Origin of the sequence: Micromonospora qiuiae (genome assembly GCF_016863555.1) — a bacterium.
GTDB classification, from domain to species: Bacteria; Actinomycetota; Actinomycetes; order Mycobacteriales; family Micromonosporaceae; genus Micromonospora; species Micromonospora qiuiae.
Genome location: NZ_BOPC01000067.1, coordinates 1 through 48,551 on the forward strand (window position 1 = coordinate 1; position 48,551 = coordinate 48,551).

Below are 48,551 nucleotides of genomic sequence, written 5' to 3' on the forward strand. Positions count from 1 at the left end.
GTAACACCTATTGCCGGTGGCTCTTAGACTGAAGCGAGGTCCCAGGCGCGGACGCCGCCTACTATGCCGGCGCTGTTGGGGACCACCACCACGTCGTCGCCCATCCGGGCGAGCTGCTCGGGACGGATCAGCCGGGAATTGCCACCGCCGAGGTAGAGCCGGTCCCAGCGGAAGACCGGGCGCAGCCCGTCGACCACCTGCCGGATCCGCCGGGACCAGAACGCGTCGCCCAGTCGGCGGCGCTCCGGCTCGCCGACGTACGTGTCGTAGGTGGTGCCCCAGCGCACCGGGGCGTGCGACAGCTCCAGGTGCGGGGCGAGCACCCCGCCGTCAAAGAGCGCGCTGCCCAGCCCGGTGCCCAGCGTCAGCACCAGCTCGCAGCCGGTGCCCGCGACCACCCCGGCACCGTGCACCTCGGCGTCGTTGAGCACCAGCGTGGGCAGCCCGAACGCCACGGCGAGGGCGTTTCGGACGTCGTAGCCCGACCATTGGGCGAGCAGCGCCGGGTCGACTCGGCTACGTGGGCCGGAGCGGGTCACGTAGTGCGGGGTCGCGATAACCACGCCGTGCCGGATCATGCCCGGCATCCCCACCGTCACCCGATCCGCCGGCGGCAGGCGGGCACCCAATTCCAGCAGGGTCTTGACGAACAGTTCCGGCGGCAGGGGGTACGGCGTGGGCACCCGCAACGGCTGGGCCCGCATCGTGCCCGCGCCGTCGAGGACGGACGCCTTGATCCCGCCGCCCCCGCAGTCGATCGCCAAAGTGGTCTGCACGACCGTGAGTCTGCCTCGTGCCCCATCGCGGCGTTGACGAGCGGCCCGATCACGCGCCGCCGAGTACCCTCGCCTACTTGTGAGCGCCACGCTGATCGCCAAGGACCTCTCCGCCGGGCACGGGGACCGGATCCTGTTCACCGGGCTGGACCTGGTGGTCGCCCCCGGGGACGTGGTCGGCCTGGTCGGAGTGAACGGGGCCGGCAAGTCGACACTGCTGCGTACCCTCGCCGGGTTGCTTCCGGTCGAGGCCGGCAGTGTCACGATCAGCCCGCCCGGCGCGAGCGTCGGACATCTGCCGCAGGAGCCGGAGCGGCGCCCCGGCGAGACGATCCGGGCGTTTCTGACCCGGCGCACCGGCGTGGCCCGCGCGCAGGCCGCCCTGGATGCGGCGACCGCGGCGCTGACGGCTGGCGCGCCGGGCGCGGACGACTTCTACAGCACCGCACTGGAGAGCTGGCTCGGCCTGGGCGGGGCCGACCTCGACGAGCGGGCCGAGGAGGTCTCCGCCGAGCTGGGCCTCGCCGTCGACCTCGACCAGGAGATGACGGGGCTTTCCGGCGGCCAGGCCGCCCGCGCCGGGCTGGCCTCCCTGCTGCTCAGCCGGTACGACCTCTTCCTGCTCGACGAGCCGACCAACGATCTGGACCTGGCCGGCCTGGACCGGCTCGAACGCTTCGTCACCGGGCTGCGGGCCGGCACCGTGCTGGTCAGCCACGACCGGGAGTTCCTGACTCGCACGGTGACCCGGGTGCTGGAACTGGACCTGCACCAGCAGCAGGTCAACCACTTCGGGGGCGGCTACGGCGCGTACCTGGAGGAGCGGGAGGTGGCCCGCCGCCAGGCGCGCGCCGACTACGAGGAGTACGCCGACACGAAGGCCGCGCTGGAGGCCCGGGCCCGGATGCAGCGGGCCTGGATGGAGAAGGGCGTCCGCAACGCCCGACGCAAGGCCACCGACAACGACAAGGTGGGCCGCAATTTCCGGTCCGAGGCGACCGAGAAGCAGGCGGCGAAGGCCCGGCAGAGCGAGCGGCTGATCGAACGGCTGGAGGTGGTCGAGGAGCCGCGCAAGGAGTGGGAGCTGCGGATGGAGATCGGCGCCGCGCCCCGCGCCGGCGCCGTCGTGGCCACTCTCCGCGATGCCGTGGTACGCCGGGGAGATTTCACCCTCGGCCCGGTGAACCTCCAGATCGACTGGGGCGATCGGGTGGCGGTCACCGGGGCGAACGGGTCCGGCAAGTCGACCCTGCTGGCCGCCCTGCTCGGCCGGCTGCCGCTGGAGGCCGGCCAGGCCACGCTCGGTCCTGCGGTGGTGGTCGGCGAGGTGGACCAGGCCCGTGGGCTGTTCCTCGGGGACGCGCCGCTGCTCGACGCCTTCCGGGCCGCCGTACCGGACCTTTCGCCGGCGGACGCGCGGACGCTGCTGGCCAAGTTCGGCCTGCGCGCCCAGCATGTGCTGCGACCGGCGGCGACGCTCTCCCCGGGCGAGCGGACTCGGGCCGCGCTGGCGCTGTTGCAGGGGCGCGGTGTGAACCTGCTGGTGCTGGACGAGCCCACCAACCACCTCGATCTGCCGGCCATCGAGCAGTTGGAGTCGGCGCTGGCCAGCTACCCGGGCACGCTGCTGCTGGTCACCCATGACCGGCGGATGCTGGACGCCGTACGCGTCGACCGCCGGCTACGCGTCGCGGCCGGGCAGGTGGCCGAGCGTTAAAAGGGGGCCCTTCCTCTACCTGAGGCGTTAAAAAGGTGCCCTTCCTTACCCGCATACCGGGCGGCGAATGGGGTAACGGCGGGGCCGGAGGTGGCCGCATGGTCGCGTTGGCACACACGGCGCCCTCGGCCGAGCGGCTGCGGGCGGTGGATCAGTTCCTCGCCGAGACGTGGGCCGACCAGGTTCGACACGACGACCGGCTGCGCTCGCTGGCAATCGAGGTCAGGTTCGACCGGGGCGTCGCCCACCTGACCGGCGAGGTCGACGAGCCGGGGCAGTTGCGGCTGGTCCGCGAACAGGTCGGCCGGCTGGCCGGTGTCTTCGGCGTCTGGTGCCGGGTACGGGTGGGCGGCCGCGACCCGGTGGTGGTGGACCTCGGCTGCGGGGCCACCAAGCAGTGGCCGGGCAACCTCGGGCTGGACATCTTCCCGGCGGCGGGAGTGGACGCGGTGGCCGACCTCTCCGGTTCCCTGCCGCTGGCGGACGACTCGGTGGACGTGCTGTTCGCGGTGCACATCCTGGAGCATCTGATCGACTTCCTGCCGCTGCTCGACGAGTGCCACCGGGCGCTGCGGCCGGGCGGTGTGCTGCACGTGATGAGCCCGTGGTGGGGTCATGTCAACGCGGTGGCCGACCCGACCCATGTCCGGCTGCTGGACGTACAGACCGTCAAGGGTGTCTGCGTGATGCGTCCGCCGGGCACGCCACGCTGGTATCCGCTGCACGCCGGCAACGACGGCGCGTCGGTCTTCGCCGATCTCACTCCGCTCGGCCCCGACGACGCCGGCCCCTCCCCCGCCCACCTGGCCCGCTTCTTCAACTGAGATGAAAGGAAGGGCCCCCTTTTAACGCCTGGCGTTGTATAGGGGGCCCTTCTTAACACTTAAAGCCGCGCAAGCTCTGCACGCACTGGAGCCGCACAAGCTCTGCACGCACCGGAGCCGCGCAAACTCACGCGCTTGAAGGCGCGCAAGCCCTGGACGCCGTCGGACGTCCGGGGCATTCGTCTGTTTCAGCACAGGTCATCAATATTTCTCGTTGGTTACACCCCGCGGCCGAGTCATTGATCGAGACTGATGGCACGCCGGTGACTCGCCGGTAACATCCCCACCGCTCACCCCCCGCGGAGGTATCACCGTGCCCAGACGCCTCGTCACTCTCCTCGCCTCGGGCGCAATCGCGCTGCTCACCGCCCTCGCCGCGCCCGCCCCCGCCGCAGCGGCCGTCACACCTCAGCAGAAGCTGTCCGTGCTGTCCAGCTGGACCCAAACCAGCGCCAGCAGCTACAACGCCTGGAACTCGGCCCGGCAGAACCGGGCGTCGTGGGCGGAGTACAACTTCGACTGGTCCACCGACTACTGCTCGTCGAGCCCGGACAACCCGCTCGGGTTCAGCTTCTCCCTCTCCTGTGCCCGGCACGATTTCGGCTACCGCAACTACAAGGCGGCCGGCCAGTTCAGCGCCAACAAGTCCCGCCTGGACAGTGCCTTCTACGAGGACCTGAAGCGGGTCTGCGCCGCGTACAACGCCGTCGTCCGGCCGGCGTGCCTCAGCCTGGCCTGGACCTACTACCAGGCGGTCGCCATTTTCGGCTCGGTCGCTGCCGTCTCGCAGTCCGACATCGACCGGGCTGCGAAGATGAAGGCCGACGCCGAGCGCTTCGCGCGCTCCTGATCGCGGCACCCCGCCCGCACGCCCGGCCGGTGTTCCGGCCGGGCGTGCCGGCACCAATCGCCGAGCGCCGTGGCCGCCCCGGTTCTCGGCCGTCGGCCCGATCGTGGTCAGGCGTGTCCGGTGTGGCGGTCCGCGGTGGTGGTCGGCTGGCGCCCGACGGTGCCGCCGGCCTGGGACGCGAAACGGGCCGAGTCGGCGGCCAGGTCGGGATGCTCGACACCGAGCGCCAGCTCGACCGCCTCGTCCAGCCCCAACTCGGTGCCCTCGCCGTACGCCTCGTCGAAGGCGGCGTCGCCCAGCACCCGGCGCAGCCTCGTCTGCTGCTCGGCCCAGTAGGCGTCGTAGATGCCGGAGGCCGACCGCAGGCCCGCCCGGGTCGCCTGCGCCGCGCCGAAGAGCCGGGCCGCCGTCAGCGCTTCGCCCCCGGCGGCACACCGCACCGCGATCGCGTTGAGTGTGTCGCACGCCCGCCCGTGGAAGCCGTGGTTCATCCGCGAACGCAACGCCGCCAGCAGATGCTCGTGCGCCGCCACCAGGTCACCCCGGGCCAGGGCGACCATGCCGAGCAGCATGTCCACCGACCGGCGGCCCCGGTCGACCGGCCGGGACGCCTCGACCGGCCGTGCCGCCCCGAGCAACTCTGCCGCCTCGTCCAGCGCGCCCCGCCGCCACAGCAACTCGGCCAGCCGGAGCACGGCGAACAGCGCCTCGGACTCGACGCCCTGCTCGTGCGCCCAGTCGATGACCTCCCGGCAGACCCGCTCGGCCTCGGCGAACTGTCCCATGTCGAACAGGGGCGCCGCACGCCCGGCGAGCACCCGGGCCAACAGGCCGGCGTCGCCGGCCTGCCGGGCCGCCGCCTCCGCCCGCTGCGAGTAGCGCAGCTCCTCGGCGAACTCGCCGTCCGCCCCGGCGTGCAGGGAATGCATGTGGTACGCCGCCGCCAGTTCCCCCTCCGGAACGGCCTCGCCGGTTTCGGCGAGCCGACCGTAGAGCCGGAACAGCCAGAGTCGCCCCTCCCGGGCCAGCCCGCGCTCCCGCCACCACTGGTCCAGCCCACCGGCCAGCCGCAGCCCGATGCGGGCACTTCCGCCCGTGGCGCACCAACGCAGGGCGGCCCGCAGCTCACCCGCGAGCGGATCGAGCGCGTACAGCGAGAGAGTCACCGGCTGCCCGTTAGGGCCGAGGTGCGCCCGTTGCAGGGCATGCTCCGCCCAGGCCACGTGCCGGTTACGAGCGGCTTTCTCCTCGCCGGCCTCCGCGAGCCGGCGGGCCGCATACGCCCGGATCGGGTCGAGCATCCGGTACGTACAGCCTGTCACCTGCGGCTCCGCCAGCACCAGGGACTTGTCCACCAGCACGGAGAGCGGGTCGAGTGGATCGTCGCCGAGCAGCCACTCCACGGTCGGCAGCTCCACCGGGCCGGCGAAGACCGCCAACCAGCGCAGCAGCCGCGCGGCACGCGGTCCGAGCGTCCGGTACGACCAGGTGACGGTCGCCTGCATGGTCAGGTGCCGCTCGGCCGCCGATCGTGCTCCCGCCCGGCTCGCCACGGCGGGCAGGGCGGCCCGGGCCGCCGCCGGGGCCGGGTCGGTGTTCCCCTGGGCGTCGGCCGGGTCCAGGTTGACCGGTGGCTGCGGATCATCCCGCCCGGCGTCCAACGTGCCGAGTACGTCGTCGAGGCGTTCGGCGAGTTGCCCGACCGAGAGCACCCGCAGGCGTGCGGCGGCCAGTTCGATGGCCAGCGGCAGCCCATCCAGCCGCCGCACCACCCGCCGCAGGTCCGCCGACTCGGCGGGATCGGGCTCCCGGCCACCACGGGCCGCAGTGGTGCGGTCCAGCAGCAGCGCGACCGCGTCGCTCTCCCTGCCGTCGGGTGACGGGTCGACCGACAGCGGCGGAATTCGCCACACCACTTCACCGGGCAGTGCCAGCGGCTCCCGGGTGGTCGCCAGCACCCGGACTCCACCTCCACCGGAGAGCAGCCGGGAGACCACATCCGCGCAGGCCGCCGGCTGGGCATCGCAGGTGTCGAGCACGATCAGCATCCGGCGGGCGGCAGCGTACTCCACCAGCGTGTCTACCATCGGGCGCCCCGGCTCGGGACGTAGCCCGAGCACCGCGGCGATCGCGAAGGCCACCAGCCCGGGGTCGGTCACCGCGGCGATGTCGACGAACCACACCCCGTCCGGATGCTGCTCGACCAGGTCGGTGGCGAGTTCGACGGCCAGCCGGGTCTTGCCGCCGCCGCCCGCACCGAGCACGGTGACCAGCCGGTGCCCGGCGACGAGTTGCCGCAACTCGACGCGCTCGGCCTGCCGGCCGACGAACGAGGTGACCTGGATCGGCAGGTTGTGCGCCACCGCGTCGGCGGTACGCGGACGCGGGAACTGCCGCTCCAGACCCGGTGCGACGAGTTGGAAGAGTCGTTCCCGGTCGTCGAAGCCACGCAACCGGTGCAGGCCGAGGTCGAGCAGGGACGCGCCGGCCGGCAGCGGTTCGGCGCGCCGCGCCGTGGCGGCGGAGCAGAGCACCTGCCCACCGTGCGCGGCAGCGGCCACCCGGGCGGCGCGGTGCACCTCGGGGCTGGCGTACTCGCCGTCGCGCGGCTCCGCCCAGCCGGTGTGCAGGCCCATCCGGACCCGGGGCGCCGCCTCCGGCGTGGGCCACTCGTGATCGGCGAGCGCGCGCTGGGCGGACAGGCAGGCGGTCAACGCGGCGCTCGCGTCACCGAAAGCCAGGAAGAACGAGTCGCCCTCGGTCAGCAACTCGGCTCCCTCGGTCGCCGCGATCGTCCGGCGCAGCAGGCGGCGATGCTCCGCGAGCACCGGCCGGTAACCGGGACCGAGCAATTGCGCCAGCCGGGTGGAGCCTTCGATGTCGGTGAAGACGAACGTCACCCAGCCGGTCGGGAAGTGAAGCCGTGCCGACATGCGTGGAACCTCCCCCCTGGTCTCAACGTGATACTTCCCGAAACCAGATCGTCACGCATCGTAGGAACGGCCGGTCGCGACTCGGCCCCAAGGTGCCATCGGGACCGGTATCCGGACAAGGCAGCACATCACCCGTCCCATCACCTGCGACAGTGCGGCCGTCGGTCAAGGGCCGCCGAGGCGGCGGTCAGGAGCGCGGTATCAGATCGCCCCGGCCCACCGTGGTCGCCTCAGCAGCCGCAACCACCGCCGCAGCAACCACCGCCGGTGGGTGCTGGCGGGCCACCGCTGACGCCGCCGCCTCGTCCGGTGATCGCGATCGTGGACAACAGTTTCACCGTGTCGGCGTGCCCCTGTGGGCAGGACGCCGACTCGCCGGCCCGGGCCATCGGGCGGTTGACCTCGAAGGTGTCGCCGCAGGCGCGGCAACGGAACTCGTACCGGGGCATGGCATCAGGGTACGACCGGACCTGACGATGGCGGGCAGATGGGTGATACTCGACGGGTGGCAGACGGCGAAGAGAGCAGGACCCTTCGGCCCCTACGGCCGGCCGCGCCGCCCACCGACGCCGCCACCGACGGGCCGGCGATCAGGCTGCCGCGGCCCCGCCGACGCTGGCTGAGACCCGCAGCCCAGAGCGACAAGCCGGTAGCCGAGACCGACAAGCCCGCTACCCAAACCGATCAGCCGGCAGCCGCAGCCGAGACCGACAAGCCCACAGCCAGGACCGACGACCCCGCTCCCGAGACCGATCAGCCGGCCGCCGCCAAGGCCGACGCCGCCACCAGGACCGACGGCGAGCCGGCCGGGTCCACACCGGACGCCGGTCCCCCGGGAGCCCGGCGTCGCCGGGTGCGCTTCGCGCATGCCGTACGCATGCCAGGGCCGCGCGCCGCGGTCCGCGCGACCCGCGCCTGGTCACGGCGGCCCGCCGGCCGGCTGGCCCTGCCGGGGGTGCTCCTGCTCGTGCTGGTGGCGGCGACCGCAGCGGCCGGTGCGCTGCTGGTACCGGCCACCCTCGGTTCGTCGCGGTCGATCGCGGCCAACGCCACCGCCAGCGGTTCCGCGGCACCCAACGGCAGCCCGCCGTCGGCCGAAGCGCCCCCGCCCGGTGCCGTCCCGCCGCCGGGCGCGACGCTGCCGCCGGGTGCCACACCGCCGCTGGGCGCGATTCCAACGGACGCGCCGATCGCCGGGCGCCCCTCCGATGCCCTGGCCGGTTGGGCGCGGGAGGTCGGCGCCAAGGTGGGCATCGACCCGATCGCCATGCAGGCGTACGGCTATGCCGAGCTTGCCCTCGCCGAGACCCAGCGCAGCTGCGGCCTGAGCTGGACCACCCTGGCCGCGATCGGCTTCGTCGAGTCCCGCCACGGGCAGGCCAACAACGCCCAGCTGGGCCCGGACGGCCGGGCGACTCCGGAGATCATCGGCCTGCCGCTGGACGGGCAGGGCGGCCGGATGAGAATCACCGACACGGATCGGGGTGAGCTGGACGGGGACACCACCTACGACCGGGCCATCGGGCCCATGCAGTTCATCCCGACCACCTGGCAGGAGATCGGCGCGGACGCGGACAATGACGGGCGCAAGGATCCGCACAATATTCACGATGCCGCCCTCGCCGCCGGGATGTACCTCTGCAAGGGCGGCCGAAACCTCACCATTCCGGGTGACTGGTGGAACGCCATCCTGTCGTACAACGATGTCCGTAGGTACGCCCAAGATGTCTTCGATACCGCGAACCAGTACGGACAGGCCAGTCGCACGTGAAGTGATCGTTTCCATACATTGGAGAACTGGACACTTCCCCCAGGCTGCCGTTAACGGCAAGCTAGACGGGTGATGGTGCGCGAGTGGGACCCCAGGACCGCGTCGTCCGCCGAGATCGCGTCGTTGCTGGACACGCTGAACGCGATGCTGGCGGCTGATCTCCCGCAGGATCCACCGTGGCAGGAGAGTTGTCTGCGCGAATACCTCGCCGAGGTGATGCCGGGCGAACGGCGGATCTCGTGGGTGGCCCAGGCCGACCCCGCCGCTGACGGGACGCCGGGCGCCATCCTGGGTCATGTGCACGTGCTGCTGCTCGGCAACATCGGTGTGCTGGATGCGCTCGTACACCCCTCCGTCCGCCGCCGCGGCATCGGCCGGGACCTCGTCCTGCGCGCCGCCCGCCGGGTCTACCAGGAGGGTTTCGAGTCGATCGGCGTCGAGGTGGTGGGGGACACCCCCGCCCTCGGCTTCTACGAGTCGCTCGGCTTCAGGCGGGAGTACGTGGAGACCCGCAGCGTGCTCGACCTGTCGAGCGTCGACTGGACCGAATTGGCCGAGATGTCCACCGGCGTCGGCACGGGCTACCACGTCCAGTTCCACCCGGGCGGCCCACCGGACGAGCTGATCGAGGCGTACGCGCGAGCCAAGGCCGAGCTCCGGGATGTCGAGGACGGCGAGCTGCGACCCAGCTCGTACGACCCGCAGCGGCTGCGCGACAGCCTGGACTGCCTGCATCGGCGGGGCATGAAGCCGTACATCGTGCTCGCCCTGCACGAACAGACCGGCGAGGTGGCCGGCCTGACCGAGGTGGTGGTGCCGGCCCAGCATCCGACACGTGCCGATCAGTACGACACCATCGTGGTGCAGGACCACCGCGGCTACGGTATCGACCGCGCGATCAAGGCCCGAATGCTGCTGGAGCTGCGCTCGGCCGAGCCACAGCTGACCGAGGTCCAGACGTGGAACGCCCAGGCCAACGAGGCCATGCTCAAGGTCAACGCCGAGTTGGGCTATCGCCCGGACCGGGACTGGTGCGAGTACAGCGTCGACGTGGCCGAGTTGGTGCACCGCCTCGACAAGTCGCGCTGAGTCTTGAGGCGGGCGGCGGTCAGTAGTCCCAGGTTCGAGGATCCGGGGGCGGTGGGAGGCTGCGATACTTCGCCACCCGCACCTCCCACTGGCTACGCCGTCGCCGGGCCTCCCGATCGGCACGCGAGCGGCGGAATGTCTCCGGCGGGCGGGCCAGACCGTAGATGTCCCCCCACCACTCGCCCGGCTTCGGGTCGAGAATCGTGTTCAGGTGTGCCGGGTAGCGGCGATCCGCTCCGTCGCGCGTGTCGTCCCAGACTTCCATCGGCAGTACGATCCGCCCCTCCTGATCGACGGCCACAAGGTAGAGGCCGGCGGCGCCGAGCAGACGCTCCAGCACCGCCAGACTCGGCGTCAGTGACCCGGCCTCGACCCGCGCGACGGTGGACGGCGCGACTTTGGCGAACCGACCCATCCGCGCCTGGCTGAGCCCGACGATCCGCCGGGCCCGTCGCACCAGACCGGCGATGGGAAACGGCCCGAGCGTCGGGCCGAGGTCCGGAGATTCGAAGACGGAAGCCATGGGCACACCCTTCCGCCCGGCGCACCCACCCGGCAAGACCTGTGGATAACCCTGTGGATAACCCTGGGCATCAATCAAGTCTTGGCTTCGACACCAGGCCCCGGCGGCACCCCTGGTACATCCCACCGCTCCCTTTGCTCTGCTTCAACGGACGCACTTGCCTGGGGCATAAACCGTTGCGTGGATTGAAGCAGAGCAAAGCGTCAGCTCTGCTGTGGTCAAGCTCCGCGGCGACACGGAGGCGCGGGCGGAGCACGGGTGCTGGTGAGGGTGACGGTTCAGTAGCGCTGGCGGAGAAGTTGGGCGGCCTCGACGGCCCAGTAGGTGAGGATGATCTGGGCGCCGGCACGACGGATCGAGGTGAGCGTTTCCAGCATCACCCGCTCCCGGTCGATCCAGCCGTTCGCGGCGGCCGCCTCGACCATCGCGTACTCGCCGGAAACCTGGTATGCGGCGACCGGGACGTCCACCGCGGCCCGGACCGCCGAGACCACGTCGAGGTAGGGCAGGGCCGGCTTGACCATCACCAGATCGGCGCCCTCGGCCACGTCCAGCTCGACCTCACGCAGCGACTCCCGCAGGTTCGCCGGGTCCTGCTGGTAGGTGCGGCGGTCGCCCTCCAGCGCCGACTCCACCGCCTCCCGGAAGGGGCCGTAGAACGCCGAGGCGTACTTGACGGCGTAGGCCAGCACCGCCACGTCGGTGTAGCCGGCCGCGTCCAGCGCCCGGCGCACCACGCCGACCTGGCCGTCCATCATCCCGGACGGCCCGACCACCGCGACTCCGGCGGCGGCCTGGGCGACCGCCATCTCGGCGTACGCGGCGAGGGTGGCGTCGTTGTCCACCGAACCGTCGGGCGTGAGCAGGCCGCAGTGCCCGTGCGAGGTGAACTCGTCCAGACAGAGGTCGCTCATCACCACCGTGGCGTCGCCCACCTCAGCGGTCACGTCCTGGATCGCGACGTTGAGGATCCCGTCCGGGTCGATGCCGCCGGAGCCGCGCTCGTCCCGCGTCGCCGGCACCCCGAACAGCATGATCCCTCCGACGCCGGCCTGTACCGCCTCCACCGCGGCCTTGCGCAGCGAGTCGCGGGAGTGCTGAAGCACGCCGGGCAGCGAGCCGATGGCCCGCGGCTCGGTCAGCCCCTCCTTGACGAACATCGGCACGACCAGCTCGGCCGGGTCGACGCGGGTCTCGGCGACCAGCCGCCGCACGGCTGCGGTGCGGCGCAGCCGGCGGGGCCGGATCTCCGGGTACGGCATTGGGTCTCCCTTTGCGACTACCGGAACCTGAGTGCGGTCGGGCCCTGCACCTTCGAACCGCGGCGCTGCTTCGCCGGCATCGCGGCGAGCTTCTCCCGCAGCTCGACGGCGTAACCGGCGAGCGCCTCCACCAGCTCGGGCACGGAGGCGTTCGGCGGCTGGACGTCGACCCGCAGGCCGAACTCGGTGGCGGTCTCCGCCGTCTTGGGCCCGATGACGGAAACCACGGTACGCGCGTGCGGCTTCCCGGCGATGCCGACGAGGTTCCGGACCGTGGAGGACGAGGTGAACAGCACCGCGTCGAACCCGCCCGACTTGATCGCGTCCCGGATCTCGGCGGGCGGCGGAGCCGCCCGAACCGTCCGGTACGCGGTCACGTCGTCGACCTCCCAGCCGCGCTCGGTGAGCCCGGCGGCGAGCGTCTCGGTGGCGATGTCGGCACGCGGCAGCAGCACCCGGCCGACCGGGTCGAGCACCTCGTCGTGCGGCGAGAACTCGGCCAGCAGGCCCTCGGAGGACTGCTCCCCACTGGGGATCAGCTCCGGCTGGATACCGAAGGCGCGGACCGCGTCGGCGGTGGCATCGCCTATGCAGGCGATCTTGACACCGCCGAAGTGCCGGGCGTCCAGACCGTGCTCGGCGAACTTCTCCCAGACCGCACGGACCGCGTTGACCGAGGTGAAGATGATCCAGGCGTACCTGCCGTCGACCAGGCCCTTGATCGCGCGCTCCATCTGGGCCGGGGTACGCGGCGGCTCCACCGCGATGGTCGGCACCTCGCACGGAATCGCCCCGTACGCGCGCAGCCGGGCGCTCATCACGCCAGCCTGCTCCTTGGTCCGCGGGACGAGGACCTTCCAGCCGTACAGCGGACGGTTCTCCCACCAGCTGAGCTTGTCCCGCTGCCTCACCCCGTCACCGACGGTCAGCACGACCCGGCCGGTGAAGCCGAGTGCCGCCGCGACGAAGGAGTCCACGGTCGACGTGGTGGTGTACTGCGTCTCCCCGGTGCCGTCGCCGGTCACCCCGACGTCGGTGCCGCCGTCCACCCCGGCGGCGAGCAGCCCGTCGCGGATCGCGGCGAGGTCACCGGCGTCCACCGCGAGCGCCAGCGAGCCGCGGTGCACGGCGGCGGCCAGCGCCTCGAAGTCGAGGGTGCCGACGTCCTCGACGTCGGCGGCGGTGCGGACGCCCGGTAGCGGAACGCCTGCGTAGGTGGCAACCCCCTCGGCCTGGCCGACACCGGGGACCACCTCGAAGTGCGCGGCGGTACGCGCCACCGCCTGCACCTCCTTGACCACGGAGTCGTGGCCGAACGGGTCACCGGCCACCAGGTGCACCGCGTTCTGCCCGGAGCGGGCGGCCGAGATCAACACCTTCGCCACGTCGCCCGGCGCGCCTTCGGCGGGGGTGAACTGGGTGTCGGCCTTCGCCTCGGCCCGGACGACGTTGAGCAGCGACTCGGGGACTCCCCGGTCGTACACCACCTGATCGGCGTCGACCAGGGCGTCGTGCGCCCGGCGGGTCAGCAGGCCCGGGTCGCCGGGACCTGCCCCGACGAACGCGATGCGGCCTACGGGCTTACGGGTGCGGGTCATTCTGTGCTCCCAAATTGCTGGGTCCCCGGGCCGTCGTGTACGTGCGGGCCGAGGATCGAGTCGGCGCCGAGGTCGAGGAGTTCGGCGGCGAGTGCCTTGCCGATCTCCGCCGCATCGGCGGGCGTACCGGTGCGGGACAGCCGGATGTCGTGGGTGCCGTCCGGGCTGATCACCGCCCCGCGCAGGTAGATCTCCTCACCGGCGTCGCCTTCGGCGAGTTCGGCGTAGGCGGCGACCGGAGCGGAGCATCCGGCCTCCAGGGTGGCCAGCATCGCCCGCTCCGCGATGACCGCGGCGCGTGACGGTGCGTGGTCGAGCATGGCGAGCTGTTCGACCATATCCGGGTCGTCGGCCCGGCACTCCACTGCCAGCGCGCCCTGGGCGGGTGCCGGCAGCATCAGCATCGGGTCGAGCGTCTCGGTAATCAGCTCGGTCCGTTCGAGGCGGGCCAGCCCCGCCCGGGCCAGGACGATCGCGTCCAGGTCGGCCTCCGGCCCGAGTACCCGGGCGAGCCGGCGATCGACGTTGCCCCGGATCGGGACGACGGTCAACTGCGCGCCCAGCGCGTGCAGCTGGGCGATCCGGCGCAGCGCGCCGGTGCCGACCTTCGCGCCGGGAGCGAGTTCGGCCAGCAGCTTGCCGTCGCGGGTGACGAGTGCGTCGCGCGGGTCCTGTCGCGGCGGCACCGCGGCGATGTGCAGCTCCGGCGGCATCGCGGTGGGCAGGTCCTTGTACGAGTGGACGGCGAAGTCGATCTCCCCGGCGATCAGCGCGTCGCGCAACGCGGAGACGAACACGCCGACACCGAGCCGGTGCACCGGGGCGGTGGACTGGTCGCCGGGGGTGACCACCTCGACCAGTTCGACCGGGCGCCCGGTGCGGGCGGTCAGGGCGTCGGCGACGTGCCCCGACTGGGCCATCGCCAGCTTGCTGCCCCGGGTACCGAGTCGCAGCGGGGTCAGTTGATTCGCTCGCTGCCGCTCGCTCATCGCTCACCTTCCTCGGCTGGAGTGATGTCGGGGACGGTGTCCACCGGTGAGGTCTGTGGGACCTGGAGGTCGAAGAGTTCACGCAGCAACGCCGCGTACTGGTCGCCACCGGGCTCGGCGGCGAGCTGCCGGACCCGCACGGTCGGCTGGTGCAGCAGCCGCTGGACCACCCGGTGCACGGTACGGGCGATATCGGCGCGCTGGTCATCGGTGAGGTCGGGGCGACGCTGCGCGAGCCGGCGCAGTTCGGCGCCGACCACGTCGTCGGCCCGCCCGCGCAGGGCGGCCACGGTCGGTGCCACATCGGCCCCGCGCAGCCAGGTCAGGAAGGACTCGACCTCGCCGGCCACGATCCGTTCGACGGCGGTGGCGTCGACGACGGCCGGCCCGTCGGCGAGCAACGCCGCCATCCGGTCGATGTCGATCACCTCGACGCCGGCCAACTCGGCCACTCCGGGGCCGACGTCGCGCGGCACGGCCAGATCGAGCAGGACCAACGGCCCGCGTACGGGGTCACGACCGGCCACCGCCTCGGCGACGACCTCGCGGGTGAGGACCGGCTCGGCGGAGGCCGTGGCGGCCACTACGATGTCCACTGTGGAGAGAGTGTCGACCAGTTCGGCCATCGGCCGCGCTGTCGCGCCGTACGACTCGGCCAGCCGGGCCGCTCGCACGGAGCTCCGGTTGATCACGGTCAGCGGCCCGGCCCCGAGCCGGGACAGCGTCGCCATGCCCAGCGATCCCATCGCCCCCGCCCCGACGACCAGCGCGGGACGGCCGGCGAGGTCGTCATCGAGATGATCGGCGGCCAACCCCAGCGCAGCGGTGACCACGCTCTGGCCGGCCCGGTCGATGCCGGTCTCCGAGTGGGCCCGCTTGCCGACCCGCAGCGCCTGCTGCATCAGCTCGTGCAGCAGCCGTCCCGCGGTGTCGGCCTCGCTGGCCCGGTGGTAAGCGTCCCGGAGCTGCCCGAGGATCTGCGACTCGCCGATCACCATCGAGTCCAGGCCGGCGGCGACCCGGAAGACGTGGCTCACCGCAGCGGAGTCGAAGTGCACGTAGAGATTGTTGGCCAGCGCGCCAGGTTGGCAGTCGGCCTGCTCGGCGAGCACGGCGCAGATGTCACCGAGACCGCCGTGGAAGCCGGACACCGCCGCGTAGACCTCCACCCGGTTGCAGGTGGAGACCAGGACGGCCTCGCTCACGTACGGCTGCGCGACCAAGCGGTCCAGCATGCGGGCGAGGCTGGCCGGGGGCACTGCGAGCCGTTCCAGGGTGGCGACCGGCGCGGTGCGGTAGGACGCGCCAACGACGAGGAGCTTCACGTGCCGATCGCCTCCTGGCTCTCGGTGACCACGAAACCGTTCGGCAGGGCGGTCAGGGCGGACCCACCGGTGGTGGGAAACGCGGTCAGGGATGCCTTGCGGTGCTCATGGAACGACAGGATCTGGAGCTCGATGGCGAGGTCCACCTTGCGTACGTCGACCCCGGGCGGGACCGAGAGCACGCAGGGCGCGAAGTTCAGGATGCTCGTCACGCCAACGGCCACGAGTTGGTCCGCAACCTGCTGGGCCGCCGCCGCAGGGGTGGCGATGACGCCGATCGCGATCGACTCGTCGGCCGCCACCTGGGGCAGCTCGTCGATGTGCCGTACGACAAGGCCGTTGATCTCCTCGCCGACCCGGCCGGGGTCCGCGTCGAAGAGGGCGGCGATCCGGAAGCCGCGGGTGGCGAAGCCGTCGTACCCGGCCAGGGCGTGACCGAGGTTACCCACGCCCACCAGGGCGACCGCCCGACGCTGGGTGAGACCGAGCACGTACTCTATCTGCTCGATCAACAGCCCCACGTCGTAGCCGACCCCCCGGGTGCCGTACGAGCCGAGCTGGGACAGGTCCTTGCGGAGTTTGGCCGAGTTCACCCCGGCGGCGTTGGCCAGCCCTTCGCTGGAAATCGTCTCGTGGCCGGTTTCGGCGAGATTGTGCAGGGCACGGAGATACTCGGGCAGCCGGGCCACCGTCGCCTCAGGAAGGTCCGGAAGCGCCGGTACGGCACCGGCGCGGCCGGGTGCGCCAGGGTGACGGTGCTGACTCATGAGACTCCGTGCGGTGCGATCCTTGACCAACTCCACCGGCCGGCCAACTCGGGACTCCCGCTGGCGACCGAGATTGCCGGCTGTGCTAGCAGGACGCGTCGGAATTACAGAGTAGGCGCTTGTGAAGACGTGCACAAATCGCGATCTTGTTGGCACGCACCGCGTCTTCACCAGCCCTCCGTTCCGCAAGATCGATGGCAATCCTCGTGGCGATCCGCCCGCGCGATTATTGCCCAATCCCGACTTCTCTGACCAATCACGCGCAGGCCATCGCGCCCCTGCATTTTCTTCGATCATGAAGTTATCGCCCGGCACGTCTGATTCCGGGCGATAACTTCATGACCGACCCGAGGGTGCGGGTGTGCTCAGCGGAGAGCGGTGGCGAGAGTCACGGCCTGCACGAGGGTGTCGGCGACCGGGTGACCGGAAGCCTCCAGGCGGGTCCGGTCGGTGAAACCACCGGCGTAGAGGACCACGCGACCCCCGACCGAGAGCGCGGCGTCGGCGTCGTCGATCGAGTCGCCGATCAGCACCACCGAACGGCCGTCCACGCCGAGTTCGTCAAGGTGCCGCGCCAGCGACTCGGCCTTGCGGTCACCGCCGACCTCGGCCCGCAGCCCGTCGACCCGAGTGAAGCGCCCCGTCAGGCCGTACGTCCGCACGGCCGGCACCAGCTCGTCGTGGAACCACATGGACAGCAGCGACTGGCTGCCCGACCAGGCCGCAATCGCGTCGACGGCATCATGGGCCAGCTGACAGGTGGTCAGCCCGAGGCGGTACGCCTCGTGGAAAACCTTGTCCAGCCGGCCGAACGTCTCGCCGTCCACCGCCCGACCGAGCACCTCCGCGTAGTAGTCGGCAATCGGTCGGCGAAAGCGCACCCGATGTTCCGCCGCGGTCACCGTCGGGCCGCCCTCGCTGACGAACACGGCGTTGGTGCAGGCCACCACCAGGTCGAGATCGTTGAGCAGGGTGCCGTTCCAGTCCCACACCAGGTGGGTACGCGCAGGGATCATCGCCGCACCCTATCCGGGCCGCGACCGCGATGACGGGCTAGAGCTGAGGGGTGGTCAGATCCCGCAGCAGCCGGTCCTCCTCGACCCGCCAGTAGCCGTGCTCCTTGCCGTCGAGCAGCACCACCGGCAGCCGATCGCCGTACTCACGTTCCAACTCGACGTCATCGCTGACATCCCACTCGATCCACCGGTCGCCGGTGACCGCGACCACCCGATCGAGCGCGGCCTTGGCGTCCTCGCACAGATGGCAGCCAGGTCTGGTGATCAGGGTCAGGCGGGGCTCGCGCATCGGTCTCCTCACCTCGCGTCGGCGTCCTGCACGGTGGCCGAGTCTGGCACAGCCCGCCCCGGCAGGTCACGCCCGTACGGCCACGGGCAGACGCCGTGTCCGGCCACCGCACGACCGAGGGCGCCGAAGAGCGAGCCCGTCCTACGACGACAACGCGCGCCCCGGGCCGCCGGACTCGGCTGAGTCCCGTCCACGGAACCCGGACCGGCCGCGCCGACGGCACGCCGAGGGCCGGTGAGGCATTGCCGCCGCAGCCGGAGCACCGCAGGCGGAGGCCGAAACGCCGATCGCGGCAGACCGGTGAGAACTCGCCGAGAACCCCGCTGACCTGCAGTCCCGTCCCGAGCAGCCGGGAAGTCCATTGTCAATCACCCCCGACGGACAACCGGTCCGCCAGGCTCGCGGCGCGTCGGGAAATACTTCGGCTCTGTGTAACGGACTTGCCACGCGCGGGTGACGTTGGCCCTATCATCACTCGGGTCGGCTCACCCCGTTTTGCGTGAGTCGACACCCCTCAGCCCGAGGAGGCCCCCCGTGCCCGTGAGCGCATCGGACCAGCACCTCATGGGGAACTGCCGCCCGCCGGCATGCCCCGGAGACAACCTGCCCAGCGGTGACCTGACCAATCGACCATCGTCCGCCGACGCACCGGCGGACGGCGGAACGGAGGCGGCACGATGACCACCTTCGGCTTCGCGCACCGCCTGGTGGGCCTGACCGATCCGGCGGCACGCATCCCGGTCAACGAGCGGGCGGGTGGTCGCGGCCCGCAGGACACCGCAGGCAACCTGCCCGCCAGGGGTGAGGGTGTCGCGAAGCGGGTGGGCAGCAGGCCACACCAGAACGAGCCGCCGCATCGACCACCGACGCCCGGCGGGAACGCGAGACCGGTTGGTGGTCGGGTCGCTTCCCCGAGCCGACCGACCATGCCGGCCCAGGCCCGGCGCGGTGGAGACGGGACGGTCAGCGAGCTGCCGGCTGCCGAGACCGCGATCCTGCCCGCCGTCCCCGCCGCAGCCGGCACCTCCACCGGCTTTCCGAGTCGCCCCGATCCGTCCGATCCGGCCACCGAGGTCTGGACCCTGGTCGAGCGCGCCCAAGCCGGCGAGGCCGAGGCGTTCGGCCTGCTCTACGACCGCTACGTCGACACCGTCTTCCGCTTCGTCTACTTCCGGGTCGGCAACCGGCAGCTCGCCGAGGACCTCACCTCCGACACCTTCCTGCGGGCGCTCAAGCGGATCGGCAGCTTCACCTGGCAGGGCCGTGACCTCGGCGCCTGGTTGGTCACCATCGCCCGCAACCTGGTCGCCGATCACTTCAAGTCCGGCCGCTACCGGCTGGAGGTGACCACCGGCGACGTGCTCGACGCCGACCGCGAGGATCGCGGCCCGGAGGGCAGTCCGGAAGCGGCGGTGGTGGAGCACATCACCAACGTCGCCCTGCTCAGCGCCGTCAAGCGGCTCAACCCGGAGCAGCAGGAGTGCATCGTCCTCCGCTTCCTTCAGGGCTTCTCGGTGGCCGAGACGGCCCGCGCGATGGGCAAGAACGAGGGTGCGATCAAGGCCCTCCAGTACCGAGCGGTCCGGGCCCTGGCGCGGCTGCTCCCGGACGGTTTCCAGCCCTAGTCCGCGAACATCGTCGCCCCCGCTGCCCGGACAGCTCGGCGCCCGGGCAGCCGCGCGAGGGTGATCGATTTGCGACATTTCGGGCTCCGGCCGCCCGTAACCGGAGGGCGGCGCGGCGCGTTTCTCCGGGTGCGACCGGTGACGGTCCGGGACCTCCGGATCCCCCGGATGACGGGCGACGGCGCCAGCGGCCTCTGCCGTGGCGTCACGCGGTCATCGGTCGCTGCCGGTGACTGCGGCCGACCGGCCGCGTCCAGCGAGAGGAGGTGCCGCGGTGGACAACGCCCTCTTCTCCCGTCGGCGCGCCGAGCGCTTCGCGCAGCTTCTTGACGAAGCGAACGGTGGCCGACGCCATCACGTCCGTTCCCGATCCGACGACCAGCTCACGCCGCTCGTCTCGCTCAGCCAGCAGTTGGCCGCCGGCCCGTCCGCGGCCACGGCGGATCCCGAGTTCCGGGCCGGCTTGCGGGCGATGCTGCTTGCCACCGCCGCCAGGGAGGGCATCGGTGCCGCCGCCGCGCCGGCCGAGAAGGCCAGCGCCGGCCGGGGTCCGCTGCTGCCGGCCGTCACCGCTCGCCGGGCCCGCGCCCGCGGCGCGATCCTGGTCGGCATCGCGGCCGGTGCCATCGCGCTCTCCGGCATTTCGGCCGCCAGCGAGAATGCCGTGCCGGGTGACGCGTTGTACGGCATGAAGCGCGGCACCGAGCGGGCCCAGCTTGCCCTGACCGGCTCCGAGATCAACCGAGGCCAGCTCTTCCTCGGCTTCGCCCGAACCCGGCTGGCCGAGGCGTCCGCGCTGCGGAGCGACCGGACCGGATACAGCGCGGTGCTGGACGACATGGACGCGGACACCCGCCAGGGCGTACGCCTCCTCACCGGGGCTGCGGCGCAGCGCGCGGACGCCGCGCCGCTGGACGCGGTCGACGGCTTCGTCGGCCGGCAGCGCCGGGCCCTCGACGCGCTGTTGGACGAAGCGCCCCGGGCCGACCGGGAGCGCACCTCGCGCTCCCTGGTCCTGCTGGAGTCGGTCGCTGAGCGCGCCGACGCACTACGCGCCGCCATCGCCTGCGGCCAACTCCCCACCACCGCCAGCGACCATCTCGGCCCTACTCCCGGCACCTGCTCCTGAGCGGTCCCACCGGATCGGGGATCGGGTCGGTCGGTCGCCTGGCCGGTTACCCTCGGATCCGGGGGCCGGCAGGCCGGCGGGCAACGTAAGGGGGAACGGGTGGCGCGCAGCCGCAAGGTGACCGTCAGCACCGATGCGCGCGGGCACACCGCCGGTTGGGCCGAGACCCAGCCCGCACCGCCGGTCGCACCGGATCCGAGCGTCGCCGCCTTCTTCGACGTGGACAACACGATGATGCAGGGCGCTTCGATCTACTGGTTCGCCCGCGGTCTCGCCGCCCGCAACTACTTCACCAGCGCCGACCTGGCCCGGTTCGCCTGGCAGCAGTTGCGGTTTCGGCTGCTGGCGCGGGAGCACGCCGGGGACATGTCGCAGGCCAAGAAAGCCGCGCTGGCCTTCGTCGAGGGCTGGCGGGTGGAGGACGTCGAACGGCTCACCGAGGAGATCTTCGACGAGCTGATGGCACCCCGGATCTGGGCCGGCAGCCGACGCCTGGCGCAGGGACACCTTGACGCCGGCGAACGGGTGTGGCTGGTCAGCGCCGCCCCTGTGGAGATCGGCCGGGTGATCGCCACCCGTCTCGGCCTGACCGGCGCGATCGGTACGGTCGCCGAGGTGGTCGACGGCGCGTACACCGGCCGGCTGGTCGGCGACCTGATGCACGGGCCGGCCAAGGCCGAGGCGATCACCCAACTCGCTGCGGTGGAGGGCCTGGACCTGAGCCGCTGCACCGCCTACAGCGACTCCGCCAACGACCTGCCGATGCTCTCCGTCGTGGGTAGGGCGGTGGCGGTCAACCCGGACACTGCCCTGCTGCGCCAGGCCCGCCAAGAGGGCTGGGAGATACGCGACTTCCGGACCGGCCGTCGGGCATTCCGGATCGCTGTCCCGTCGACCGCCGCCGCCGGGCTCGTGGTCGGCGCGGTGACCGCCGGCGTGGCGCTGCAGCGCCGCTGGCGTAGCGGCTGAAAGCGCCAGGCCCGGGGCCCCTCAGGGACCGAACGGGTCCGGGCGCCGTTCCAGCAACTGGTGCAGGGTCTGCTGGATCGTCTCCCGGACCTGGTCGGCCAGGTTGAACACGACCAGCGGATCGTCCGCCGAGTCGGTCAGGTGGGCCGTCGGAATCGCCGGGCAGAACTCGATGAGCCACTTGCTCGGCAGCGGCACCATGCCCAGCGGGCCGAGCCAGGGGAAGGTCGGCGTCACCGGGAAGTACGGCAACTTGAGCAGCCGGGCCAGCGGCTTGATGTCGGCGAGCATCGGATAGATCTCCTCGCCGCCGACGATCGCGACCGGGATGATCGGGGTGCCGGTGCGCAGTGCCGCCGAGACGAACCCGCCCCGGCCGAATCGTTGCAGCTTGTAGCGCTCGGCGTACAGCTTGCCGATGCCCTTGAAGCCCTCTGGGAAGACGCCGACCAGTTCGCCGCCGCGCAACAGCCGCTCGGCGTCCGGGTTGCAGGCCACCGTCCCGCCGGTCTTGCGCGCGACCTCCGAGACCACGGGCATCCGGAAGACCAGGTCCGCGCCGAGCAGCCGGAGGAAACGATGGGCCGGGTGCTCGTGGTGCAGGGCGGTGGAGAGAATCAGCGCGTCCAGCGCCACCGTGCCGGAATGGTTGCCGACCACCAGCCCGGCGCCGTCGGTGGGGACATTCTCCAGACCGCTGACCTCGGTGCGGAACCAGTCCCGGTAGAGCCGCCGCAGCAGCGGGTGGAAGATCGCCTCGGTCAGCTCCGGGTCGAACCCGAACTCGTCCACCTCGTAGTCGCCGGCCAGTCGCCGACGTAGGAACGCCAGCCCGCTGGCGACCCGCCGGTCCCACACATCGCCGGGCTGCTCCGCCGCCGTCACGAGCGCTCCCCGATCGCGGCGCGCACCTGCCGGATCCCGTCGAGCACCAACTGCTCGGCGGCGGCCAGTTGCTCCCGCGTCACCACGGCACGGCCGTGGTGGGCGCGGATGAAATCGTCGAACGCGGCGGCGGTCGAGCGGGGGGTGAAAGCGTACTCGCGTTCCAGTCGAGAAATGTCCACTACCCGCCCGTGCACAAAGAGGTCGACCTGGTCGAGCCCGTAGCGGCCGTAGCCCATGGCTCGGGCGAGGGCGACGGCGCCGGACAGGCCCGGCTCCAGCACCGGCACGGCGATCCGGCCAGCACGCCGGATCGCCTGGGACAGGGCGAGCACCCCGGGCCCCGCGACGTTGTACGTGCCGGGGTGATCCTCGATGACCGACCGGTGCAGCACCTCCAACGCGTCATCGAAGTGCAAGAACTGCAACCGGGCGTCCCGACCGAAGATGGTCGGCACCACAGGCAGGGAAAAATACCTGGTCAGTGTGGTGTCGGCCGTCGAGCCGATGAACGGTGCGAAGCGCAGCACGGTGGCGGTCACGTCGGGACGCCGACGGCGAAAACCGCGGACGTACCCCTCGATGTCGAGGATGTCCCGGCCGAAACCGCCGCGCGGCACCTCCCGTGGCTCGGTCTCCTCGGTGAAGACGGCCGGGTCCCGGAAGGAGGCACCGTACGCCGCGGTCGAGGAGCGGACCACCAGCTTGCGGAGCCGGGGTGCCCGTTGACAGGCGGCGAGCAGCTGCATGGTGCCGATGACGTTCTGTTCTTTCATCGCCGCCCGGCCGCCATGCTGCTGATCGGGGGCGCTGACCAGCGCCAGGTGCACCACGGTGTCGACGTCGAGGTCGGCGAGGAGCCCGCCGACCGCGCCGGCGTCGACGCGGACCCGCTCGACCCGGTCGAGCAAGCCGCCGACCTCGGGCGTCGGCTCCGGCACGTCGACGCCGATGACCCGATCGATCCGGGGATCGGTGGCGAGCCGGGCGGCGACGTGTGCGCCGAGATAACGGCTGACCCCGGTCACGACGACAACCCCCGGAGGGCTCGCCGAGCCACCGGGGGTCATGTCTCGCACCCACCCCGGCAGCTGAGACCGAGCCGGGACAGCCACGGCCTGATCACCTGAGCCTCCGAGGGTCGACAGTTGGCGAGTCACGGAGGGGCCGGGCCGCAGCCCGGCCTCCGTCACTTGCCGAGACGGCGACGCTGGACGCGGGTCTTGCGCAGCAGCTTGCGGTGCTTCTTCTTAGCCATGCGCTTGCGGCGCTTCTTGACCACCGAGCCCATACGACAGCCTTTCGATGCAACGTGCGGCGCGACCGGAAGACGCCGTGAACAGTGGCGTCGGCGACCGCTAGCGGACAAACGGATCGGACCGGTGGGGTGGGCGACGGGGCGCACCAGCGGTCACGATCGCCGGTCCAGCGTAGCGGGGCCGCGACAGCGGGACCAACGCGCCCCCGGTCGATGCCCGTTCACCGGGCCTGTCGGGCCGCTTCTGCCCGCCGTCAGGCGGTCTCCTGGAAGGCGCCGCGGAGATACTCGTGCACCGCGTGCTCGGGCACCCGGAACGACCTGCCGACCCGTACGGCGGTCAGCTCACCGCTGTGCACGAGGCGATAGACGGTCATCTTGGAGACCCGCATCACCGTCGCCACCTCCGCGACGGTGAGGAACTTGACATCCGACAGCCGACCGTCGGACTGCGACCCGGCCATGGCTCACCCGACCCATCCCATGCCCGGCGCGTGCCGCCCCACAGGTCCTCCCGCACGGCTGGCGACGCGCGTGTTACCAGTACGGTAGCGGGGCCGCTGTGACCGGCGCGATCCCTTCCTGCAACTGATCATGACCCCGATCCCGGCAGCTCGCGAAAAACCCCTGGTCGGGTGGCTTGCACCCGGTTCCTCAACAACGATCATCTTCGGCCACGGTCACTCGGCGCGCAAGGCGACCACCGGGTCGAGCCGGCCGGCCCGTTGCGCGGGCACCACCCCGAAGACGATCCCCACCGCCGCCGACACGCCGAAGGCCAGCGCCAACGACCACCAGGTCACCGCCGCCGGAATGGGCGAGACTGCCGCCACCAGCAGCGCACCGCCCACACCGAGAGCCATCCCGGCCAATCCGCCGATCGCGGTCAGCAGTACCGCTTCCAGCAGGAACTGCACGCCGATGTCGCGGGGACGGGCGCCGACGGCCTTGCGCAGCCCGATCTCCCTGGTGCGTTCCCGGACCGAGACGAGCATGATGTTGGAGACGCCGACGCCACCGACCAGCAACGAGATGCCTGCGATCGCGGCCAGTACGCCGGTCAGGATGCCGAGGATGTCACCGAGCACGCCGAGGATCTGTTCCTGGGTCACCGCGCTGAACTCGGTACCGGGATGCCGATCGTTCAGCTCCGCCACGATCAGCTCGCCCAGTTCGTCGATGCGTTCCCGGTCCGGCGCCTTCACCGCGATCGCGTCCACCCGCTGCGTGCCGTACAACCGCTGTGCCGCGGTCACCGGTATGTGCACCTCGTCGTCCCGGTCGACACCGAGGCTCTGCCCGAGCGGGGCGAAGACGCCGATCACCCGGAATCGGACGCCCGCGACGTTGATCTGCTGGCCCACCGCCTCCCGGTCGGGAAACAGGATCCGGGCGACCGAGTCGCCGAGGATCGCGACCCGCCGCCCGGTGTCCACATCGGATCGACTCAGGTAGCGGCCCCGGGCCACGTCCCGGGCGAAGACCGACGGGGTGGTCTCCAGCACGCCCTGCACGGTGGTGAAGTCCTGCCGGGTGCCGGCGCGGACGGTGGCACCGGAGGCGACCGTCACCGCGACCCGGCCGGGATCGCCGACCACCCGGCCGACGGCGTCCACGTCCTGCAGGGTCAGCGGGGAGACCGCTGGCGCGGAACCCACGTCGAGCCGCCCCGGCACGACCAGCAGCAGATTGGAGCCGAGCCCTTCGACCTGCTGCTCGACCGTCTGCTTGGTGCCGGTGCCGATGGCCACCAGCAGCACCACCGAGGCGACCCCGATGATCACCCCGAGCATCGTCAGCAGACTCCGCATCCGGTTGGCGCGCAGCGCGTCCGACGCGACCCGCCATGCCTCGGCCAGCCTCACGACCCGCCTCCGCCCTCGACCGGTCCTCCGCCCAGGCCGGGACCGCCACCCGGGCCGGGACCGACGCCCAGGCCGGGACCGACGCCCAGGCCGGGACCGCCACCCGGGCCGGGACCGCCACCCGGGCCGGGACCGCCACCCGGGCCGGGACCGCCGGTCGCCGGATCGGCATCGCTGTCGGCGACGATCACGCCGTCCCGCATCGCGATCCGCCGACGGGCGCGGGCGGCCACCTCCGCGTCGTGGGTGACCATCACCAGCGCCACCCCCGACTCGGCATTGAGCCGTTCCAGTAGTTCGAGCACGGCCGCGCCGGTGGTGCTGTCCAGGTTGCCGGTCGGCTCGTCGGCGAGCAGCACGGTCGGGTCGGTGACCAGGGCGCGGGCGATCGCCACCCGCTGCTGCTCGCCGCCGGAGAGCTGGTTCGGCCGGTGTTCAAGCCGATGGCCCAGGCCGACCCGTTCGAGCATCGCGACAGCGCGCTCGCGCCGCTCCCGGGCGCCCACACCCCGGTACACCAGCGGCAGCGCCACGTTCTCCACCGCTGAGGTGCGCGGCAGCAGGTGGAACGCCTGAAAAACGAAGCCGATGGTCTGATTACGCAACCGCGCCAGTTCGGGCGCGGACAGCCCGCCCACCGCCCGCCCGTCGATCACCAACCGCCCGGCGGTCGGCCGATCGAGTCCGCCGAGCAGGTGCATGAGGGTGGACTTGCCCGACCCGGAGGGTCCGATCAGCGCTACGTAGTCGCCGGCCGAGACGGTCAGCGTCACCCCCCGCAGGGCCGGCACCGACACTCCGTCCAGCTGGTACGTCCGGGACACGTCGACCGCCTCGATGGCGGGCACCCCGCCCGCCGGGCCACCACGAACCGCCGGTCCCGGGCCCCGACTCACCCGACCTCCTGGCCGTCGCGGACCTGGTCGGTGCCGCGGACCACCACCCGGTCCCCCGGCTGCACGCCGTCCACGATCTGCACCAGATCCTGCCCCTGCACGCCGATGGTGACCACCGCGCGGTCGGCCCGACCGTCCCGGACCAGCCAGACCGCGTCCCGCCCGTCCGCCGAGAAGACCGCCGACGCGGGCACGGTCACCGCATCCGCCGCCTCCCGGACCCGCAGCCGCAGCACGGCGTTCATCCCGGGCCGTGGGGTCGGTGCCGGTTCCGCCTCGCCGAACCGACCGGCACCGAGCGCCAGCCGGACGCGGTAGCTGACCCCGCCCCGTGCCGACGTGCTGGGCAGCACGTCGATCGAGCGGACCCTGGCCTCGTAGGTCGCACCGGGCACCGCGTCCAGTTCCACCGTGCCGGTGAGGCCGGCCCGGACCAGCAGCACGTCGGTCTCGTCGACCTCGGCCAGCAGGCCCAGCTCGCCGGTGTCCACCACGGTCAGCACCGGGGTTCCGGCGGTGACCCGGCCACCGACCGGGACGGCCGTGTCCACGCCCGGCGGTGGCCCGGCCGGTGCGCCGCCGAGCACCGCCGGGTCGAGCCCGGCCGGGAGTCCACCCGGCGCGTCGAGCAACCCGGCGAGCGCACTCGCCGAGCCGGCGGTGCTCACACCACCCGGCTGCACCACCCCGGCGATCGGGGCGCGCAGCGTCAGCGCGTCGACCGTCGCTTCGGCCAGGTCGTACGCCTGCTGAGCCTGGAGTCGTTGCGCGGTGGCGAGCGCGCTGACGGCGGAGTTGAGGTTGCGTACGCCGCGCTGCACCTCGCGTACCGCGCGATCGGCCGCCCGTGCGGCGGCGTCGTACTGTCGCCGGGCGGACTCGACCTGTGCGAGCAGTGCCTTGCGCAGCTTGGGGTCGCTGATCTTCTTGGCGGCGGCGCGGGCGGCGGAGTGCGCCTCGGCCGCGGCCCGGTCGGTGCCGCGCAGCGAACCGGCGAGGTCGCCACCGCCACCGCCGCCGGCCCGCTTCGCCGCGTTGAGCGCCGCACGGGCCTGGCGGAGCCGTTCCCGCGCCGTCGGCGAGTGGACCACGGCGAGCACTTGGCCGCGCCGGACCCGCTGGCCCGGCTCGACCCGCAGGCTGGCCAGGGTGCCGTCGGCGGGCGCGGTGAGGGTCGCCGCCGCCCGGGCGGTGACCGTGGCCGGGGCATCGATCTCCTCGGCCACCGGTGCCAGTGTGGCCGAGGCGAGCGCGATCGACGGCTCGTCGGCACCGCAGGAGGCGGCGCTGGTGAGGGTCAGGACGACGACGGCGAACAGGGCGCTGAGGAGGCGGGGCCGCATGGCGGCGGCCGGCCGTGGCGAATCGAGGCGGCGCACCCGGCCCATGCTACGAGCCGGCGTCGATCCGACCGCTGCACGCCGTCACTCGACGGCGCGGCGGAGGTGCTTGGCGCAGTCGGCGTGCAGCTTGGCCCAGGGCTTGCCGAAGATCTCCTCGGAAACCTGCCTCGGCACGCGCAGGTCGTGCACCACCGCCTTGACGAAGGCGTGCACCTTCTGTTCACCGAAGCGGTTCAGGAGATACCGGACGGCGAGGTACGCGGCGCCGTAGCTGCCGATCGCCTCCTCGGTCGAGGCGTCCTCGGCAGGCAGCAGATCGTCCAGTTTGCCGTTCCAGTCGCCCTTGACGAACTTGCGGGTGGGAATGAGCCCGTCGTACCGGGCGACCGACGCGCCATCGGCCCCCGCGTGCTCGGCCAGCCCCTCGATCAGCCACCAGGCCGAATTGTCCCAGTAGTCGTTCTCGGGGAGCGAGGCGGCGTGCGCCAGCTCGTGCCGGAGCATCACGTCGAGATAGCCGCTGTCGTTGAAGCTGTCCGGCCCGAGCACCACGTCGTGGTGGCCGCCGCCGACGTTGACGGCGTACCCGGCGCCCCACTCCGGCTGGTCGCCGCCGTACCAGCGCTTCCACTCCTTCGGGCCGGCGTAGAAGATCCGGTACCGCTCGGGCACCGCGCCGTCCACGACGTACCCGTCGGCCACCTTCGCCGCCGCCTCGGCCCGCTTCAACAGGCCCGGCAGCCGGTCACGGTACGCCGGCGTGGTGCCCACGATCGTGCGCTTGCCCACCGCGACCACCAACTTGCTGACCTCCCAGGGCAGGGTACCGGCCTGCGCTCGGACCCGGCCGCCCACCTGCGGAGTGGACGTCGACTTCTCCAGCTTGAGCAGCCGGGGGTCCGTCCCGTCCCGCCACAAGGTGTTGACCAGCAATGGGCTGGGCCGGCAGTCCGGCTCCACGAAGCAGTAGTGGAACTCCACCGACAACCGCCACTCACCGGCATTGCCGGCCGGCGTGGGCAGGCCGTTCGGGCGACCCTCCCAGCGGGTCACCCGCAGCTCCCGGAGCCCGGCGAACCGGCGCCGCAGTTCACTGTGGATTTTGCGGTCCGCGACCGCCAGGAATCCGGTCCGGTCGCCGGCGAGCAGCGCCGCGGACTGCCGCTCCAACTGCGCGGTGATCCGTTCAGCGACCTGCCGGGCGGCGAGGGTGGTCGGGTTCTCGGTTGGCGCCGCGGCCTCGGCCGGCGTCTCGACGTCGGCATCGTGGACCAGCAGCAGCGCCGCCGGCACTGCGCCGGCCAGCAGCAACACGACCACGACCGGCACCGCCCACCGCCACCAGCGCCGTCGCGCCGGTTCCGGCGCGGTGGCCAACTGGCCCGGCTCACCAAGCGGCGGGCTCGACGCGGTGCCCAGCGGGCCCGACGCCGCGCTGACCGGACTTGGCACGGCAGGCACCGGCGGAGCGTCGCCGGCCTCGGGGGTCCCGTGGGTCACGCCGGGAAGCGTACGTTCCTCACACCACCAGGCGACGGCCGGTCACCGGTCGGCTGGAAGCACGACCGAGCGCTCACCGGGCCCGGGGCCCGGTGGACGGCCAGGAGCGCAACGCGATGTCGAGGGCGGCGATCATCTGGTCGAACGAGCGGTCGACCTCACGGGGCAGGCCGAAGCCACCGGTCGCCTCCAGCGAGACGAAGCCGTGCACGGCGGCGCGGAACATCCGGACGGCGTCCACGGCGGCTGCACCGTCGATCCCGTAGCCCTGGAGGATGGCGTAGACGACGCCCACCGCGCGCTCGCCCGCAGCCAGGTGCTCCGGGTCGGCCGGATCCGGCACCCGTTGGCTGGTCGGGTAGCGGCCGGGATGCCGACGGGCGTACGACCGGTAGGCGACGGCCACGGCGCGCAGCGCGTCGGCGCCGCTGCGACCGGCGGCGGCGGTCATCATCTCGTCGGCGATCTCGGCGGTGGCCAGCGCGGAAAGCTTCTGCGCGAGCGCGTCGGCGCCCTTGATGTGCTTGTAGAGGCTGGGCAACGCGACGCCGAGCCGGCTGGCGAGGGCGGCCAGGGTCAGCTTCTCGTACCCGACCTCGTCGGCGAGTTGAGCCGCCGCGCGCACCACGACCTGTGGATTGAGCCCGGCCCTAGCCACGGTCGATCACCGCGAGGAAGTCGACCAACTCGGCCGCCATCGCCTCCGGCCGGTCGGCGTGCGGATAGTGCCCGGCGTCGGTGACCATCCGTGCCTCGGCGACCTGGAAGAGCCGCCGGGCGGCCCGGGCCTCGGCCGCGGGGTCGGGGAAGTCGGGGTCCTTCGTGCCCATCAACACCAGCACCGGCCGCCGCACCTGCGGGGCCCGCGCCGTCCAGTGCGGCTCGGCCGGGGCGATCACGCCCCGCACCGGCGCCATCCGGCCCGGTCGCCGGAGCGCGGCCACCAGATCTCTGCGGTACGCCGCGTCGTCGGCCGGCCGGTGCATCGGGAAGAGGGTGCGGTGGAACATCCCGAACAGTCGCGGACTGCGGACCACCGCCGCCACGGCGAGGCGCATGAACGGGTTGAGTTTCGGCTGTGCGACGAACGCGCCGACCAGCACGATGCCGTTGACCAGCTCCGGCGCGTCGGTGGCGGCGAAGACCACCGCCGCGGCGCTGGACGAGTTGCCGACCAGGGTGGCCGGCCCGCCACCGAGGTCACGCACCACTGCCAGCAGGTCGCCGCCCACCTCGGCCGGGGCGTACGTCGGCCACCCGACGCTGGAGTCGCCGTGCCCCCGGACATCGACCGAGGCCACCCGGTAGCCCGCCGCGACCAGCAGCGGAACGAGGTGCCGGTAGGAGTGGCGGTTCTCCCCCATGCCGTGCGAGAGGACCACCAGCGGCCCCTGCCCGTGCACCTCGTATGTGATTCGGCCGCCGCCACGCTCAACAAAGCTATCAGCCATAGCCAAAAGGCTAAAGCCATTAGCCAAATGAGTCAAGCGACTACCGCCAGTCATCCCCGGTGGGTCGCCGGGCTATTTCCGTGACGCCACCGCGCGGGCGAAGAAAGCGAGGTTGGCGGGGCGCTCGGCGAGGCGGCGCATCAGATAGCCGTACCAGTCGTCGCCGTACGGGACGTAGGTGCGCACGGTGTAGCCCTCGCCGACCAGCCGGGCCTGCTCCTCCGGCCGGATGCCGTAGAGCATCTGGAACTCGAAGCGGTCGGCACCGCGATCGAACCAGCGCGCCCGGTCCTCGCCGATGGCGATCAGGCGCGGGTCGTGGGTGGCCAGCATCGGGTAGCCGTCACCGGACATCAGGATGTTCAGGCAGCGGACGTAGGACTTGTCCACCTCGCGGGCCGCCTGGTAGGCCACCGATTCCGGTTCGGAATACGCCCCCTTGCACAGCCGCACCCGGGAGCCGGCCACAGCCAGGTCGCGGCAGTCCGACTCGGTACGCCGCAGGTACGCCTGCAGCACCGCCCCCGTCGACGGGAAGTCCTTGCGCAGCTTGGTAAGGATGTCCAGGGTCGAGTCGGTGGTGGTGTGGTCCTCCATGTCCAGGGTGACCGTGGTGCCCGCGGCGTCGGCCGCGGCGCAGATCGCCCGGGCGTTGTCATAGGCGAGCTGCTCGTCGAAGCTCTGGCCGAGCGCGGAGAGCTTGACGCTCACCTCGGCGGCCGGTGTCAGTCCCGCCTCGGCGAGCATCCCCAGCAGCGTCACGTACTCGTCACGGGTGGCGGTGGCCTGCGCAGGGGTGACGGTGTCCTCGCCGAGGTTGTCCAGGGTGACAGCGCGACCGTCCCCGACGAGTTCGCGGGTCACGCGCAACGCGTCGGCGCTCTGCGCGCCGGCGACGAACCGGCGCACGACATCCCGGGAGAACGGGGCCGTCTCGACGAGCCGCTCGATCCGGGATGACCGGGAGGCGGCGAGAATGACGGTACGGAGCATGAGCCGAGCGTAACGCCCGCCCGGCCCCCGAGGCGCGTCCACCGCAGTCCGCCTCTTACACACATGGCGTCGATCGGCTACAACGATGGCGTGGAACGACACCCCCGCCGTCGGCTGCGGTCGGCCTCCGTGCAGCTCGGCGCACTCACCGCGCTGGCCCTCGCGCTTTCCGGCTGCAACATGACCTCGGACGACGACGATGACGACTGCGCCCTCAGCCCGACCGGTGGGGGCGACACAGTGGCCCTGGCCATGCGGGTCCAGGCACCCGTGGCTGATTCGACCGGCCGATCCGTGGCGGAATCCGACGCGACCGTGCCCGAGCGGGGCGGGTTCGGCACCCATCTCGCCTCCTGCGGCGGCTGACGGTGCGTCGCGAGCCGGTCGACCCGCGTCCGGAGTGGGACGCCACCATCCGGGCCCAGGGTCTGGTGTACGTCGACACCGAACTGCCCGACGGCGGGGTGATGTCGTACTGGGACGAGACCGCCGCGTACGCATTCGACCTGGACGAGGTGCTGCGGCTGGAGGAGGCCACCGAGGAACTGCACCGGATGTCGGTGACCGCTGCCGCGCATGTGGTGGCACGCAACCGGTACGCCGAGTTCGGCATCCCCGGCTGGGCGGCCGAGGCCGTCGCCCGATCGCTGCGGGAGGCGCCGCCCACCCTCTACGGCCGCTTCGATCTCTGGTACGACGGCAGTTGGCCCCCGAAGCTGCTGGAATACAACGCGGACACCCCGACCGCGCTGGTCGAGGCGAGCATCATCCAGTGGTACTGGCTGGAACACACCCGCCCCGAACTGGATCAGTGGAACAGCCTGCACGAGCGGCTCGTCGCCGCCTGGGCGAAGATCGGCGCCGGCCTGCACGACCGGCGGGTGCACGTGGTCTGGTCGAACGAGGAGGAGACCGGCGAGGACCACATGACCGCCGGCTACCTGGCGGAGACCGCCCGCCAGGCCGGGCTGGACGTGGAGTTGCTGCCGATCCAGGAGATCGGCTGGGACGGCCGGCGCTTCGTCGACGCCGCCGACACCCCGATCACCACCTGCTTCAAGCTGTATCCCTGGGAGTGGATGCTCACCGAGCCGTACGGGCCGCTGGCGCTGGCGCCTGGCACGCCGACCACCTGGATCGAGCCGGCCTGGAAACTGCTGCTGTCCAACAAGGCGCTGCTGGCGGTGCTCTGGGAGCTGTACCCGGGACACGAACTGCTGCTGCCGGCCTACCTCGACTCGCCGCGCGGGATGCTCGAGTACGTCGCGAAGCCGCTGCTCGGCCGAGAGGGTGCCGCGGTAAGCATCATCACCGCCGACGGCGAGATCACCAATCCGGGCGACTACGGCGACGAAGGATTCTGCTACCAGGAATTCCGGGCGTTGCCCGAGTTCGCCGGCAACCGCCTGGTGCTCGGCAGTTGGATCGTCGACGGCGAGTCGGCGGGTGCTGGGCTACGGGAGAGCGCGAGCCTGATCACTGATGCTTACGCCCGGTTCCTGCCGCATTACATCGACGCGCCGCGCGCCGGTTGAGTCGTCTACCTTTGAAGGCGTGAACTTCGACGCGTACGCCCGGACCGGGGTTGACCTCGTCAACGCCCGGCTGGACGGCCTCGACGACCTGCGGGCCATTTTCTCCGACGAGAACGCGTGGATGCGCGACGAGGTGGTGGAACGGGACCTGGTCACCTTCCGGCGAGCGCAGAAGCGGTTGCGTGACGTCTTCGAATATGGCACCTCCGGCCGCGACGGCCAGGCGGTGGCCGAGCTGAACTCGCTGCTCGAGGCGTTTCCGGTGCAGCCTCGCATCCTGGGGCACGATTCCAGCGACTGGCACATGCACGTCACCAGCCGGGGCGCCTCGGTGAGTTCGGAATTCCTGGCCGGCGCGGTCTGGGGGCTTTCGGTCTGGCTCTGCGAGTACGGCAGCGCCCGGTTCGGGGTCTGCGCGGACGGCCGCTGCGGCAACGTGTACCTGGACACCTCGTCCAACTGCTGCCGGCGGTTCTGCTCCGAGCGCTGTGCCACCCGCTCACACGTGGCCGCCCACCGGGCCCGCAAGCGGGCCGCCGTCCCGGCGCAGACCGACCCGCTGACGCCCGTCTCCTGACCCGACCGCCCAGGCCGTCAGGCGTCGACCGGGGACGGAGTGTTGAGGTGCTGGCGGGCGAAGGCCAGCGCCTCCCGCAGGTCCGCCTCGCGGGTCTGCCGGCTCTTCGCGCCCCGGGTGGTCACCTCCACCGCCACTGAGCCGGTGAAGCCCCGCCCGGCCAGCGACCGCAGCAGCTCGGCGCAGGGCTGGCTGCCGCGGCCGGGCACCAGGTGCTCGTCCCGCCCCTCACCGGTGCCGTCGCCGAGGTGCACGTGCGCCAGGCCGTCGCCCATCCGGTCGGCCATCGCCAGTGCGTCGGTGTGTGCGGCGGCGCAGTGCGACAGGTCCAGCGTGTAGGAGGGGTAGCCGGTCTCGGTCGGATCCCAGCCGGGGGCGTACGGCACGAACTGCCGGCCGGCCATCCGCACCGGGTACATGTTCTCCACCGCGAGCCGCAGCCCGCCGAACTCGCCGGCGATCTTGTCCAGCCCGTCGGCGAAGTTGCGCGCGTAGTCCCGCTGCCAGGTGAACGGCGGATGCACCACCACGGTCGGCGCCTCGAGCGTCTCGGCCAGCACGGCAGCGCGGCGCAGCCGCTCCCACGGGTCCGGGCTCCAGACCCGCTGGGTCACCAGCAGACAGGGCGCGTGCACGGAGAGCACCGGCACGCCGTAGTGGTCGGCCAGCCCGCGCAGCGCACCGGCGTCCTGGCTGACGGCGTCGGTCCACACCATCACCTCGAGCCCGTCGTAGCCGAGCGCTGCGGCCAGCTGAAACGCCGCCGCGGTCCGCTCCGGGAAGAGCGAGGAGGTGGACAGGAGCACCGGGACGCGGGAAGTCACACCACCGAGGGTAGCCGCCGCCGATTGAGGCATCATGACGAGAACGGGCAGATCGGACTACGGGGACGACGGGCGTCACACCGACGCCAGCCGATCCAACCGACTGAGGATGACACCCTCGCGCAGCGCCCATGGACAGATGTCCACCGAGTCGACCCCGAGACGGCGCATCACCGCCTCGGCGACGACGGCACCGGCCAGCAGTTGGTGGGCGCGTCCGACGCTCACCCCCTCCAGCTCGACCAGCTGCGCCGGCGGGATGTGGCGGATGAAGCCGAGCACCTGCCGCAGCCCCGAGGCGGTCAACTCGCGCCGGGCCCGGGGCCCGGCGCTGCTGGGGGCCGCCCCGGCGAGCCGGGCCAGTGTGCGGAACGCCTTGGAGGTGGCCACCGGAAGGTCCCAGCCCACCTCGGTGATCCGTTTCACCACGGGGTCGAGCCGGGCATCGACGTACTCGCGCAGCTCGTGCACCGCCTCCGCCCGGGGTGGGCTGGTGTCCTGCGGCCCGACGCCGAGCCGGTCTCGGGTGAGCCGGCCGACGCCAAGCGGAAGCGACACCGCGACGTCGGGGTCCTCGTCGATGCCCGCCGCGATCTCCAGCGAGCCGCCGCCGATGTCCAGCACCAGTAGCCGGCCCGCCGACCAGCCGAACCAGCGCCGGACCGCGAGGAAGGTCATCCGCGCCTCGTCCGCGCCGGCGAGCATCTCCAGGCGTACGCCGCTGGCGTCACGGACCCGGGCCAGCACCTCGCCGGCGTTGGTGGCGTCGCGTACCGCGGAGGTGGCGAAGGCGAGCAGATCGTCGACCCCCAGGGCGGTGGCCGAGGCACGGGCCGCGCGGACCGCCTCGACCAGAGCGTCCGCGCCGGCCTCACGGAGCGCGCCGTCCGGGCCGACCTGCTCGGCGAGCCGCAGCACCATTTTCTCCGAGTGCGTCGGCCACGGGTGCGCTCCCCGGTGGGCGTCGACCACCAGCAGATGCACCGTGTTCGAGCCGACGTCGAGGACACCCAGTCGCATGGGCAGAACACTAGGCCAACCGTTCGCGGCACTCGCCGACCTGCCCGCCGCACCCCGCGTACGCTGGGCCGGGTGACAGGGCAGATCGAACTCCGCGTGCTGGTGGACGACCCGACGGACCCGCGGAGCCGGGAGGTGCCGTTGGACTTCCCCCGGGAGTGGATCGAATTCGTCGACCCGGCGGACGAACGGCACGTGGTCCGGGCCGACCTGACCTGGCTGCTGTCCCGTTGGACCTGCGTCTTCGGTCGGGGCTGCCACGGCATCATCGCCGGGCGGGCCGCCGACGGCTGCTGTTCGCACGGCGCGTTCTTCACCGACTCGGACGACGAGAAGCGGGTGCGGGCGGCAGTGAAGCGGCTGACCCCGGAGACCTGGCAGCACTTCCGTCGCGGCTTCAAGAACTGGACCGACAACGACACGGTGGACGGCAAGACGCCGGCACGTCGTACCGCGACCCGGGATTCGGACGGGCCGTGCGTCTTCCTCAACGACGCGGACTTTCCGGGCGGAAGCGGCTGCGCGCTGCACGCCCAGGCACTGCGCGACGGAGTCCACCCGCTGGAGTACAAGCCGGACGTGTGCTGGCAGTTGCCGATCCGCCGGGACCAGGAGTGGGTGAAGCGACCCGACAACACCAAGGTGCTGGTCTCCACGCTGGCCGAGTTCGACCGGCGGGGCTGGGGCGCCGGCGGGCACGACCTCGACTGGTGGTGCACCTCGTCCACGGACGCGCACGTCGGCGCCGAACCGATGTACCTGTCGTACGCCCCGGAGCTGACCGCGCTCGTCGGCGAGGCCGCGTACGCCAAGCTGGCCGAGCTGTGCGCCACGCGACTGCGGCAGGGCCTGGTCGCCCCCCATCCCGCCGACCCGCTCTAACCGACGCCGGGTGATGAGATTTCGGAATCGCTGCGGAAACTTTTTGAGTCGATTCTTTCCCGAGGATCAGGGCTCGAACTTGTAGCCGAGGCCGCGCACCGTGACGATGTGGCGCGGGGTGGACGGCTCCGGCTCGATCTTCGAGCGCAGGCGCTTGACGTGCACGTCCAGCGTCTTGGTGTCGCCCACGTAGTCGGCGCCCCAGACCCGGTCTATCAGCTGCCCACGGGTGAGCACCCGGCCGGCGTTGCGCAGCAGCAGCTCCAGCAGTTCGAACTCCTTGAGCGGCAGTTGCACCGCGGCGCCGTCGACGGTCACCACGTGCCGCTCGATGTCCATCCGGACCGGCCCGGCGGCCAGCGTCGGCCCCCCCGCCTCGGCCGCCTCGGTGCTCCGTCGGCGGAGCACCGCGCGTATCCTGGCCACCAGTTCCCGAGGAGAATACGGCTTGGTGACGTAGTCGTCGGCGCCGATCTCCAGGCCAACCACCTTGTCGATCTCGCTGTCCCGTGCGGTGACCATGATGATCGGCACGTGTGAGCGCTGCCGCAGCTGTCGGCACACCTCGGTGCCCGACATTTCGGGCAGCATCAGGTCGAGCAGGACGATGTCGGCACCGGTCCGGTCGAACTCGGTGAGAGCCGACGTGCCCGTGGCGGCCACGGACACCTCGAACCCCTCCTTTCGGAGCATGTACGACAGGGCGTCGGAGAACGACTCCTCGTCCTCGACCACCAGAACCCGGCTCAACGGCTTTTCCTTTCCATCCGTGTCAGACCGGGCGGAGCCCGGCCGGACCCATCGGCCGCTCAGACCGGGTACAACCCGGCCGGACCGGCCTCGATCCCACCCGACGGCAGTGTCGCCAGCAGGTCGTCCGGAGGACGAGCGGGCAGCCGCAGGGTGAACGTCGACCCCCCACCAAGCGTGCTCGTCACATCCACCCGTCCGCCATGGTTGCTGGCGATGTGCTTGACGATCGCCAGACCGAGCCCGGTGCCACCGGTTGCCCGGGAGCGGGCCTGGTCGGCCCGGTAGAACCGCTCGAAGATCCGGTCCACCTCGCCGGGGGCGATGCCGATGCCCTGGTCGGTGACGGCGATCTCGACGTGCTCCTCGGCGCTGCGGGCGGTGACGCGCACCGTGGTCTCCACGCCCGAGTAGTTGATGGCGTTCTCCACCAGGTTAGCCACGGCGGTGGCCAACTGGCTGTCGCTGCCGTAGACGGTCAGTCCCCGCTCGGCTTCGACCGTCACGTCGATGCGCCTTGCGGCGGCGGCGGTCCGGGTGCGGTCCACCACCTCGGAGATCACCCAGTCCACCGCGACCGGCTCGGGGGCGGGTTGCGGCTCGGCGCCCTGGAGTCGGGTCAGTTCCAGCAACTCCTGCACCAGCCGCCCCAGCCGGGTCGACTCGTGCTGGATCCGCTCGGCGAAGCGCCGCGCCGCGACCAGGTCCCCAGAGAGCTCCGGTCGCTCCTCGTCGGTCGGCCCGGTGGCGTCGAGCAGCGCCTCGGCGAGCAGTTGCAGCGCGCCGATCGGCGTTTTCAGCTCGTGGCTGACGTTGGCCACGAAGTCGCGGCGGACCCGGGCCAGCCGGTGCGCCTCGGTCACGTCGACCGCCTCCACCGCGATGAACCCGCTGCCCAGTCCCATCGCCCGCAGGTGCACACCGAGCGGGTTCTCCCCGATACTGTCGCGGCCCCGGGGCAGGTCGAGCTGGATCTCGCGGCGCACTCCGGTGCGCCGCACCTGCCCGGCCAGCGTACGCACCAGCGGATGCGCGATGATCGAACCCGGCCGGCCCCCGGTACGCAGCAGTCCCATCGCCCGCGCCGCCGGGTTGACGAGCACCGGCACATCCTCGGCGTCGAGCACCACGACTCCGGCCCTTAACGAGTCGATCGCGCGGCGACCGATCCCGCTCTGCACATCCTCGGCGATCGTCTTCCTCCCCTTACCGAACCGAAAACCTGCCCGCCCGATCGCCCTGGAACCGCCGCCCGGCCGGTCCGCCGCCGGAATGACCCGCGACAGCCACAGGCCAGCGACCAGCCCGGCCACCACAGCCGCGACCACACCACCCGTCACCGCCCACGTCACGCGGCGATCGTAGGGTCATTGTTCACCGGGCTACCGGGCAGACCAGGACGAAGCACCCTCACTTCCGGGAAAGTTCACCTTTCCGTCCGGCGCAGTTCACCGGCGTTCACCTACGGTCCTTCCCCGGCCTCTAGCTTGTCCGGCGCACCCCCGTGACAGCCCCGCCGGCCCAACGCCGGCACCGACCGACAGGACGTGAGGTATGCGCGACGAGTTCCGGGCCGAATTCCGGGCCGAGCTCCAGGCCGTCAGCCAGCTGCTGGTGGAAATGGCCGAAGGCGTACGGGGGGCGCTGCGGCAGGCCACCCGGGCTCTGCTCACCGCCGACCGCCGGGCGGCCGAGGCGGTGATCGAGGGGGACGCCGAGATCGACGAATGCTACCGGCAGGTGGAGGAGCGGGTCTGCGAGGTGCTCGCCCGGCAGGCGCCGGTCGCCTCCGACCTGCGCGCCATGATCACCGCGCTGCACGTCGCCGCCGACCTGGAACGGATGGGTGACCTGGCCAACCACGTGGCCAAGACCGCACTGCGCCGGCATCCGTCGCCCGCCGTTCCGGCGGAGCTGCGGCCGGTCTTCACCGACATGGCGGCGATCGCCGACCGGATGGCCGAGAAGATCGCCTCGGTACTGGCCCACCCGGATGCAGACATCGCTGCGGAGCTGGACAGCGACGACGACGCGATGGACGATCTGCACCGGGGCCTGTTCGGGGTGCTGCTCGGCGCGGACTGGCCGTACGGGGTGGAGACCGCCATCGACGCCACCCTGCTCGGCCGCTTCTACGAGCGGTTCGCCGACCACGCGGTGAACAGCGGCGAGCACGTCGTCTACCTGATCACCGGCGAACCGGTGTAAGGAAGGGCCCCCTGTTAACGCCTGGTGTATAGCAGGGGGCCCCTTTTAACGAACTGCCCGGAGGATCAGCGCCCCTGGTTGGCCACCGCGGCGGCAGCCTCCTTGGCCGCCTCCGCGTCCAGGTAGGTGCCGCCCAGAGTCTGCGGACGCAGCAGCGGGTCAAGGTCGTAGCGCAGCGGGATCCCAGTGGGGATGTTGAGCTTCGCGATCGCCTCGTCGCTGATCTGGTCCAGGTGCTTGACCAACGCGCGCAGCGAGTTGCCGTGCGCCGCCACCAGCACGGTCCGGCCCGCCAGGACGTCCGGCACGATCGAGTCGTACCAGTACGGCAGCATCCGCTCGACAACGTCCTTGAGGCATTCCGTACGCGGCATCAGCTCGGTCGGCAGCAGCGCGTACCGCGGGTCGCCCACCTGGGACCACTCGTCGTCGTCCGCGATCGGCGGGGGCGGCGTGTCGTACGAGCGGCGCCAGAGCATGAACTGCTCCTCGCCGTACTCGTCAAGGGTTTGCTTCTTGTTCTTGCCCTGCAGGGCGCCGTAGTGGCGCTCGTTGAGTCGCCACGACCGGCGTACCGCGATCCAGTGCCGGTCCGCGGCATTCAGCGCCAGCTCGGCGGTACGAATGGCGCGACGCATCACGCTGGTGTGCACCACGTCCGGCAGCAGGTTGTGCTCGCGCAGCAGCTCGCCGCCGCGGCGCGCCTCGTTCTCCCCCTTCTCGGTCAGGTCCACATCGACCCAGCCGGTGAAGAGGTTCTTGGCGTTCCAGTCGCTCTCGCCGTGCCGCAGCAGGACCAGCGTCCCGACGGTGGGTCCCTCGCTAGCTGTCATGCCGATCATCCTGCCGCAAGCCGGTGTCAGACGCGCGGGAAGGGTCGTGACGACCACCACGTGGAAAACGAGATGACCACCGCTCCGACCCAAGATTAGGTTGTAAGGAACAGCAACAAGATCAGTCATTACGGAAACGGGGGCGCCGGCGTGCGCGCGATGCGGGGTTGGTTCCGGGACACCACAGGCGGTCTACCGAAAACCTTCTGGTATCTCTGGACCGGCACCCTGATCAACCGGCTCGGCTCGTTCGTCCTCATCTTTCTCGCCATCTACCTGACTCAGGTGCGCGGCTTCTCCGCCACCCAGGCCGGCCTGGTGCTCGGCCTGTGGGGAGCGGGCGGCGCGGTCGGCACCACCATCGGCGGTACGCTGGCCGACCGCTGGGGAAGGCGCCCGACCCTACTCACGGCTCACCTCGGCGGGGCGGCCATGATGCTCGCCCTCGGCTTCGCCCGCGATCTGTGGGCGGTCGCCGTCGGTGCCCTGCTACTCGGCCTCTTCGCCGAGGCGGCCCGTCCCGCGTTCGGCGCGATGATGATCGACGTGGTGCCCGAGCGGGACCGGTTGCGTGCCTTCTCGCTCAACTACTGGGCGATCAACCTCGGCTTCGCCTGCGCGGCGGTGCTCGCCGGCTTCGCCGCCCAGGCCGACTATCTTCTGCTCTTCGTGGTCAACGCGTCCACCACGCTGGTCACCGCACTGATCATCTTCGTCAAGGTCCGGGAAACCCGGGCGGTCACCACCGCCGCGCGGCACGACGCCGCACCGACCGGAGCGCTGCGCGCCATCCTGTCCGACCGGGTGTACCTGGGATTCGTGGCCCTGAACCTGCTCGGCGCGCTGGTCTTCCTCCAGCACATCTCGATGCTGCCGATCGCGATGGCCGACTCGAACCTGAGCCCCGCCACGTACGGTTCGGTGATCGCCCTCAACGGCGTCCTGATCGTGGTCGGCCAACTGTTCGTGCCCCGGCTCATCCGGGGCCGCAGCCGCTCCCACGTGCTCGCCCTGGCCTCGGTGGTGATGGGCGTCGGCTTCGGGCTGACCGCGTTCGCCGACGTCGCCTGGTTCTATGGGCTGACCGTGCTGATCTGGACGATCGGCGAGATGCTCAACTCCCCGTCCAACGCCACCCTCATCGCGGAACTCTCTCCCGGTGAGCTGCGCGGCCGTTACCAGGGCGTCTTCTCGCTCTCCTGGCAGCTGGCCGGCGCTATCGCACCGATCCTCGGCGGGCTGGTACGCGAGCAGGCCGGCAACGTCGCCCTCTGGCTCGGCTGCGCCGCGATCGGGGCGTTGATGGCGGTGGGCCACCTGCTCTCCGGACCGGCTCGGGAACGGCGGGCACTGGCGCTGCGTACGGCCGGAGCAGCACCGGCGGTGACGGTCCAGTCGCCCGCGCCTGCGCCGGCCGCGCCCCAGGCCGCCGAGCCGGTCGCCACCACCCGCAGCTAGGCAGGCGCGACGCATGCCAACCCCGGCGCTTCGAAGCCTGGCCACTACGGCAAGATCTGTTAGGTAACCGAACAGATCAGGAGGTCCGGTGCGGCCCGAAGCACCGCCCCATCAGCCCACTGCCGCGCCGCTCCCGCGCCGAGGGCCCGCTGCGGCCCTGCACCGCGGGCTGGCCGACACGGCGGGCGGCTTACCCTCCGTCTTCTGGTACCTCTGGGCCGGCCTGCTGATCAACCGGGCCGGGGCGTTCGCGATACTCTTCCTGCCGCTCTACCTGACCGCCGTCCGGGGTGCCAGCGAGTCCCTGGCCGGGGTGGTCATCGGGGCCTTCGGTGCAGGTGGAGCGGCCGGCGTACTGCTCGGCGGGGTTTTGGCCGACCGATGGGGACGCCGCGCCACGCTGGTGGCGGCGCACCTGGCCTCCGCCGTACTGATGGTCGCGCTGGCCCTCAGCCAGCACCTCGGCGTGATCGCGGCGCTCGCGCTGCTGGTCGGGGTCACACACGCGATGCCGAGCCCGGCCTTCGTCGCGGCCATCGTCGACGTGGTACCCGAATCGCGCCGCTCCCGCGCCTTCAACCTCCAGTTCTGGGCGTTCAACCTCGGCATGGCGGTGGCCTCGCTGCTGGCCGGTCTGCTGGCGGAGGCGAGCTACCTCGCGCTCTTCCTGGTGGACGCGGCCGCCACGCTGGCCACCGCCGCACTCATCGCATGGAAGGTGCCCGAGACGATCAGGCACGCGCCAGGGTCCACGGTCACCGGCTCGCGCCGACCGGGATTGCACACGGCGCTGACCGATCGCCACTTCATGGTCTTCGTCGGGCTGACCTTCATCCTGGCCGTACTGACCACGCAGACATCGACGATCATGCCGCTGGCGATGCGCGCCGACGGGCTGGGACCATCGGCGTACGGGACGGTCATGGCGTTGGGCGGGGTCCTGATCGTCTTGGGGCAACTCTTCGTGCCCCGGCTCATCGACCGCCACCGCAAAGCGCACGTGCTCGCCGTCTCGACCGCACTGCTCGCGATCGGCTTCGGGGCCCTTGCCATCGCCGATGTGCTCGCCCTCTACCTGGGCGCCTGCGTGGTCTGGACGGTCGGCTCGATGCTGGCCGCGCCACCCAACGCACAGATCAACGCGGAGCTGGCGCCGCCCGCCCTGCGGGCCCGCTACCAGTCGGTGTTCTACCTGGCCTTCCCGGCCGCCTCGTTCGTCGCGCCCACGCTCGGCGGACTCAGCCTGCAACAGTGGGGCGATGTCCACTGGCTGATCGTCGGCGGGGTGGGGCTGCTGGCCGCTGGCGGCCACCTGCTCGCCGGCCCGTCCCGGGAACGGCGCGTGTCGGCCCTGCGATCATCGGCGGGCCCGGAGGCCGTCGAGCCCACGTCGACCGGCGACGGCCGTCGCGCGAGCGTTTGACTGGGTGGACGGCTGGGTCGCCCGCCGGCTGCGGCAGGTCAGTCGAACGCACGGCCGCACGCTCGCCCTCGGCGAGGATCAACGTGATGTGCCCGGCACGTCGTACGACCGGCGGCGGCGGGCGAAGCTCACCCCCGTAAGCAACGCCCGCTCGCGCCGCCGGTCCAAACAGGTGGCCCACCGTCCCCCAACGGTTCGGTCCACCCGTCCCCACGCCACCCGGGCACGGATCTGAATCGATCCACCGCTCCCCCGAACGGTTCCGAGCGAACGTGGTGCAATAAAGCTAGTTGGCCCCTGGGCAGCGATTCAACCTGGATGGCTGTCTCGCCGGTCACAGCGGCGGTCGCGCCTCACGGGGCCCACGTGAGGACCAACATCCGATACCCCCCGTCCATTCCCGCAAACGCTCACGCGTCTTCCCGATCGGGTGATTCGGTCCGGAAGAAGTTGCTCTGCCGGCCGTCCCGCATCTGCTCCTGATAGATCAGGTTCAGCCGCCGCAGATCGAACGTGTGGAACCACTCGTCCCAGGTGATCTCCCGGATGCGACTGCTCTCCCGGTAACCCGGGATGTTGAACGTCAGCACGCCGGCCCGGCCGTCCCGCTCAGTGCCGCTGATCGTCGCCGGCTTGGCGCCCCGCTCTCGGGCCCATCGCGCAATGACGTCGTGATTGGTGGTTACCAGGCTGCGGCCAGGACGTTCCGGCCGGTCCTGAAGCGAGGAGATCACCTGCGACGACCGGGTCGATCGAGCAGTCGATTTGCCGGTACGCACCCCGCTGCCACGAGCCGGTGCCGCCTTCGCCGCTCCACGAGCCGGTGCCGCCTTCGCCGGACCGCGTGCCGCGCCACCGGACTTGCGGGCGGTCGCGCTTCCCGCCGTACGCGTCGTCGTCGACTTGCGGGCCGCGGTGCTCTTCGTGGCAGCCTTCCGCGGGGCGGCCTTCTTCGCCCCGGCGGCAGTGGCCTTCTGCGCGGTGCTCTTCTGCGCGGCGGTCGTGGTCTTCGGGGCCGCGGTCGTCTTCCGCGCGGCGGTGGTCGTGGCCTTCCGGGCGGTCGCCGTCCCACGCGCGGTGCCGGCCGTCTTCCGGGCGGCGGTGGTCGCCTTCCGGGCGGTGCCGGCCGTCGCTTTCCGGCCCGTCCCGGCCCGGTTCGCCGGAGCCGCCTTCGCCCGACCGGGGGCGGTACGGGCCGACGCCGCCTGCCGGGCGCCGGAGGCCTTGGTGGCGCCGGCACGGCCGGCCGGTCCACTGCTCCGGCGGGCTGCCCCGCCCGACCGAAGCGTCTTTGCCAGGGTCTTCACCAGCTCCGGTTTACGAAGGGCGGAGATGCCGGAGACCCCGTACCGGCGCAGCTGGCTGCGGATGTCGTCCACCCGCATCCGGGCGATCTCCGTTTCGGAGATCCGTGGCGTGTTCGGGGTCTTGTTGCCGCCCTGCCGCTTGGTTCCGGTCGCGGGCCCGCCGCGACCCGAGCTGTTTCGCTGAGCCATGAACGCTCACGCTCCTCGGCACTCAGTCTCGGCGCGGCGGGTCCCAACGCCGCACCGCGCGGTGCGGGTTACCCAACGAGACCGGTCTGAACCACCCTCCGGGGCCTGGGTCAGGCTGATTCGCGCCGTCGATCAGGACTGACCCGCACCCCTGTCCGCCGACGGGTCCGTATCGGAGGGTTCGAAGAGATGTGCGAACGCCGCGAGGTTCGCGGTGGATTCACCCCGCTTGACCCGCCACTCCCACTCCCGTCGGATCGAGCTGCCGAAGCCGATTTCCAGCATCGTGTCGAAGGATTCGTCGGCATAGGTCAGCACCGCGCCGAGCAGCCGGTCCAGCTCGTCCGCGTCGACCCCGGCCGGGTTGACCCGGCCGGTGAGGTAGACATCGCCGACGGCGTCGATGGAGAAGGACACGGCGTACATCCGGGCGTTGCGCTGCAAGAGCCAGGCCCAGAGCTCCTCGCGTCGTTCGTCCGGCTGGCGCATCACGAACGCTTCGATCCGCAGCGCGTGCTCGCCCACGATCAGGTGGCAGATCGTCTTGAGCTTGTGCGTGCCGGGCAGAGTGACCGCGTACGACCCCGGGCCGGTGGATTCGCAGGCGAGCTCCCGCTCGGCGCAGACCGACTCGATCAAGGCCCCAAGGTCACTCACCCGATCAACTCTACGACCGCCGTCGCCGGCCATGGCAAGGGTGCGTGCACCAGCGAGCGTTAACAAGGGGCCCCTGCTATACACCAGGCGTTAACAGGGGGCCCTTCCTTTCACCAAGTTGGCGAGCTCGGTGGTGAGGCGGGCACGGTGGGCGGCTACTGCCTCGCCGTAGACGGCGAGCAGGCCCTCGGCGGTGCGGTGCCAGGAAAAGTTGCGGGCGTGCCGGGCGGCACCGACGGACAACTCAGCCCGGCGGGCCCGGTCGGGCAGCAGGCGAGCCAGCGCCGCCGCCCAGTCGCCCGGGTCATGGCCGCGCACCAGCACTCCGCTGACCTGGTCCCGGACGGCGGTCACCAGGCCGCCGACGGCAGCGGCCACCACGGGCGTGCCGCAGGCCTGTGCCTCCAGCGCGACCAGCCCGAAGGACTCGTTGTGCGACGGCACCGCGACCAGGTCGGCCGCTTGGTACAGCATGGGCAGTTCGGCGCCGGTCCGGGGCGGCAGGAAGTGCACCCGGTCAGTGATCCCGAGCGAGGCGGCCAGCTCGATCAGGGCGGTGGGCCGGTCCAACCCGCTGCCGCTGGGGCCACCGCAGATCACCACCGCCACGTCGTTGGCCAGCGCGGGATCCCGCTCGCGCAGTGCGGCGAGCGCGCGGACCAACACATCCGGTGCCTTCAGCGGCTGGATCCGGCCGACGAAGGCCACCAGGTATCCGCCGACGGGCAGGCCCAGCCGGGCGCGGGCAGCAGCCGTGGCAGCGGCCCGGTCGCCGCCAGCGGGACGGAAGCGTTCGAGGTCCACCCCCGGCTCGACCACCGCCACCCGGGCCGGGTCGGCGTCGTACCGGTCGATCAGGTCCCGCGCCTCGACCCGCGTGTTCGCCACCAGCCAGTCGGCCTCGGCGACCACCTGTTCCTCGCCGATCACCCGGGCTTTGGGTTCCGGCCGATCGCCAAGGGCGAGCCGGGCGTTCTTCACCTTGGCCAGGGTGTGCGCGGTGTGCACCAGCGGCACCCCCCAGCGCTCCTTGGCCAGCCAGCCGACCTGGCCGGAGAGCCAGTAGTGGGAGTGGATCAGGTCGTAGTGGCCCGGGGGTCGGGCCGCCTCGGCGCGCAGTACCCCGGCGGTGAAGGCGCAGAGCTGGCCGGGGAGTTCCTCCTTGGTCAGCCCTTCGAGCGGGCCGGCCATCACGTGCCGGACGTGCACGCCGGGAGTGACCTCCACCAATGGTGGCAGGTCACCCGAGGTGGCGCGGGTGAAGATCTCCACCTCGACGTTCGCCTCGGCCAGTCGCCGGGCGACCTCCAGGATGTAGACGTTCATGCCGCCCGCGTCCCCGGTGCCCGGCTGGTGCAGCGGTGAAGTGTGCACCGAGAGCGTCGCGATCCGCCGTGGTCGCGGCCACGGAAGGGAACCCCGCTGACGACCGACACCGGTGTGCTTTTCCGCCACGTCCGCTCCCTTTGTCACGGTTGATGCCGTCTCGCACGACCGGCGCGCTCCTGGGACAACCTCCACGCCGGATCACATCTTCCCGATCGGCCGTGGGAAATGCCTGGGTCGATCGTCCGGGCGTGACGGACCTCATTCCGCGTGCGGTCCCGACGTCCGGGCAGCGGAGGCGAGAATGGCCGGATGAGTCGTGTCGCCATCGTCACCGGTGCCTCCAGCGGAATCGGTGCCGCCACCGCCCGACGGCTCGCTGCCGAGGGCTTCCATGTGCTGGCCGCGGCCCGGCGTGCGGACCGGCTGGCCGCGCTGGTCGCCGAAATCGCCACTGACGGTGGCGCCGCCACGGCGGTCGCCTGCGACGTCACCTCGGACGAGTCGGTGGCGGCACTCGCGCAGGCCGCTGCGCTGGCGCCCGGGCCGGTGACCCTGCTGGTCAACAACGCCGGTGGCGCACGCGGGCTGGACCCGGTGGAGTCCGGCGCGATCGGCGACTGGCAGTGGATGTACGACGTCAACGTGCTCGGCACGCTGCGGGTCACCCAGGCGTTGCTGCCCGCGCTGGAATCCTCCGGCGCCGGCACCGTCGTCATCGTCTCGTCCACCGCCGGCTTCACCGTGTACGAGGGCGGGGGCGGCTACACCGCCGCCAAGCACGCGCAGACCGCGATCGCCGGCACGCTGCGCCTGGAGCTGTGCGGACGCCCGGTCCGGGTGATCGAAATCGACCCGGGCATGGTGAAGACCGACGAGTTCTCGCTGGTCCGCTTCGGCGGCGACGCCGACCGGGCCGAGTCCGTCTACGCGGGGGTCACCGAGCCGCTGGTCGCCGAGGACGTGGCCGACTGCATCGCCTGGTGCGCGACGCGTCCGCAACACGTGAACGTGGACCGGCTGGTGGTCCGCCCACTGGCCCAGGCCGCTCAGCACAAGGTGCACCGGACCAGCTGAGGCGATGTCGCGACCTGCCCGGCCGATCGGTACGCCGACCCGGGGCACCACCGGTCCCAACCGGCTGCGCCGGATGGACAACTGGATCGTCGAGAACTGCGCCGATGCGCTGTTGGCTGCGGCGGACCCGCTGGTGATCGACCTCGGCTACGGCGCGACTCCGGTGACCGCGGTGGAACTACGCGCCCGGCTCGCCGCGCGGGTCCGCGCCGACGTGCGGGTGGTCGGGCTGGAGCTCGATCCGGTACGCGTAGCCGCCGCCCAGCCCGCCGCCGACCCGCCCGGTCTGATCTTCGCCCGGGGCGGGTTCGAGCTGGCCAGCCTGCGCCCGGCCCTGGTCCGCGCGGCCAACGTGCTGCGCCAGTACGACGAGAGCGAGGTGGCCGGCGCCTGGGCCACGCTCACCGGGCAACTGGCCCCCGGCGGGCTGCTCGTCGAGGGCACCTGCGACGAGTTGGGTCGGCTCGGCGCCTGGGTGCTGCTCGACGCCGACGGTCCCCGCTCGCTGACCCTGGCCGCTCGGCTGTCCACCCTGCGGAGCCCGGCCGAGTTGGCCGAGCGCCTGCCCAAGGTGCTGATCCACCGCAACGTTCCCGGCGAACGCGTACACGACCTGATCCACGCTCTGGACGACGCCTGGCGGTCCGCCGCCGGCTACGCCACCTTCGGCCCTCGCCAGCGTTGGCTGCACACCGTGGCCGCCATCCGCACCCAGGGCTGGCCCATCCTGGACCGCCCTCGCCGCTGGTGCCTCGGGGAACTGACCATTCCCTGGCCCGCCATCGCCCCACACCGCCCACGCCACCCAGCCGATTGATCATGAATGTTTTCGGAAAGCGCTT

General features: G+C 71.8%; 46 protein-coding genes and 1 pseudogene. 17 read left to right on the forward strand and 30 right to left on the reverse strand.

Annotation, left to right across the window (positions count from 1 at the left end):
• Positions 1 to 23 precede the first annotated feature (23 nt).
• Positions 24 to 776, reverse strand: a complete 753-nt coding sequence (locus Vqi01_RS22375; protein ID WP_204036802.1) for an ROK family protein — start codon at positions 774 to 776, stop codon at positions 24 to 26.
• Between the two features lie 79 nt (positions 777 to 855).
• On the opposite strand from Vqi01_RS22375, the gene Vqi01_RS22380 reads away from it, so the two are divergent.
• The 3 genes from Vqi01_RS22380 (at position 856) to Vqi01_RS22390 (ending at position 4,167) form a co-directional block, all read left to right on the forward strand.
• Positions 856 to 2,493 carry an ABC-F family ATP-binding cassette domain-containing protein gene (locus tag Vqi01_RS22380; RefSeq protein ID WP_204036803.1) on the forward strand — a complete coding sequence of 546 codons (1,638 nt, stop codon included), beginning with the start codon at positions 856 to 858 and terminating at the stop codon, positions 2,491 to 2,493.
• A gap of 98 nt (positions 2,494 to 2,591) precedes the next feature.
• Positions 2,592 to 3,317 carry a methyltransferase domain-containing protein gene (locus tag Vqi01_RS22385; protein ID WP_204036804.1) on the forward strand — a complete coding sequence of 242 codons (726 nt, stop codon included), beginning with the start codon at positions 2,592 to 2,594 and terminating at the stop codon, positions 3,315 to 3,317.
• A gap of 313 nt (positions 3,318 to 3,630) precedes the next feature.
• On the forward strand, positions 3,631 to 4,167 hold the full coding sequence (locus Vqi01_RS22390; RefSeq protein WP_204036805.1) for a phospholipase: 537 nt from the start codon (positions 3,631 to 3,633) through the stop codon (positions 4,165 to 4,167).
• A 107-nt stretch (positions 4,168 to 4,274) separates the two neighbouring features.
• Here Vqi01_RS22390 and Vqi01_RS22395 read toward each other — a convergent pair whose 3' ends face one another.
• Positions 4,275 to 7,100 carry an ATP-binding protein gene (locus Vqi01_RS22395; protein ID WP_204036806.1) on the reverse strand — a complete coding sequence of 942 codons (2,826 nt, stop codon included), beginning with the start codon at positions 7,098 to 7,100 and terminating at the stop codon, positions 4,275 to 4,277.
• A gap of 230 nt (positions 7,101 to 7,330) precedes the next feature.
• Positions 7,331 to 7,549, reverse strand: a complete 219-nt coding sequence (locus tag Vqi01_RS22400; protein WP_204036807.1) for an FmdB family zinc ribbon protein — start codon at positions 7,547 to 7,549, stop codon at positions 7,331 to 7,333.
• Positions 7,550 to 7,605: 56 nt separating this feature from the next.
• On the opposite strand from Vqi01_RS22400, the gene Vqi01_RS22405 reads away from it, so the two are divergent.
• Together Vqi01_RS22405 and Vqi01_RS22410 are read left to right on the forward strand one after the other, a co-directional pair.
• Entirely contained in the window at positions 7,606 to 8,871 is a 1,266-nt protein-coding gene (locus Vqi01_RS22405; protein WP_204036808.1) for a lytic transglycosylase domain-containing protein, read from the forward strand.
• A gap of 72 nt (positions 8,872 to 8,943) precedes the next feature.
• Positions 8,944 to 9,960 carry a GNAT family N-acetyltransferase gene (locus Vqi01_RS22410; RefSeq protein WP_204036841.1) on the forward strand — a complete coding sequence of 339 codons (1,017 nt, stop codon included), beginning with the start codon at positions 8,944 to 8,946 and terminating at the stop codon, positions 9,958 to 9,960.
• Between the two features lie 19 nt (positions 9,961 to 9,979).
• On the opposite strand, the gene Vqi01_RS22415 is transcribed toward Vqi01_RS22410, so the two are convergent.
• From Vqi01_RS22415 to Vqi01_RS22450, 8 genes are all read right to left on the reverse strand, one after another.
• On the reverse strand, positions 9,980 to 10,483 hold the full coding sequence (locus Vqi01_RS22415) for a helix-turn-helix domain-containing protein (protein ID WP_204036809.1): 504 nt from the start codon (positions 10,481 to 10,483) through the stop codon (positions 9,980 to 9,982).
• Positions 10,484 to 10,761: 278 nt separating this feature from the next.
• The gene (hemB, locus tag Vqi01_RS22420; RefSeq protein ID WP_204036810.1) at positions 10,762 to 11,745 is read right to left on the reverse strand and encodes a porphobilinogen synthase; all 984 of its coding nucleotides are present in this window, start codon (positions 11,743 to 11,745) and stop codon (positions 10,762 to 10,764) included.
• A 17-nt stretch (positions 11,746 to 11,762) separates the two neighbouring features.
• Positions 11,763 to 13,343, reverse strand: a complete 1,581-nt coding sequence (locus Vqi01_RS22425; RefSeq protein WP_204036811.1) for a bifunctional uroporphyrinogen-III C-methyltransferase/uroporphyrinogen-III synthase — start codon at positions 13,341 to 13,343, stop codon at positions 11,763 to 11,765.
• Entirely contained in the window at positions 13,340 to 14,332 is a 993-nt protein-coding gene (gene hemC, locus Vqi01_RS22430; protein WP_204036812.1) for a hydroxymethylbilane synthase, read from the reverse strand. The genes Vqi01_RS22425 and hemC overlap by 4 nt, the downstream gene beginning before the upstream one ends.
• A complete protein-coding gene (locus Vqi01_RS22435; RefSeq protein WP_204036813.1) occupies positions 14,329 to 15,657 on the reverse strand; it encodes a glutamyl-tRNA reductase in 1,329 nt (442 codons plus the stop codon). Before Vqi01_RS22435 ends, hemC begins: the two co-directional genes overlap by 4 nt.
• Positions 15,654 to 16,424, reverse strand: a complete 771-nt coding sequence (locus Vqi01_RS22440; RefSeq protein ID WP_204036814.1) for a redox-sensing transcriptional repressor Rex — start codon at positions 16,422 to 16,424, stop codon at positions 15,654 to 15,656. The genes Vqi01_RS22435 and Vqi01_RS22440 overlap by 4 nt, the downstream gene beginning before the upstream one ends.
• Before the next feature lie 365 nt (positions 16,425 to 16,789).
• Positions 16,790 to 17,440: an HAD family hydrolase gene (locus tag Vqi01_RS22445; RefSeq protein ID WP_204036815.1), complete on the reverse strand. Its 651-nt coding sequence runs from the start codon at positions 17,438 to 17,440 to the stop codon at positions 16,790 to 16,792.
• Between the two features lie 37 nt (positions 17,441 to 17,477).
• Positions 17,478 to 17,729, reverse strand: coding sequence for a glutaredoxin family protein (locus Vqi01_RS22450; protein ID WP_204036816.1), 252 nt, complete (start codon positions 17,727 to 17,729; stop codon positions 17,478 to 17,480).
• A 677-nt stretch (positions 17,730 to 18,406) separates the two neighbouring features.
• On the opposite strand from Vqi01_RS22450, the gene Vqi01_RS22455 reads away from it, so the two are divergent.
• The 3 genes from Vqi01_RS22455 to Vqi01_RS22465 all read left to right on the forward strand — a co-directional run bounded on the left by Vqi01_RS22455 (position 18,407) and on the right by Vqi01_RS22465 (position 21,452).
• Positions 18,407 to 19,354 carry an ECF subfamily RNA polymerase sigma factor, BldN family gene (locus tag Vqi01_RS22455; RefSeq protein ID WP_204036817.1) on the forward strand — a complete coding sequence of 316 codons (948 nt, stop codon included), beginning with the start codon at positions 18,407 to 18,409 and terminating at the stop codon, positions 19,352 to 19,354.
• A 274-nt stretch (positions 19,355 to 19,628) separates the two neighbouring features.
• Positions 19,629 to 20,483, forward strand: coding sequence for a DUF5667 domain-containing protein (locus Vqi01_RS22460; protein ID WP_204036818.1), 855 nt, complete (start codon positions 19,629 to 19,631; stop codon positions 20,481 to 20,483).
• Between the two features lie 99 nt (positions 20,484 to 20,582).
• Positions 20,583 to 21,452 (forward strand): HAD family hydrolase, encoded by an 870-nt coding sequence (locus Vqi01_RS22465; protein WP_204036819.1) that lies wholly within the window; start codon positions 20,583 to 20,585, stop codon positions 21,450 to 21,452.
• 21 nt (positions 21,453 to 21,473) lie between these two features.
• Here Vqi01_RS22465 and Vqi01_RS22470 read toward each other — a convergent pair whose 3' ends face one another.
• The 11 genes from Vqi01_RS22470 to Vqi01_RS22520 all read right to left on the reverse strand — a co-directional run bounded on the left by Vqi01_RS22470 (position 21,474) and on the right by Vqi01_RS22520 (position 31,643).
• A complete protein-coding gene (locus Vqi01_RS22470) occupies positions 21,474 to 22,337 on the reverse strand; it encodes a lysophospholipid acyltransferase family protein (RefSeq protein ID WP_204036820.1) in 864 nt (287 codons plus the stop codon).
• The gene (locus tag Vqi01_RS22475) at positions 22,334 to 23,407 is read right to left on the reverse strand and encodes an NAD-dependent epimerase/dehydratase family protein (RefSeq protein ID WP_204036821.1); all 1,074 of its coding nucleotides are present in this window, start codon (positions 23,405 to 23,407) and stop codon (positions 22,334 to 22,336) included. Before Vqi01_RS22475 ends, Vqi01_RS22470 begins: the two co-directional genes overlap by 4 nt.
• Before the next feature lie 119 nt (positions 23,408 to 23,526).
• Positions 23,527 to 23,628, reverse strand: a complete 102-nt coding sequence (locus tag Vqi01_RS22480) for a 30S ribosomal protein bS22 (RefSeq protein ID WP_007465623.1) — start codon at positions 23,626 to 23,628, stop codon at positions 23,527 to 23,529.
• A gap of 221 nt (positions 23,629 to 23,849) precedes the next feature.
• On the reverse strand, positions 23,850 to 24,059 hold the full coding sequence (locus Vqi01_RS22485) for a helix-turn-helix domain-containing protein (RefSeq protein ID WP_091079691.1): 210 nt from the start codon (positions 24,057 to 24,059) through the stop codon (positions 23,850 to 23,852).
• Positions 24,060 to 24,275: 216 nt separating this feature from the next.
• A complete protein-coding gene (locus tag Vqi01_RS22490) occupies positions 24,276 to 25,460 on the reverse strand; it encodes an ABC transporter permease (protein WP_204036822.1) in 1,185 nt (394 codons plus the stop codon).
• Entirely contained in the window at positions 25,457 to 26,308 is an 852-nt protein-coding gene (locus tag Vqi01_RS22495; RefSeq protein WP_239098583.1) for an ABC transporter ATP-binding protein, read from the reverse strand. The genes Vqi01_RS22490 and Vqi01_RS22495 overlap by 4 nt, the downstream gene beginning before the upstream one ends.
• Positions 26,309 to 26,352: 44 nt before the next feature.
• On the reverse strand, positions 26,353 to 27,744 hold the full coding sequence (locus Vqi01_RS22500) for an efflux RND transporter periplasmic adaptor subunit (RefSeq protein ID WP_204036823.1): 1,392 nt from the start codon (positions 27,742 to 27,744) through the stop codon (positions 26,353 to 26,355).
• 36 nt (positions 27,745 to 27,780) lie between these two features.
• On the reverse strand, positions 27,781 to 29,199 hold the full coding sequence (locus Vqi01_RS22505; protein ID WP_239098580.1) for a hypothetical protein: 1,419 nt from the start codon (positions 29,197 to 29,199) through the stop codon (positions 27,781 to 27,783).
• A 73-nt stretch (positions 29,200 to 29,272) separates the two neighbouring features.
• Positions 29,273 to 29,857 (reverse strand): TetR/AcrR family transcriptional regulator, encoded by a 585-nt coding sequence (locus Vqi01_RS22510; RefSeq protein ID WP_204036824.1) that lies wholly within the window; start codon positions 29,855 to 29,857, stop codon positions 29,273 to 29,275.
• Positions 29,850 to 30,650 (reverse strand): alpha/beta fold hydrolase, encoded by an 801-nt coding sequence (locus Vqi01_RS22515; RefSeq protein ID WP_204036825.1) that lies wholly within the window; start codon positions 30,648 to 30,650, stop codon positions 29,850 to 29,852. Before Vqi01_RS22515 ends, Vqi01_RS22510 begins: the two co-directional genes overlap by 8 nt.
• A gap of 72 nt (positions 30,651 to 30,722) precedes the next feature.
• Positions 30,723 to 31,643: a proline dehydrogenase family protein gene (locus tag Vqi01_RS22520; protein ID WP_204036826.1), complete on the reverse strand. Its 921-nt coding sequence runs from the start codon at positions 31,641 to 31,643 to the stop codon at positions 30,723 to 30,725.
• Positions 31,644 to 31,733: 90 nt separating this feature from the next.
• Here Vqi01_RS22520 and Vqi01_RS22525 point away from each other — a divergent pair, with 90 nt between their 5' ends.
• Genes Vqi01_RS22525 through Vqi01_RS22535 form a run of 3 tightly spaced genes read left to right on the forward strand, consistent with a single transcriptional unit; the run spans position 31,734 to position 33,755 of the window.
• The gene (locus Vqi01_RS22525; RefSeq protein ID WP_239098581.1) at positions 31,734 to 32,009 is read left to right on the forward strand and encodes a hypothetical protein; all 276 of its coding nucleotides are present in this window, start codon (positions 31,734 to 31,736) and stop codon (positions 32,007 to 32,009) included.
• Between the two features lie 2 nt (positions 32,010 to 32,011).
• Complete coding sequence (locus tag Vqi01_RS22530; RefSeq protein WP_204036827.1) at positions 32,012 to 33,178, forward strand: glutathionylspermidine synthase family protein; 1,167 nt, start codon at positions 32,012 to 32,014, stop codon at positions 33,176 to 33,178.
• A gap of 19 nt (positions 33,179 to 33,197) precedes the next feature.
• Complete coding sequence (locus Vqi01_RS22535; protein ID WP_204036828.1) at positions 33,198 to 33,755, forward strand: CGNR zinc finger domain-containing protein; 558 nt, start codon at positions 33,198 to 33,200, stop codon at positions 33,753 to 33,755.
• Between the two features lie 17 nt (positions 33,756 to 33,772).
• On the opposite strand, the gene Vqi01_RS22540 is transcribed toward Vqi01_RS22535, so the two are convergent.
• Together Vqi01_RS22540 and Vqi01_RS22545 are read right to left on the reverse strand one after the other, a co-directional pair.
• Positions 33,773 to 34,579: a sugar phosphate isomerase/epimerase family protein gene (locus Vqi01_RS22540; RefSeq protein WP_204036829.1), complete on the reverse strand. Its 807-nt coding sequence runs from the start codon at positions 34,577 to 34,579 to the stop codon at positions 33,773 to 33,775.
• Positions 34,580 to 34,654: 75 nt separating this feature from the next.
• Positions 34,655 to 35,599 (reverse strand): Ppx/GppA phosphatase family protein, encoded by a 945-nt coding sequence (locus Vqi01_RS22545; protein ID WP_204036830.1) that lies wholly within the window; start codon positions 35,597 to 35,599, stop codon positions 34,655 to 34,657.
• 72 nt (positions 35,600 to 35,671) lie between these two features.
• On the opposite strand from Vqi01_RS22545, the gene Vqi01_RS22550 reads away from it, so the two are divergent.
• Positions 35,672 to 36,481 (forward strand): DUF3109 family protein, encoded by an 810-nt coding sequence (locus Vqi01_RS22550; RefSeq protein WP_204036831.1) that lies wholly within the window; start codon positions 35,672 to 35,674, stop codon positions 36,479 to 36,481.
• Between the two features lie 66 nt (positions 36,482 to 36,547).
• Here Vqi01_RS22550 and Vqi01_RS22555 read toward each other — a convergent pair whose 3' ends face one another.
• Together Vqi01_RS22555 and Vqi01_RS22560 are read right to left on the reverse strand one after the other, a co-directional pair.
• The gene (locus tag Vqi01_RS22555; RefSeq protein WP_204036832.1) at positions 36,548 to 37,231 is read right to left on the reverse strand and encodes a response regulator; all 684 of its coding nucleotides are present in this window, start codon (positions 37,229 to 37,231) and stop codon (positions 36,548 to 36,550) included.
• Positions 37,232 to 37,290: 59 nt separating this feature from the next.
• On the reverse strand, positions 37,291 to 38,583 hold the full coding sequence (locus tag Vqi01_RS22560) for an ATP-binding protein (RefSeq protein WP_372444402.1): 1,293 nt from the start codon (positions 38,581 to 38,583) through the stop codon (positions 37,291 to 37,293).
• A 202-nt stretch (positions 38,584 to 38,785) separates the two neighbouring features.
• Between Vqi01_RS22560 and phoU the strand changes: the two genes are divergently transcribed.
• Complete coding sequence (phoU, locus tag Vqi01_RS22565) at positions 38,786 to 39,439, forward strand: phosphate signaling complex protein PhoU (RefSeq protein WP_204036833.1); 654 nt, start codon at positions 38,786 to 38,788, stop codon at positions 39,437 to 39,439.
• A gap of 65 nt (positions 39,440 to 39,504) precedes the next feature.
• Here phoU and Vqi01_RS22570 read toward each other — a convergent pair whose 3' ends face one another.
• The gene (locus Vqi01_RS22570; protein ID WP_204036834.1) at positions 39,505 to 40,272 is read right to left on the reverse strand and encodes a phosphoglyceromutase; all 768 of its coding nucleotides are present in this window, start codon (positions 40,270 to 40,272) and stop codon (positions 39,505 to 39,507) included.
• Positions 40,273 to 40,422: 150 nt separating this feature from the next.
• On the opposite strand from Vqi01_RS22570, the gene Vqi01_RS22575 reads away from it, so the two are divergent.
• Complete coding sequence (locus Vqi01_RS22575) at positions 40,423 to 41,730, forward strand: MDR family MFS transporter (protein ID WP_204036835.1); 1,308 nt, start codon at positions 40,423 to 40,425, stop codon at positions 41,728 to 41,730.
• Between the two features lie 157 nt (positions 41,731 to 41,887).
• Positions 41,888 to 43,153 (forward strand): MFS transporter, encoded by a 1,266-nt coding sequence (locus Vqi01_RS22580; protein ID WP_204036845.1) that lies wholly within the window; start codon positions 41,888 to 41,890, stop codon positions 43,151 to 43,153.
• A gap of 410 nt (positions 43,154 to 43,563) precedes the next feature.
• Here the strand turns inward: Vqi01_RS22580 and Vqi01_RS31805 are convergent.
• The 3 genes and pseudogenes from Vqi01_RS31805 to mshA all read right to left on the reverse strand — a co-directional run.
• Positions 43,564 to 44,163: pseudogene (locus Vqi01_RS31805) on the reverse strand (hypothetical protein); the annotation flags it as partial.
• A 618-nt stretch (positions 44,164 to 44,781) separates the two neighbouring features.
• Positions 44,782 to 45,339 carry a type III secretion system chaperone family protein gene (locus Vqi01_RS22590; RefSeq protein ID WP_204036837.1) on the reverse strand — a complete coding sequence of 186 codons (558 nt, stop codon included), beginning with the start codon at positions 45,337 to 45,339 and terminating at the stop codon, positions 44,782 to 44,784.
• 57 nt (positions 45,340 to 45,396) lie between these two features.
• A complete protein-coding gene (gene mshA, locus Vqi01_RS22595) occupies positions 45,397 to 46,761 on the reverse strand; it encodes a D-inositol-3-phosphate glycosyltransferase (protein ID WP_204036838.1) in 1,365 nt (454 codons plus the stop codon).
• A gap of 183 nt (positions 46,762 to 46,944) precedes the next feature.
• Between mshA and Vqi01_RS22600 the strand changes: the two genes are divergently transcribed.
• Together Vqi01_RS22600 and Vqi01_RS22605 are read left to right on the forward strand one after the other, a co-directional pair.
• On the forward strand, positions 46,945 to 47,709 hold the full coding sequence (locus tag Vqi01_RS22600) for an SDR family NAD(P)-dependent oxidoreductase (protein WP_204036839.1): 765 nt from the start codon (positions 46,945 to 46,947) through the stop codon (positions 47,707 to 47,709).
• Between the two features lie 4 nt (positions 47,710 to 47,713).
• Entirely contained in the window at positions 47,714 to 48,526 is an 813-nt protein-coding gene (locus tag Vqi01_RS22605) for a class I SAM-dependent methyltransferase (protein ID WP_204036840.1), read from the forward strand.
• Positions 48,527 to 48,551 lie beyond the last annotated feature (25 nt).

What these genes read in the sequence shown, in the direction of transcription:
- Vqi01_RS22485 (WP_091079691.1), bottom strand. Translation starts at nt 24,059, where the DNA reads ATGGCCGGGTCGCAGTCCGACGGTCGGCTGTCGGATGTCAAGTTCCTC.
- Vqi01_RS22515 (WP_204036825.1), bottom strand. Translation starts at nt 30,650, where the DNA reads ATGGCTGATAGCTTTGTTGAGCGTGGCGGCGGCCGAATCACATACGAG.
- Vqi01_RS22395 (WP_204036806.1), bottom strand. Translation starts at nt 7,100, where the DNA reads ATGTCGGCACGGCTTCACTTCCCGACCGGCTGGGTGACGTTCGTCTTC.
- Vqi01_RS22475 (WP_204036821.1), bottom strand. Translation starts at nt 23,407, where the DNA reads ATGACCCCCGGTGGCTCGGCGAGCCCTCCGGGGGTTGTCGTCGTGACC.
- Vqi01_RS22450 (WP_204036816.1), bottom strand. Translation starts at nt 17,729, where the DNA reads ATGCGCGAGCCCCGCCTGACCCTGATCACCAGACCTGGCTGCCATCTG.
- Vqi01_RS22480 (WP_007465623.1), bottom strand. Translation starts at nt 23,628, where the DNA reads ATGGGCTCGGTGGTCAAGAAGCGCCGCAAGCGCATGGCTAAGAAGAAG.
- Vqi01_RS22500 (WP_204036823.1), bottom strand. Translation starts at nt 27,744, where the DNA reads ATGGGCCGGGTGCGCCGCCTCGATTCGCCACGGCCGGCCGCCGCCATG.
- hemB (WP_204036810.1), bottom strand. Translation starts at nt 11,745, where the DNA reads ATGCCGTACCCGGAGATCCGGCCCCGCCGGCTGCGCCGCACCGCAGCC.
- Vqi01_RS22455 (WP_204036817.1), top strand. Translation starts at nt 18,407, where the DNA reads ATGACCACCTTCGGCTTCGCGCACCGCCTGGTGGGCCTGACCGATCCG.
- Vqi01_RS22590 (WP_204036837.1), bottom strand. Translation starts at nt 45,339, where the DNA reads ATGGCCGGCGACGGCGGTCGTAGAGTTGATCGGGTGAGTGACCTTGGG.
- Vqi01_RS22445 (WP_204036815.1), bottom strand. Translation starts at nt 17,440, where the DNA reads ATGATCCCTGCGCGTACCCACCTGGTGTGGGACTGGAACGGCACCCTG.
- Vqi01_RS22425 (WP_204036811.1), bottom strand. Translation starts at nt 13,343, where the DNA reads ATGACCCGCACCCGTAAGCCCGTAGGCCGCATCGCGTTCGTCGGGGCA.
- Vqi01_RS22385 (WP_204036804.1), top strand. Translation starts at nt 2,592, where the DNA reads ATGGTCGCGTTGGCACACACGGCGCCCTCGGCCGAGCGGCTGCGGGCG.
- Vqi01_RS22440 (WP_204036814.1), bottom strand. Translation starts at nt 16,424, where the DNA reads ATGAGTCAGCACCGTCACCCTGGCGCACCCGGCCGCGCCGGTGCCGTA.
- Vqi01_RS22600 (WP_204036839.1), top strand. Translation starts at nt 46,945, where the DNA reads ATGAGTCGTGTCGCCATCGTCACCGGTGCCTCCAGCGGAATCGGTGCC.
- Vqi01_RS22570 (WP_204036834.1), bottom strand. Translation starts at nt 40,272, where the DNA reads ATGACAGCTAGCGAGGGACCCACCGTCGGGACGCTGGTCCTGCTGCGG.
- Vqi01_RS22605 (WP_204036840.1), top strand. Translation starts at nt 47,714, where the DNA reads ATGTCGCGACCTGCCCGGCCGATCGGTACGCCGACCCGGGGCACCACC.
- Vqi01_RS22400 (WP_204036807.1), bottom strand. Translation starts at nt 7,549, where the DNA reads ATGCCCCGGTACGAGTTCCGTTGCCGCGCCTGCGGCGACACCTTCGAG.
- Vqi01_RS22520 (WP_204036826.1), bottom strand. Translation starts at nt 31,643, where the DNA reads ATGCTCCGTACCGTCATTCTCGCCGCCTCCCGGTCATCCCGGATCGAG.
- phoU (WP_204036833.1), top strand. Translation starts at nt 38,786, where the DNA reads ATGCGCGACGAGTTCCGGGCCGAATTCCGGGCCGAGCTCCAGGCCGTC.
- Vqi01_RS22410 (WP_204036841.1), top strand. Translation starts at nt 8,944, where the DNA reads ATGGTGCGCGAGTGGGACCCCAGGACCGCGTCGTCCGCCGAGATCGCG.
- Vqi01_RS22415 (WP_204036809.1), bottom strand. Translation starts at nt 10,483, where the DNA reads ATGGCTTCCGTCTTCGAATCTCCGGACCTCGGCCCGACGCTCGGGCCG.
- hemC (WP_204036812.1), bottom strand. Translation starts at nt 14,332, where the DNA reads ATGAGCGAGCGGCAGCGAGCGAATCAACTGACCCCGCTGCGACTCGGT.
- Vqi01_RS22545 (WP_204036830.1), bottom strand. Translation starts at nt 35,599, where the DNA reads ATGCGACTGGGTGTCCTCGACGTCGGCTCGAACACGGTGCATCTGCTG.